General features: G+C 73.8%; 48 protein-coding genes, 3 tRNA genes and 1 pseudogene (1 of these 52 cut by a window edge). 12 read left to right on the top strand and 40 right to left on the bottom strand.

Translation table 11 applies throughout. The annotated features are described in order from the left end of the window. Positions 1–112 precede the first annotated feature (112 nt). A complete protein-coding gene (lepA, locus tag ABZW10_RS30455) occupies positions 113–1,984 on the bottom strand; it encodes a translation elongation factor 4 (protein ID WP_355372208.1) in 1,872 nt (623 codons plus the stop codon). A 251-nt stretch (positions 1,985–2,235) separates the two neighbouring features. Between lepA and ABZW10_RS30460 the strand changes: the two genes are divergently transcribed. Both ABZW10_RS30460 and rpsT read left to right on the top strand, forming a co-directional pair. Then, on the top strand, positions 2,236–2,541 hold the full coding sequence (locus ABZW10_RS30460; RefSeq protein WP_355372210.1) for an antibiotic biosynthesis monooxygenase: 306 nt from the start codon (positions 2,236–2,238) through the stop codon (positions 2,539–2,541). Positions 2,542–2,710: 169 nt separating this feature from the next. Continuing rightward, entirely contained in the window at positions 2,711–2,980 is a 270-nt protein-coding gene (gene rpsT, locus ABZW10_RS30465; RefSeq protein ID WP_355269285.1) for a 30S ribosomal protein S20, read from the top strand. Positions 2,981–3,232: 252 nt separating this feature from the next. On the opposite strand, the gene ABZW10_RS30470 is transcribed toward rpsT, so the two are convergent. Next, positions 3,233–3,751 carry a hypothetical protein gene (locus ABZW10_RS30470; RefSeq protein WP_355372213.1) on the bottom strand — a complete coding sequence of 173 codons (519 nt, stop codon included), beginning with the start codon at positions 3,749–3,751 and terminating at the stop codon, positions 3,233–3,235. Between the two features lie 230 nt (positions 3,752–3,981). Between ABZW10_RS30470 and ABZW10_RS30475 the strand changes: the two genes are divergently transcribed. Next, positions 3,982–4,734 carry a hypothetical protein gene (locus ABZW10_RS30475; RefSeq protein ID WP_355372216.1) on the top strand — a complete coding sequence of 251 codons (753 nt, stop codon included), beginning with the start codon at positions 3,982–3,984 and terminating at the stop codon, positions 4,732–4,734. Positions 4,735–4,795: 61 nt separating this feature from the next. On the opposite strand, the gene holA is transcribed toward ABZW10_RS30475, so the two are convergent. Further along, on the bottom strand, positions 4,796–5,797 hold the full coding sequence (holA, locus tag ABZW10_RS30480; protein ID WP_355372219.1) for a DNA polymerase III subunit delta: 1,002 nt from the start codon (positions 5,795–5,797) through the stop codon (positions 4,796–4,798). A 90-nt stretch (positions 5,798–5,887) separates the two neighbouring features. On the opposite strand from holA, the gene ABZW10_RS30485 reads away from it, so the two are divergent. After that, positions 5,888–6,157, top strand: coding sequence for a hypothetical protein (locus tag ABZW10_RS30485; protein WP_355372347.1), 270 nt, complete (start codon positions 5,888–5,890; stop codon positions 6,155–6,157). A gap of 594 nt (positions 6,158–6,751) precedes the next feature. Here ABZW10_RS30485 and ABZW10_RS30490 read toward each other — a convergent pair. The 7 genes from ABZW10_RS30490 to ABZW10_RS30520 form a co-directional block, all read right to left on the bottom strand. After that, positions 6,752–9,340 (bottom strand): ComEC/Rec2 family competence protein, encoded by a 2,589-nt coding sequence (locus ABZW10_RS30490; protein ID WP_355372222.1) that lies wholly within the window; start codon positions 9,338–9,340, stop codon positions 6,752–6,754. Between the two features lie 156 nt (positions 9,341–9,496). Further along, positions 9,497–10,441 carry a ComEA family DNA-binding protein gene (locus ABZW10_RS30495; protein WP_355372224.1) on the bottom strand — a complete coding sequence of 315 codons (945 nt, stop codon included), beginning with the start codon at positions 10,439–10,441 and terminating at the stop codon, positions 9,497–9,499. Between the two features lie 134 nt (positions 10,442–10,575). Beyond that, complete coding sequence (locus tag ABZW10_RS30500) at positions 10,576–11,421, bottom strand: DegV family protein (RefSeq protein WP_355372227.1); 846 nt, start codon at positions 11,419–11,421, stop codon at positions 10,576–10,578. A 62-nt stretch (positions 11,422–11,483) separates the two neighbouring features. Further along, on the bottom strand, positions 11,484–12,311 hold the full coding sequence (locus ABZW10_RS30505; RefSeq protein WP_355372230.1) for a hypothetical protein: 828 nt from the start codon (positions 12,309–12,311) through the stop codon (positions 11,484–11,486). A 335-nt stretch (positions 12,312–12,646) separates the two neighbouring features. After that, the gene (gene leuS, locus ABZW10_RS30510; protein WP_355372232.1) at positions 12,647–15,583 is read right to left on the bottom strand and encodes a leucine--tRNA ligase; all 2,937 of its coding nucleotides are present in this window, start codon (positions 15,581–15,583) and stop codon (positions 12,647–12,649) included. A 305-nt stretch (positions 15,584–15,888) separates the two neighbouring features. Further along, a complete protein-coding gene (locus tag ABZW10_RS30515) occupies positions 15,889–17,310 on the bottom strand; it encodes a hypothetical protein (protein WP_355372235.1) in 1,422 nt (473 codons plus the stop codon). A 105-nt stretch (positions 17,311–17,415) separates the two neighbouring features. Further along, positions 17,416–17,488 (bottom strand) — tRNA-Ala (locus ABZW10_RS30520). 194 nt (positions 17,489–17,682) lie between these two features. On the opposite strand from ABZW10_RS30520, the pseudogene ABZW10_RS30525 reads away from it, so the two are divergent. Next, positions 17,683–17,991 (top strand): annotated as a pseudogene (locus ABZW10_RS30525) (hypothetical protein); the annotation flags it as partial. A 77-nt stretch (positions 17,992–18,068) separates the two neighbouring features. Here ABZW10_RS30525 and ABZW10_RS30530 read toward each other — a convergent pair. The 8 genes from ABZW10_RS30530 to ABZW10_RS30565 all read right to left on the bottom strand — a co-directional run bounded on the left by ABZW10_RS30530 (position 18,069) and on the right by ABZW10_RS30565 (position 22,760). Continuing rightward, positions 18,069–18,141: transfer RNA gene (locus ABZW10_RS30530), tRNA-Ala, on the bottom strand. Positions 18,142–18,178: 37 nt separating this feature from the next. Next, positions 18,179–18,251: transfer RNA gene (locus ABZW10_RS30535), tRNA-Ala, on the bottom strand. 133 nt (positions 18,252–18,384) lie between these two features. After that, positions 18,385–19,032 carry a histidine phosphatase family protein gene (locus tag ABZW10_RS30540; protein WP_355372349.1) on the bottom strand — a complete coding sequence of 216 codons (648 nt, stop codon included), beginning with the start codon at positions 19,030–19,032 and terminating at the stop codon, positions 18,385–18,387. After that, positions 19,029–19,499 (bottom strand): ribosome silencing factor, encoded by a 471-nt coding sequence (gene rsfS / locus ABZW10_RS30545; protein ID WP_355372238.1) that lies wholly within the window; start codon positions 19,497–19,499, stop codon positions 19,029–19,031. Before rsfS ends, ABZW10_RS30540 begins: the two co-directional genes overlap by 4 nt. A gap of 131 nt (positions 19,500–19,630) precedes the next feature. Then, positions 19,631–21,514 carry a LytR C-terminal domain-containing protein gene (locus ABZW10_RS30550; RefSeq protein WP_355372241.1) on the bottom strand — a complete coding sequence of 628 codons (1,884 nt, stop codon included), beginning with the start codon at positions 21,512–21,514 and terminating at the stop codon, positions 19,631–19,633. Between the two features lie 22 nt (positions 21,515–21,536). Next, complete coding sequence (gene nadD / locus ABZW10_RS30555) at positions 21,537–22,169, bottom strand: nicotinate-nucleotide adenylyltransferase (protein WP_355372243.1); 633 nt, start codon at positions 22,167–22,169, stop codon at positions 21,537–21,539. A 97-nt stretch (positions 22,170–22,266) separates the two neighbouring features. Beyond that, entirely contained in the window at positions 22,267–22,425 is a 159-nt protein-coding gene (locus ABZW10_RS30560) for a hypothetical protein (protein WP_344342390.1), read from the bottom strand. A 188-nt stretch (positions 22,426–22,613) separates the two neighbouring features. Further along, on the bottom strand, positions 22,614–22,760 hold the full coding sequence (locus tag ABZW10_RS30565) for a hypothetical protein (RefSeq protein ID WP_355372245.1): 147 nt from the start codon (positions 22,758–22,760) through the stop codon (positions 22,614–22,616). A 265-nt stretch (positions 22,761–23,025) separates the two neighbouring features. On the opposite strand from ABZW10_RS30565, the gene ABZW10_RS30570 reads away from it, so the two are divergent. After that, positions 23,026–24,132, top strand: a complete 1,107-nt coding sequence (locus tag ABZW10_RS30570; protein ID WP_355372248.1) for a M48 family metallopeptidase — start codon at positions 23,026–23,028, stop codon at positions 24,130–24,132. Positions 24,133–24,256: 124 nt separating this feature from the next. Here ABZW10_RS30570 and ABZW10_RS30575 read toward each other — a convergent pair whose 3' ends face one another. From ABZW10_RS30575 to ABZW10_RS30635, 13 genes are all read right to left on the bottom strand, one after another. Then, on the bottom strand, positions 24,257–25,321 hold the full coding sequence (locus ABZW10_RS30575; protein ID WP_355372251.1) for a hypothetical protein: 1,065 nt from the start codon (positions 25,319–25,321) through the stop codon (positions 24,257–24,259). 192 nt (positions 25,322–25,513) lie between these two features. Next, complete coding sequence (locus ABZW10_RS30580) at positions 25,514–26,101, bottom strand: hypothetical protein (protein ID WP_355372253.1); 588 nt, start codon at positions 26,099–26,101, stop codon at positions 25,514–25,516. Positions 26,102–26,201: 100 nt separating this feature from the next. Beyond that, positions 26,202–27,524 carry a glutamate-5-semialdehyde dehydrogenase gene (locus ABZW10_RS30585; RefSeq protein ID WP_355372255.1) on the bottom strand — a complete coding sequence of 441 codons (1,323 nt, stop codon included), beginning with the start codon at positions 27,522–27,524 and terminating at the stop codon, positions 26,202–26,204. Between the two features lie 100 nt (positions 27,525–27,624). After that, positions 27,625–28,149 (bottom strand): hypothetical protein, encoded by a 525-nt coding sequence (locus ABZW10_RS30590; RefSeq protein WP_355372257.1) that lies wholly within the window; start codon positions 28,147–28,149, stop codon positions 27,625–27,627. Between the two features lie 141 nt (positions 28,150–28,290). Beyond that, the gene (proB, locus tag ABZW10_RS30595; RefSeq protein WP_355372260.1) at positions 28,291–29,427 is read right to left on the bottom strand and encodes a glutamate 5-kinase; all 1,137 of its coding nucleotides are present in this window, start codon (positions 29,425–29,427) and stop codon (positions 28,291–28,293) included. A gap of 226 nt (positions 29,428–29,653) precedes the next feature. Further along, a complete protein-coding gene (obgE, locus tag ABZW10_RS30600; RefSeq protein ID WP_355372263.1) occupies positions 29,654–31,129 on the bottom strand; it encodes a GTPase ObgE in 1,476 nt (491 codons plus the stop codon). A 99-nt stretch (positions 31,130–31,228) separates the two neighbouring features. Continuing rightward, a complete protein-coding gene (gene rpmA / locus ABZW10_RS30605) occupies positions 31,229–31,486 on the bottom strand; it encodes a 50S ribosomal protein L27 (RefSeq protein ID WP_355372266.1) in 258 nt (85 codons plus the stop codon). Between the two features lie 12 nt (positions 31,487–31,498). Beyond that, the gene (rplU, locus tag ABZW10_RS30610) at positions 31,499–31,813 is read right to left on the bottom strand and encodes a 50S ribosomal protein L21 (RefSeq protein WP_030309710.1); all 315 of its coding nucleotides are present in this window, start codon (positions 31,811–31,813) and stop codon (positions 31,499–31,501) included. A gap of 219 nt (positions 31,814–32,032) precedes the next feature. Further along, positions 32,033–35,575, bottom strand: coding sequence for an Rne/Rng family ribonuclease (locus tag ABZW10_RS30615; RefSeq protein ID WP_355372268.1), 3,543 nt, complete (start codon positions 35,573–35,575; stop codon positions 32,033–32,035). 396 nt (positions 35,576–35,971) lie between these two features. Further along, complete coding sequence (locus ABZW10_RS30620) at positions 35,972–36,772, bottom strand: TIGR03936 family radical SAM-associated protein (RefSeq protein ID WP_355372271.1); 801 nt, start codon at positions 36,770–36,772, stop codon at positions 35,972–35,974. Between the two features lie 173 nt (positions 36,773–36,945). Further along, a complete protein-coding gene (locus ABZW10_RS30625) occupies positions 36,946–37,371 on the bottom strand; it encodes a PIN domain nuclease (protein ID WP_355372274.1) in 426 nt (141 codons plus the stop codon). After that, positions 37,372–37,590 (bottom strand): type II toxin-antitoxin system VapB family antitoxin, encoded by a 219-nt coding sequence (locus tag ABZW10_RS30630; protein ID WP_355372277.1) that lies wholly within the window; start codon positions 37,588–37,590, stop codon positions 37,372–37,374. A gap of 120 nt (positions 37,591–37,710) precedes the next feature. Continuing rightward, positions 37,711–39,639, bottom strand: coding sequence for a TIGR03960 family B12-binding radical SAM protein (locus ABZW10_RS30635; protein ID WP_355372280.1), 1,929 nt, complete (start codon positions 39,637–39,639; stop codon positions 37,711–37,713). A 435-nt stretch (positions 39,640–40,074) separates the two neighbouring features. On the opposite strand from ABZW10_RS30635, the gene ABZW10_RS30640 reads away from it, so the two are divergent. After that, positions 40,075–41,367: a M14 family zinc carboxypeptidase gene (locus tag ABZW10_RS30640; protein ID WP_355372282.1), complete on the top strand. Its 1,293-nt coding sequence runs from the start codon at positions 40,075–40,077 to the stop codon at positions 41,365–41,367. Between the two features lie 81 nt (positions 41,368–41,448). Here the strand turns inward: ABZW10_RS30640 and ABZW10_RS30645 are convergent, their stop codons facing one another. Continuing rightward, positions 41,449–42,477 carry a GDSL-type esterase/lipase family protein gene (locus ABZW10_RS30645; RefSeq protein WP_355372285.1) on the bottom strand — a complete coding sequence of 343 codons (1,029 nt, stop codon included), beginning with the start codon at positions 42,475–42,477 and terminating at the stop codon, positions 41,449–41,451. Positions 42,478–42,649: 172 nt separating this feature from the next. Between ABZW10_RS30645 and ABZW10_RS30650 the strand changes: the two genes are divergently transcribed. Then, complete coding sequence (locus tag ABZW10_RS30650) at positions 42,650–43,156, top strand: MarR family winged helix-turn-helix transcriptional regulator (RefSeq protein WP_355372288.1); 507 nt, start codon at positions 42,650–42,652, stop codon at positions 43,154–43,156. 45 nt (positions 43,157–43,201) lie between these two features. Beyond that, the gene (locus tag ABZW10_RS30655; protein ID WP_355372291.1) at positions 43,202–43,855 is read left to right on the top strand and encodes a nitroreductase family protein; all 654 of its coding nucleotides are present in this window, start codon (positions 43,202–43,204) and stop codon (positions 43,853–43,855) included. A 66-nt stretch (positions 43,856–43,921) separates the two neighbouring features. On the opposite strand, the gene rodA is transcribed toward ABZW10_RS30655, so the two are convergent. The 8 genes from rodA to ABZW10_RS30695 all read right to left on the bottom strand — a co-directional run bounded on the left by rodA (position 43,922) and on the right by ABZW10_RS30695 (position 52,782). Continuing rightward, positions 43,922–45,121, bottom strand: coding sequence for a rod shape-determining protein RodA (gene rodA / locus ABZW10_RS30660; RefSeq protein WP_355372294.1), 1,200 nt, complete (start codon positions 45,119–45,121; stop codon positions 43,922–43,924). Next, on the bottom strand, positions 45,118–47,385 hold the full coding sequence (gene mrdA / locus ABZW10_RS30665) for a penicillin-binding protein 2 (protein ID WP_355372297.1): 2,268 nt from the start codon (positions 47,383–47,385) through the stop codon (positions 45,118–45,120). Before mrdA ends, rodA begins: the two co-directional genes overlap by 4 nt. Positions 47,386–47,449: 64 nt before the next feature. After that, positions 47,450–48,088, bottom strand: coding sequence for a rod shape-determining protein MreD (mreD, locus tag ABZW10_RS30670; protein ID WP_355372301.1), 639 nt, complete (start codon positions 48,086–48,088; stop codon positions 47,450–47,452). 3 nt (positions 48,089–48,091) lie between these two features. Then, a complete protein-coding gene (mreC, locus tag ABZW10_RS30675; protein ID WP_355372304.1) occupies positions 48,092–49,066 on the bottom strand; it encodes a rod shape-determining protein MreC in 975 nt (324 codons plus the stop codon). A gap of 91 nt (positions 49,067–49,157) precedes the next feature. Further along, positions 49,158–50,183 (bottom strand): rod shape-determining protein, encoded by a 1,026-nt coding sequence (locus ABZW10_RS30680; RefSeq protein ID WP_355372351.1) that lies wholly within the window; start codon positions 50,181–50,183, stop codon positions 49,158–49,160. Between the two features lie 320 nt (positions 50,184–50,503). Beyond that, positions 50,504–50,917, bottom strand: coding sequence for a nucleoside-diphosphate kinase (gene ndk, locus ABZW10_RS30685; protein ID WP_355372305.1), 414 nt, complete (start codon positions 50,915–50,917; stop codon positions 50,504–50,506). 132 nt (positions 50,918–51,049) lie between these two features. Further along, positions 51,050–51,388: a DUF4233 domain-containing protein gene (locus tag ABZW10_RS30690; protein WP_355372308.1), complete on the bottom strand. Its 339-nt coding sequence runs from the start codon at positions 51,386–51,388 to the stop codon at positions 51,050–51,052. 2 nt (positions 51,389–51,390) lie between these two features. After that, positions 51,391–52,782 (bottom strand): folylpolyglutamate synthase/dihydrofolate synthase family protein, encoded by a 1,392-nt coding sequence (locus ABZW10_RS30695; protein WP_355372311.1) that lies wholly within the window; start codon positions 52,780–52,782, stop codon positions 51,391–51,393. Between the two features lie 174 nt (positions 52,783–52,956). Here ABZW10_RS30695 and ABZW10_RS30700 point away from each other — a divergent pair, with 174 nt between their 5' ends. From ABZW10_RS30700 to ABZW10_RS30710, 3 genes are all read left to right on the top strand, one after another. Beyond that, a complete protein-coding gene (locus ABZW10_RS30700) occupies positions 52,957–54,390 on the top strand; it encodes a glycosyltransferase family 2 protein (RefSeq protein WP_355372313.1) in 1,434 nt (477 codons plus the stop codon). Between the two features lie 54 nt (positions 54,391–54,444). Further along, on the top strand, positions 54,445–55,629 hold the full coding sequence (gene wecB, locus ABZW10_RS30705) for a UDP-N-acetylglucosamine 2-epimerase (non-hydrolyzing) (RefSeq protein WP_355372316.1): 1,185 nt from the start codon (positions 54,445–54,447) through the stop codon (positions 55,627–55,629). 177 nt (positions 55,630–55,806) lie between these two features. Next, positions 55,807–57,316: the 5' portion of a glycosyl hydrolase family 18 protein gene (locus ABZW10_RS30710; RefSeq protein ID WP_355372319.1), read on the top strand. Its footprint extends 20 nt past the window's final position; the window shows 1,510 of its 1,530 coding nt (coding positions 1–1,510); the start codon lies at positions 55,807–55,809; its stop codon lies beyond the right edge, outside the window.

Consider the following 57,316-nt stretch of genomic DNA (forward strand, 5'->3'; position numbering starts at 1 on the left):
GCCACTTCGCAGCACTTCGCCCCGCCGACCACAAGGTCGACGGGGCGAAACAGAGCCCGAATTAGCCAACAGCATCCCACACGGTTCCGGGCCCCTCGCGGTGGCGCCATGGTTACTTCTTCTCGCCCTTGGGGGCTTCGGCGTCGGTGGACAGCGCGGCGATGAAGGCCTCCTGCGGGACCTCCACGCGGCCGACCATCTTCATCCGCTTCTTGCCTTCCTTCTGCTTCTCCAGCAGCTTCCGCTTACGGGAGATGTCACCGCCGTAGCACTTGGCGAGCACGTCCTTGCGGATCGCGCGGACCGTCTCACGGGCGATCACGCGCGAGCCGATCGCGGCCTGGATCGGCACCTCGAACTGCTGGCGGGGGATCAGCTTCTGCAGCTTGCCGGCCATCATCACGCCGTAGCTGTAGGCCTTGTCCTTGTGCACGATCGCGGAGAACGCGTCCACCGCGTCGCCGTGCAGCAGGATGTCGACCTTCACCAGGCTCGCGGTCTGCTCGCCGATGGGCTCGTAGTCGAGCGAGGCGTAGCCGCGGGTCTTGGACTTCAGCTGGTCGAAGAAGTCGAAGACGATCTCGGCGAGCGGCAGGGTGTAGCGCAGCTCCACCCGGTCCTCGGAGAGGTAGTCCATGCCCTGGAGGTTGCCGCGGCGGGACTGGCAGAGCTCCATGATCGCGCCGACGAACTCGTTCGGCGCCAGGATGGTGCCGCGCACGACCGGCTCGTACACCTCGGCGATCTTGCCGGTGGGGAACTCGCTCGGGTTGGTGACGGTGTGCTCGGTGCCGTCCTCCATGATCACCCGGTAGACCACGTTCGGGGCGGTGGAGATGAGGTCGAGGTTGAACTCGCGCTCCAGGCGCTCCCGGATGATCTCCAGGTGCAGCAGGCCGAGAAAGCCGCAGCGGTAGCCGAAGCCGAGCGCCACCGACGTCTCCGGCTCGTACACCAGGGCCGCGTCGTTCAGCCGCAGCTTGTCCAGCGCGTCGCGCAGCAGCGGGTAGTCCGAGCCGTCCAGCGGGTACAGGCCGGAGAACACCATCGGGCGCGGGTCCTTGTAGCCGCCCAGCGCCTCGGTGGCACCCTTGTGCTGCGAGGTGATGGTGTCACCGACCTTGGACTGCCGGACGTCCTTCACACCGGTGATGATGTAGCCCACCTCGCCGACGCCCAGGCCGTCGGCGACCTTGGGCTCCGGCGAGATGACGCCGATCTCCAGCAGCTCGTGGGTCGCGCCGGTGGACATCATGGCGATGCGCTCGCGCTTGGTCAGCTGGCCGTCGACGACCCTGACGTAGGTGACCACGCCGCGGTAGGCGTCGTACACCGAGTCGAAGATCATCGCGCGGGCCGGGGCGTCCGCGACGCCGACCGGGGCCGGGACGGTGTTGACGATGTGGTCCAGCAGGTCCTCGACGCCCAGACCGGTCTTGGCACTGACCTTCAGGACGTCGCCCGGGTCGCAGCCGATGATGTGCGCGATCTCCTCGGCGTACTTCTCCGGCTGGGCGGCCGGCAGGTCGATCTTGTTCAGCACCGGGACGATCGTGAGGTCGTTCTCCAGCGCCAGGTACAGGTTGGCGAGGGTCTGCGCCTCGATGCCCTGGGCCGCGTCGACGACCAGGACGGTGCCCTCGCAGGCCGCGAGGGAGCGGGACACCTCGTACGTGAAGTCCACGTGGCCCGGGGTGTCGATCATGTTGAGGATGTGCGTGGAACCGGCGTCGGGGCCGGTCCTCGGCGCCCAGGGGAGTCGGACGGCCTGCGACTTGATGGTGATGCCGCGCTCGCGCTCGATGTCCATGCGGTCGAGGTACTGGGCGCGCATCTGCCGCGGGTCGACCACACCGGTGATCTGCAGCATCCGGTCGGCGAGCGTCGACTTGCCGTGGTCGATGTGGGCGATGATGCAGAAGTTGCGGATCAGCGCCGGGTCGGTACGGCTGGGCTCTGGCACATTGCTGGGGGTCGCGGGCACCTTGGTCCGATTCTCCGTTGGTCCGGGGGCCGGGGGTGTCCGGATCATCGCTGACCGGCTTCCCGGGCGACCGGACGGTCGTCCGATCGAGATAGTTCCTCCCATCCTCCCACTTCCCCCGGGCCGGTCGCGCGCCGCCGTCCGGTTCGGGCCTCCCGGCACCCGCCGGAAGGGCCGGCGGGCGCTCTTGCGCCCGGGCGGCGGCACGTCCTGCGCCCGGGCCGCGGCGCGGCAGGGCAGGATGGCCGGCCATGATCCTGGAAAGCGCCCTGCTCGACGTCCGGCCCGGCCGGGAGGAGGAGTTCCTCGCCGCCTTCGCCGAGGCCCGCCCGCTGATCGCCGGCCGGCCCGGCTTCCGCTCGCTGGAGCTGCGCCGCTGCCTGGACGAGGGACGCGGTTCCCGGTTCCTGCTCCAGGTCGGGTGGGAGACCCTCGCCGACCACACCGAGGGCTTCCGGCGCTCCCCCGAGTACCAGCGGTGGCGCGACCTGCTGCACCACTTCTACCGGCCGTTCCCCGAGGTCGAGCACTACGGCGAGCCGGTCCTGCGGGCCTGAGCCGGGTCCGCCCGGTTTTGGCCGGGCCCGGCGCCCCTGGTAGCGTGGGGCGCTGCACCTGGCCTCGGCATGCCCTCTCAGCAGGTCCGACGGCCGCGCGGTGCGGCCCTCCCCCAGCCTCCGGCCGGGAGGGACATCCAGAACCGATGACACAGACTGAGGCTCCTTCGTGGCGAACATCAAGTCCCAGATCAAGCGCAACAAGACCAACGAGAAGGCGCGCCTGCGCAACAAGGCCGTCAAGTCCTCGCTGAAGACCGCGCTGCGCAAGGCCCGTGAGGCCGCTGCCGCCGGCGAGACCGAGAAGGCCACCGAGCTGGCCCGCGCCGCCTCCAAGGCGCTGGACAAGGCCGTGAGCAAGGGCGTCATCCACGCCAACCAGGCCGCCAACAAGAAGTCGGCCATCACCAAGCGCGTCAACACGGCCGCCCAGGCCTGACGCCCCCGGGGCCGCCTCGACGGCCCCACCCCCCTCGGGACGGCCCGGCCCTCTACCCGGACACCCGAGGTGCGCAGCACACTTCGCACCGCACGCGGCCTGCGTTCGCCACGCGGGTGCGGTGCACAGAGATCGATCGGAAGCGTCGGCCGCGCCGCCCCTTCCCCGTACTGCCCGACCGGTTCCCCACCGGCCGGGCAGTTCGCGTTTGCGGGCGTGCTCGGCGGTGGGCACGCCCGCGGGTGGGCGTACTCAGCCGGTCTTCGTCCAGCTCTGGCAGCCCTGCGTCTTGAAGACGACGTCGGACTTCTTGATCGTGACGACGCCCTGCCCCGTCAGGTTCTCGTTGGCGATGATCGAGTCGAGGTCGCCGTCGGCGGCGCGGGCCCGCTCCCAGTAGCACATGCGGCCCGAGCCTCCGGCCGGGCCGGCCGTGCGGTAGGTGCCGGGCCGGATGTCGGTGCCGACCAGGAAGGTGCCGCTGCCGTCGATCGTGTCGGCGGGCGCGGCGGGCGCGGTCTCGGCGAGCGGCGCGGGCGCGGGCGGCGGCGCGGTCACCGTCGCCGTCGTCGTGACGGTCACGGTGACGGCCGGGGCCGGTGGCGCGGACGGTGCCGGGGCGGTGACCGTCACGGTGACGGTCTGCGTGACCGTGGGCTGCGGGACCGGGCCGGTCGCCGCCGCCGTCACCGCCGCCGAGCCGTTGGAACAGGCCGTCAGGGCGGCCAGCAGTCCGGCCGCCGTGACGATCGTGATGGTGCGCGTGCGCAAGGTCCCCCCTGGGACGTACGGCCGATGAGGGCCCCGACCCTACCGGCCGGGGGGAGCGCCACGGTGGCTGTCCCGCCCTCCGGGACGAGCGGTAGGGTCCCGGGTGTCCGGCACCCACGCCGAGGGCCCGAGGGGGGCACACATTGGGGACACCGCCACCGCCGCCACCGTCACCGTCACCGCAGAGTGGCCCCGGTTTCGTCGGCTACCCGCAGCAGCCGCAGCCGTCGGTGCCCGCGCCGACGCCGAACAGCCAGCCCGGCTTCGGGCCGCCGCCCGGTCTGCCCAGCGCGCCGGGTGTACCGGGTGTACCGGCCGCCCCGGGCGGCGGGCGGAGCGGGGGCCTGCGGCGCAACGCGGTGTGGGCGTTCGTCGGCGCGATCCTCGCCTCCGCGGTCTGGACCGGAACCGTCGTCGCGGTGCCCGGCATCGTCCACGGCGAGTCCGGTGCGAAGAGCGTCCGCGGCTACCACGCCGTCGACAAGATCTGTGAAGCGGGCAAGCTCACCGCGTTCCGCGGCAAGTACAAGATGGTGGACAACTACCCGCTGGAACACGCCGGCCGCAGCGGGTCCATGGACGTCATGCGCTGCTACGCGCTGATGAAGCGCACGCCCGGTGACAGCGAGACCACCGACTACGCCACCCTCGACATCCGCGCCGAGCTGCACAAGGCGGTCGACTCCGTGCCCGAGTTCGCCGCCCTGCGGCACTACTTCGAGCAGCAGAAGTACGAGATCACCGACGTGCCCGGCCTCGGCGAGGAGGCCTACCTCGCGTACGGCGACGAGCCGACCAGCTCGGACAAGACCTTCCACGACATCAACTACTACCTGCAGGTCCGCGACGGCGCGATGACGTACTCGCTGTACTGGACGGACAACTACCAGGTCGGCAAGAACCACACACTGGACCGCGAGACCGTGCGCAAGGCCATGACCGACGACACCCGCGACATGCTCAAGGCGATCGGCGGGCCGTAGCGGCGGGCCGCAGCGGCGGGCCCGCTCCGCCCGCGGGGCCGGCCGCGGGCCGCCCGCGGGCTCAGTACGACGGCGGCCGGGAACCGGCTCGGGAGGCCCTGGCCACGGCGACCACGGCCCGCTCCAGCGCGAAGGCCGGGTCGTCGGAACCGCCCTTGACGGCGGCGTCCGCCTGCGCGATCGCGGTCAGCGCCGTGGCCACGCCGTCGCCCGTCCAGCCGCGCATCTGCTGGCGGACCCGCTCGATCTTCCACGGCGGCATGCCCAGCTCGCGCGCCAGGTCCGCCGGACGCATGTTCCGCCCGGCGCTCGCCAGCCGGCCGATGCTGCGCACGCCGGAGGCCAGCGCGTAGGTGATGCCGGTCGGCGGCTGGCCGACGGCGAGCGCCCAGCGCAGCCGCTCCAGCGCCTCGGCGGCCCGGCCGGTGACCGCCAGGTCCGCCACCTCGAAGCCGGTGGCCTCGGCCCGGCCGCTGTAGTAGCGGGCCACCACGGTCTCGTCGATGGCGCCCTCGACGTCGGAGGTCAGCTGGCTGGCGGCGGCCGCCAGCTCGCGCAGGTCGCTGCCGAGCGCGTCCAGCAGGGCCTGGCAGGCCTCCGGGGTCGCCGAACGGCCGAGGGTGCGGAACTCGCCGCGGACGAAGGCCAGCCGCTCGCTCGCCTTGGCGAGCTTGGCGCAGGCCACCTCGCGCCCGCCGGCCTTCCGGGCCGCGTCCAGCAGGCCCTTGCCCTTGGCGCCGCCCGCGTGCACCAGGACCATGATCACTTCGTCGGCGGGGGCCTCGATGTACGCCTTCACCTCCTTGACGGAGTCGGCGGAGAGGTCCTGGGCGGCCCTGACCACGATGACCTTGCGCTCGGCGAAGAGCGACGGGGTGGTCAGCTCGGCCAGGCTGCCCGGCTGCAGGCCGCCCGGCGCGAGGTCCCGCACATCGGTGTCCGGGTCGGCCGCCTTCGCCGCAGCCACCACCTGGGCGACCGCGCGGTCCAGCAGCAGCTCCTCCTGGCCGACCGCGAGGGTCAGCGGGGCGAGCAGGTCGTCGGGTGCACTCTTCCTGGCCATCGTCTACCAGCATCCCACGGGGGACGGACAGCTCCGCCCCTGGAGAATGGGCGGGTGACCGAAGACCCCACAGCCGACCCCGCGACCGATATGCCGGCCGGCTTCGACCCGCACGCCCGGCAGCTGCTCGTCCTGCCCGACCGCGACGCCGCCGAGGAGGCCGCCGAGGAGCTCGGTGCGGACCACCCCGACCTCGGCGAGCTCGAAATCGTCCGCGACGCCCTCGCCGGGGAGGACGACGCCGAGGACGCCCAGTGGCTGGTGGTCGTGGAACCTCCGGAGGACGGCTGGACCCCCGACCGCCTCCGCGCCCTCGACGCCGTCGCCACCTCCTACGAAGGCTGGCGCGAGGAAAGCTGACCCGGTGTGGCCTTCCCTGGAGTAGGAAGTCGGCTCGGCCGACTTCCTACTCCAGGGGGTGGGAGCCCGTACTGCCTGCTTCCGCTCGGCGCTGCGGTCGCCTCGGTTGCCGGGTTGGTCCGCGGCGTAGGAAGTCGGCCGGGCCGACTTCCTACGCCGGGCGGAGGGTCCGCACGCACGTACCGCCCGGGCGGACATCCGGGCCGCCGCGGTGCTCGCCCGGCCCGGCCCGGAAGAATCGTTTTCTCGCGGCCCGCCCCTCCCCTGCCCACCGAGGCGCGACTACGGCTGCGCGCCGGCTGCGGCCGGCGCGCAGCCGGTCCGCCACCCACAAGAACCGATGCCGAGGAAGAGGCCCCTCATCGGCGCTCCGGGCCTCGGCCGGAGCGCCGATGTCACCGTTCACTCCCTCACCCGGATCCACCTTCCGCAGCTCACACCCACACCCACTCGGTGTTCGCCCGGCCCGAGCGCACCGCTCGGGCCGGGCGCGAAGAATCGTTTCTTCCGGGCCCGAGCCCACCCCTCCTTCCCGACCACTTGCCCCCAACCCCAAGCCCCATCCACCCACGTGGTCGGGAAGGAGAGGTGGGGTCACCAGGGCGGCGCGCGCTGGCCTCGGCCAGCACGCGCCGCAAGCATGGCGCCCAGCTTCGCCGTTGGGGTGGCCCTCGGGCGGTGCGGGCCGGGGCCGGGGTGTTCGGCGTGCGGGTGCACGGCGGCGCCGAGGCGGCTCGGGTCGGCGCCCGTCACCGCGATGTCGCCCATCCGGTCCGTTCGCAGCACCGTGGCGCCCAGCGCGCGCAGCCGGTCCACCGTGCGCGGCGACGGGTGCCCGTACGGGTTGTCCGCACCGCAGGAGATCAGGGCCAGCCGGGGACCCAACGCCGCCGTCAACTCCCAGTCCTGGTAGGCCGAACCGTGGTGTGCCACCTTCAACACGTCCACTTTGTTCTCCTTCCCCTCCGCCCTCAACCTGCTCAGCAGGGCCTCCTGAGCCGGCGGCTCCAGATCGCCCAGCAGGGCCATCCGCACACCGCCCGCCAGGGTCACCAGCAGCGCAACACTGGCGTTGTTCGCGCCCGACACGGCCTTCGACTCCTCTCCGTCCGGCCACAGCACCTCCCACGAGACCCCGGCCCCCGCCGACCGGCGCTCGCCGGGACCGGCCCGCATCAGCGCAATCCCGGCCCGCGCCGCCCACTGCGCAACCCGGGCGGCCTCACCCGGTGGATCGTTCACCGTCGTCCCCTGCACCACCCCCACCCGCCGCCCGTGCAGCACGCCCGGCAGCCCCTCGACGTGATCGGCGTGGAAGTGCGTCGCCAGGAAGAGCGGCACCCGGCTGATCCCCAGATCACGCAGACAGCGGTCGGCGTCCTGCGGATCCGGGCCGGCGTCCACCACCACCGCGCTGTCGGGCGGGTCGCCGCTCTCCGGTGCCACCGGCAGCACCAGCATGTCGCCCTGCCCCACGTCGCACATGACCAGCCGCCAGCCCGGCGGAGGCCAGCCGGTCGCGATCCGGGCCAGCGACGGAGGCCGCAGCAACACGGCGAGCAGGACGAGCAGCAGCACGCCCACCGCCACCGGGCGGAGCCTCCCGCGCGGTCGACGCCCACCGGTCCCGTCGGCGGCGCGCCGGGGCAGCAGCGACGGCATCACACAGCAGAGCGCGGCCGTGCCGAGGGCGAGGCTCACCGTGCCGACCCACCCACCCGGCCAGGACAGCCGACCCCCCGGAAGCTCCGCCCCGTGCCGGGCGACCGCGGCCAGCCAGCCGGCCGGGACCGCCGCGGGCTCGGCGAGCAGCCGGGCCAGCGAGGGCGAGAGCGGGTCGAGCGCCAGGACCGCGAAGCCCAGCAGGGTCGCCGGGGCCACCGCCAGCTCGGCCAGCAGGTTGCACGGGATCCCGACGAGGCTGACGTGCCCGGAGAACACCACCGTCACCGGCGCGCAGAGCGCCTGCGCCGCCGCTGTCGCTCCGACGGCGCCCGCGAGGTGATGCGGCCAGCCCCGCGCGCGCAGGGCGTCCGCCCAGCGCGGGCCGAGGACCAGCAGGCCGGCCGTGGCGAGCACCGACAGCAGGAAGCCGAAGGAGCGCGCCAGGTACGGGTCGAGGAGGACCAGCAGCAGGGCCGTGCCCGCCAGCGCCGGCACCGCCTGGCGCGGGCGGCCGGTGGCCAGCGCCAGCAGTCCGATCAGCCCCGTCCCCGCCGCTCTGAGCACGCTGGGCTCCGGGCGGCAGATCGTCACGAAGGCCAGGGTGACGGCGGCGCCGAGCAGCGCCGTGGTGCGCAGCGGGATCCCGAGCAGGGCGGCCAGTCCGCGCCGTTCGGCGGTGCCGGCCCGCCCCGGGGCGCCGAGCAGCACGCCCAGCACGATCGCGAGGTTGGCCCCGCTGACCGCGACCAGGTGGGCCAGGTCGGTGTCCCGGAACGCCTCCCAGAGGTCGTCCGGCAGCCGCGAGGTGTCCCCCACGACGAGGCCGGGCAGCAGTCCGCGCTCGTCCGACGGCAGGCCGTCGGTGGCCGCGCGCAGCCCCGCGCGCAGCCGCCCGGCGATCCGCTGCGGCAGGCTCGGCGGCGCGAGCGTGCGCGGTTCGCCGTGTGCGATCAGCAGCGCCGCCGACTCGCCCCCGCGTTCGCCCGACGGACGGACCGTCACCTCGGCGGCGAGGCGGGTCGAGGGCAGTAGCCGCTCCCACGCGCCGGTGTCCGAGCCGCGGACCAGGACGGTGACCGGCGTGCGGGTGCGGACGGTACGCACGCCCGACCTGCCGGGGAGGGCGCCGTCGGGAACGGCGACGCGGTCCACCACCGCGTCCACGGTGAGCAGTGCCTGGCCGGAACCGGAGCCGGCGCCGTGGGAGACGCGCACGCGCGGGTCACCGGTGAGGGTGAGGTCGACGCCGACCTCGGGTGCCGGGCCGGTGGCGTGCGCGAGTTCGGGCAGTGGCCCGCGGCGCAGGTCGGCGGTGTGCAGGAGAGTGGCCGCCGTGGCGGCGGCAGTGGTGAGCAGCACGGCGGCGAGGGTCACGGTGGCGGACCGGCGGCGGAGCGGGCCGGAGCCCGCACCCGCCCGGCGGGCGAAGAGGACCAGCCCGAGGAGCGCGGTCACGCCCGCCGCCACCGTGAGGGAGGTGACGTGCCCGGGGCCCAGGCCGAGGACCGCGGCCGTCACGGCCCAGGCGGCAACGGCGGGCAGCAGCAGCCGGAGGTCGTTCGGGCGAGGTGGGGCGGGGACGGCAGAAGCAGGAGTGGGGGTGGGAGCAGCGGTGGCGATGACGGCACCTCCTCTCGGGCAGGGGCAGCGGACGGGGGCGGGGTTGTCGGACTGTCAGAGGGTGAGCAGCGGCCGGAGTTCCGTGTAGGTGCGCTCGCCGATCCCGCTCACCTGCCGGAGTTGGTCGAGCGAGCGGAACGTGCCGCCGTGGGAGGCACGGAAGGTGAGGATGCGCTGGGCGAGGGTCGGGCCGACGCCTGGGAGCGTGTCGAGTTGTTCGAGGGTCGCGTGGTTGAGACTGACCGGCTGCTTCGACGCACCGGCAGACGGCGGCCCCGGACCCGCCCCGGTGGCCGGTTGAGGACTCGGCTCGCCGACGAGGATCTGTTCGCCGTCCGCCAGGACGCGGGCCAGGTTGAGGTTCCTGGTGTCCGTCCCGGGCAACGGCCCACCGGCCACCCGCAGGGCGTCCGCAACCCGGGAGCCACCGGGCAGGATGTGCACTCCCGGGGAGCCGACCCGGCCTCCGATGTCGACCACCACGACGGCGCCCGGCGCCGCGCCGCCGGTGTCGCTCGCGTTCGCGCCGCCCGCCGCGCCACCGGCCACGGCCTCGGGCGGGCCCGGCCCGGGGGTGGCGGCGGACGGCACCGAGGCGACGGCGATGGCCGGCACCTCGACCCGCTGCGGCCGTGCCAGCCAGAAGTGCTGCACGCCGTAGCCGACGGTGAGCAGCAGGAGGACGAGGAGACCGACCACCGCCCGCCGGTCGAGCGTCAGCGCATGGCCCGCCCACGGACTCGCCGCGGGCCCCGGCAAGGGCACGGCCTCCTCGGGCGCGGCCCGGTCGGGCCCGGGGCCGCCGGGCGGCGGCGCACCAGGCGGCGGCGCACCGAGTGGCGGCGGTGCAGCGGAGTCGGTCGGCGCCGCGTACACCGGGGGTTCGGTGTCCGGCGGATCCCCGGCCTCGGGCAGGAGGGCCGCCATGCGCAGGCTCGCGGTCTCGTTGACCCGCTGGATCTCGTGGCGCTTGCGTACGCCGATTCGCATGCTCGTCATGCGGAGCACGGTAGGAACCGCGCGGGCAGGGCGCGGAGATTACCGAATGCCTGTGGAAAACCCGGGGGTTGTGGACAAAGAAGCTCACCCTCAGGGGGGAGGAAGGGCGTCAGGCGTTGACAGCCCGTCGCCCGTCACCGGGGTGAGACCACCACCGCCAGCAGCCCCGGTCCGACGTGCGCGCCGATCACCGCCCCCACCTCGCCCACGTAGAGGTCGCGCAGTCCCGGTACCCGTTCCCGCAGGCGCTCGGCGAGCGGCTCGGCCCGGTCCTCCGCCGCCAGGTGGTGGACGGCGATGTCGACCTCCCCCTCCCCCGCCTGCTCGGCCGCGATCTCCTCCAGCCGGGCGATCGCCCGCGACGCCGTGCGGACCTTCTCCAGGGGCTCGATCCGCCCCCCGTCCAGGTGCAGCAGCGGCTTGACCGCGAGCGCCGAGCCGAGCAGCGCCCGCGCGGCGCCGATCCGGCCACCCCTGCGCAGGTACTCCAGGGTGTCGACGTAGAAGAACCCGCTGGTCACGGCCGTGCGCCGCTCGACGGCTGCCACCGTCCCGTCGAGGTCCGCGCCGGCCGCGATCGCCTCGGCCGCCGCCAGCACCCCGTACCCGAGGGCCATCCCGACCAGCTGGCTGTCCACCACCCGCACCGGGACGGGCGCCTCGGCGGCCGCGAGCCGCGCGGCCTCCGCCGTCCCGGACAGCTCGCCGGAGATGTGCACCGAGACGATGCCCCGCGCGCCCGCCTCGGCGGCCGACCGGTAGGCGGCGGCGAAGGACTCCGGGCTGGGCCGGGAGGTGGTGACCCGGTGCTTGCCGCGCAGGGCCTCCGCGACGTCCTTCGGGGAGATCTCGACGCCCTCCGCGCGCACCTCGTCGCCGACCGCGACGCTCAGCGGGATCACGGTGATCCCGTGCCGGTCGACGGCGTGCTGGGGCAGGTAGGCCGTGGAGTCGGTGACAAGTGCGAGGTCGGCGGGCATGAGGCGGAGGTTACTCCCCACCCGGGCCGGACGGCAGCATCCGGGTCACCGCTCGATCGGGCTCAACCGGCCGAGGGCCCGGCGGACGGCTTGCGCAGCCGCTGCGCCAGCTTGGCCACCGGGTCGGCGAGACCGAGCAGGTCCTCGGCGCTGGGCCGGCCGCCGCGGCCGTCGGTGAGCCCGGGCCGGGTCCCGCCCGTCGCCCCCGTCCCAGTGGGCGCACCGGACCCACCGGACCCACCGGCCGAACCGGCCTCGCGCGCCGCACCGGAGACGCCCGAGGCACCCGCAGCACCCGCAGCACCCGCAGCACCCGCAGCACCCGCAGCACCCGCAGCAGTGTCCCAGTGCCGCAGCGCCCCCGCTTCGTTCTCGCACTCCTGACTCAAGCGGCTCAGCTCGTCCTCCGCGAACCGGTGCAGCCGGTCCTGCGCCGCCCAGCGCATGCTCTCCGCCGAGCGCGTGATCCGCTCGGCCCGCTCGCGCAGCTCCGGCAGCTTCGCCGCGACACGCCCGGCGTCCGGCTCGCGCTCCAGCATCCGCAGCTCGCCGTCCAGCTCCGCCGCATGGGCGTCCAGCCGGGCCAGCAGCGCGAGCGACTCGCCGAGCTGGCCGTCCTGCGCGACGGCGCCCTGCAGGACCTGCCGGGTGCCGTCCAACGAGGTGCGCAGGCGCAGGCGGACGGCGGAGATCTGTCCCTGCGGGCCGGTCTGGGTGTAGGTCTTGGCCTTGAGCGTGACGTTCTCGACCGCCCGGCGGGCCTTGGCCTCCTGGCGTTCCATCGTCTCGCCGACCGCCCGGGCGGCCTTGACCAGCCCGACGACGACGAGCACCGCCACCCCGAGCCCGAACAGCACGGAGAGTACGAGCAACACCCCGAGGATCTCCATCACGCGCCACCTTCCGCCAGCCGAACCGGCCCCACCGGGCCCAACGCGGGCCGACCCACCGTGGGTTCCACCGTAGCCCCGGCAGCCGCCCCGCGGGCGGTCGATCAGGGCCGCCGGGCCGGAGTTCAGGGACGGGTTCAGGGACGACTAGGGGTGAACCCCGAGCCCCGAGCCCCAAGCCCTGCGCCCCGAGCCCCAAGCCCTGCGCCCCGAGGCCCAAGCCCCAAGCCTCAAGCCCCGCGCCCATACCCTGCCCGCGCCCCACGCCCGTCCCCCGAAAACGCCGCGGGGCGGACGCTCCCGAAGGAACGCCCGCCCCGCCGCCGGCAGCGGCCTCAGCCGGTGACGATGTTGACCAGCTTCGGCGCCCGCGCGATCACCTTGCGCACCTCGGCCCCGCCGATCGCCGCGACGACCGCCGGGTCGGCCAGCGCCAGCGCCTCCAGCTCGGCGTCCGAGATCGACGGCGCGACCTCCAGCCGGGCCTTGACCTTGCCCTTGACCTGCACCACGCAGGTCACCGTCTCGTCGACGACGTACGCCGGGTCGGCCACCGGGTAGTCGGTGTAGGCCAGCGACTCGCCGTGGCCCAGCCGCCGCCACAGCTCCTCCGCGATGTGCGGGGCCAGCGGGGCGACCGCCAGCACCACCTGCTCGGCCACCGACCGCGGCGTGGATCCACGCTTGACCAGGTAGTTGTTCAGCTCGATCGCCTTGGCGACGGCCGTGTTGAAGCGCAGCCCGGCCATGTCCCCGCGGATGCCGTCGACGGCCTTGTGCAGGGCGCGCAGCGTCGCCTCGTCCGGCTCCTCCTCCGTCACCACCAGCTCGCCGGTCGTCTCGTCGACGATGTTGCGCCACAGCCGCTGCAGGAAGCGGTAGGAGCCGACGACGGCGCGGGTGTCCCACGGGCGGGAGACGTCCAGCGGGCCCATCGACATCTCGTACAGGCGCAGCGTGTCGGCGCCGTACTCGTCGGCGATCTCGTCCGGGGCGACGGCGTTCTTCAGGGACTTGCCCATCTTGCCGGCCTCGCGCTTGACCTGCTCGCCCTGCCAGAAGTACTGGCCGTCGCGCTCCTCGACCTCGGCGGCGGGCACCGGGAAGCCGCGCTCGTCGCGGTAGACGTCGGCGGTGATCATGCCCTGGTTGAACAGCTTGTGGAACGGCTCGACGGACGAGACGTGGCCCAGGTCGTGCAGCACCTTGTGCCAGAAGCGGGCGTACAGCAGGTGCAGGACGGCGTGCTCGGCACCGCCGACGTACAGGTCGGCGCCGCCGCCGGGCTTCTGCTCGGTGGGGCCCAGCCAGTAGCGCTCGTTGGCCGGGTCGACGACCTGCTCGCGGTTGGACGGGTCGATGTAGCGCAGCTCGTACCAGCAGGAGCCGGCCCAGTTGGGCATGGTGTTGGTCTCGCGGCGGTACGTCTTCGGGCCGTCGCCCAGGTCCAGCTCGACGTTGACCCAGTCCTCGTTGCGGGACAGCGGGGTCTTCGGCGTGGAGGTGGAGTCGTACGGGTCGTAGGTGTGCGGCGAGTAGTCGTCGACCTGCGGGACCTCGACGGGCAGCATCGACTCGGGCAGCGCGTGCATGACGCCGTCCTCGTCGTAGACGATCGGGAAGGGCTCGCCCCAGTACCGCTGGCGGCTGAACAGCCAGTCGCGCAGGCGGTAGTTGACGGTGCCTTCGCCGATGCCGCGCGCGGTCAGCCAGGCGGTGACGGCGGCCTTGGCGTCGACGACGCTCAGGCCGTTCAGCGCGATGCCGTCCGCGGTGCCCTCGTCGTGGGCCGAGTTGACGATGACGGAGTCGTAGGTGTCGAACGCGTCGTCCCAGTCGGCCGGGTCCTCGCCGCGCCCGTCGGTGGGCTCGACGACGCAGCGCATCGGCAGGTCGAAGGCGCGCGCGAAGGCGAAGTCGCGGTGGTCGTGGGCGGGGACGGCCATGATGGCGCCGGTGCCGTAGCCCATCAGCACGTAGTCGGCGATGAAGACCGGGACGGGCTCGCCGCTGACCGGGTTGACGGCGTAGGCGCCGGTGAAGACGCCGGTCTTGACCTTGGCCTCGACCTGCCGCTCGACGTCGGACTTGGCGGCCGCGGCGGCGCGGTAGGCGGTGACGGCCTCGCCGGGGGTGGCGGCGCCACCGGTCCACGCCTCGCGGGTGCCCTCGGGCCAGGCGGCGGGCACGATCGTGTCGACCAGCTCGTGCTCGGGGGCCAGGACCATGTAGGTGGCGCCGAACAGGGTGTCGGGGCGGGTGGTGAAGACGGTGATCTTCCGGTCCCCGCCGACGCTGCCGTCACCGACGCTGCCGTCAGCGACGGCGCCGACCCGGAAGTCGACGCGGGCGCCCTCGGAGCGGCCGATCCAGTTGCGCTGCTGCAGCTTGATGGCCTCGGGCCAGTCCAGCAGGTCCAGGTCGGAGATCAGCCGGTCGGAGTAGGCGGTGATCCGCATCATCCACTGGCGCAGGTTGGACTTGAAGACGGGGAAGTTGCCGCGCTCGGAGCGACCGTCGGCGGTGACCTCCTCGTTGGACAGCACGGTGCCCAGGCCGGGGCACCAGTTGACCGGCACCTCCTTGGCGTAGGCCAGCCGGTACTCGCCCAGCACGTCCTCGCGCTCGGCGCCGTTCAGCTCGGACCAGGCACGGCCGCCGGGGACCTCACGGCCGCCGTTCTCGAACTCGGCGACCAGCTCGGCGATCGGGCGGGCCTTGGCGGCCTGCTCGTCGTACCAGGAGTCGAAGATCTGCAGGAAGATCCACTGCGTCCAGCGGTAGTACTCGGGGTCGATCGTGGCGATCGAGCGGCGCGGGTCGTGGCCCAGGCCCAGCCGGCGCAGCTGCTGGCGCATGTTGGCGATGTTGGCCTCGGTGGAGACCCGCGGGTGGGTGCCGGTCTGCACGGCGTACTGCTCGGCGGGCAGGCCGAAGGAGTCGTAGCCCAGGGTGTGCAGGACGTTGTAGCCGTTCATCCGCTGGTAGCGGGCGAAGACGTCGGTGGCGATGTAGCCCAGCGGGTGGCCGACGTGCAGGCCGGCGCCCGACGGGTACGGGAACATGTCCATGATGAAGCTGTGCGGCTTCGCGGCGACGTCGGCGCCGGCCGGGTCGACCAGGTCGCCGGCCGGGTTGGGGGCGTGGAACGTCCCCTCCTTCTCCCAGATGTCCTGCCAGCGGGACTCGATCTCCGCCGCCAGGGCGGCGCTGTACCGGAACGGCGCGGTCGCGGTGTCGGCCGCACCGGACGCAGGGGTCGTCTCGCTCATGGTCCTTCAAGCTCCATCGATGTCAGTTGGCGAACCGGCGTACAGGGCCGGCGGCGGGACGGGTGCCCGGGCGTGGCCCGGACGGACGCCGGGCGGCGGGCCCGGGCGGAAAACAAAAAAGCCCCTCGCAGGAGGGGGTGCCACGCCGACTCCGGCTCCGCCCTCGGGCGTGGCCGGTCCTGGTCAGCGCGGCCGACTAAGGAGCAGGCGCGCGGTTCGCATGGGCTCAGGGTACCGCAAGGGGGTCGGCCGCCTCCCGGGGATATCGCCGACGCGCCTTCCGCCCCGCGCCCCGCCACCCGGCGCTACGACCCCTCCGACGTGCCCACGCCCGCACGCGATGCACCCGCCGAGCCCGCCCCCTCCCCGCCCACCGGGCCCCCACCGACCGAACCCGCACCCGTCGCACCCGCCCCCGCGCCCGCCACGCCGCCCCCCGCCGACCGGAACGCCGCGTCGATCCCCCGCAGCGCCCGCGCCACCCGCTCCGACTGCATCCCCGCCGCCAGCGCCCGCGCCCGGTCCGCGGTGCGCGCCGCCTCGACGGTGTCGCCCGCCAGCCGCTGCGAGTCGGCCAGCCGGACCATCAGCAGCGCCCGCACCCGCGCCCGGCCCGGCCCCAGACCGCCCACCGCCTCGGCCAGCAGCGCCTGCGCCCGCCCGTGCTCGCCCAGGAACAGGTACCCCTCCCCCACCATCCCCGCGAGGTCCGCCCGCTCCTCGCCCCCGGCGCCGCCCGGGGCCCCGTCCAGCTCCGCGAACGCCCGCCCCGCCGTCTCGGCGAGCCCGGCCGCGTCGCCGCGCCGCCCGTGGGCGCGGGCGATCCGGCCGAGCTGCAGCGCCCGGTCGGCCGGGCCGAGCCCGTCCCCGGCCGCCGCCACCGCCTGCGCGAGCACCGTGACCACGTCGAGCCCGCGCCCGCCCGCGCTCCAGGTGGCCAGCACCACCAGGCCGCCGAGCACCGCCACCCCGTCCCGGCGCCCGCCGCTCAGGTGGGCGGCGCGCAGCGCGGCGGCGAACGCCCGCTGCGCGGTGGCGTCGTGGCCGAGGTCGAAGGCGGCCCAGGCGGCGAGCCGGGCGAGGCGGCCCGCCGCGCCGTACAGCGCCCGGCCGAGCGGTTCGTCGTACCCGCCGAGCTCCAGCAGCTTGGCGACCATGGCCAGTTCAGCGCGGACGGGGCCGAGGACGAGGCCGCCGCCGCAGGACCGTTCCAGCCGCACTTTGCTGCGGTGGGTGGCGGCGAGTTCGCCGATCAGTGCCGGGTCGACGCGCAGCGCGCCGTCGCCGGAGAGGGCGGGCGGCGGGGTGGCCAGCCGGCGGGCGGCCTCGGCGACGTCGGCGCCGCGGAAGAGGTCGGTGAGACGTACGGGGCCGGCGTCGGCGGCGGTCTCGCGCAGCGCGGTCTGCGCGGTGTCCGCGGTCCACGGGTCGGTGAGCAGGCGCGGGGAGAGGATCTTGGCGCCGCGGTGGCCGCCCATCGGGCCCCAGAGCTGCTCGTAGGTGACGGCGATGCCGAGGGTGCGGGCGAGCACCTCGCAGACGGCCTGGTCGTGGGGGCTGCGCGGGACCATGCCGCGGTCGCGCCATTTGTAGGGGGCGGTGGAGCTGATCGCGAGCCGGGCCGGGACGGTGAGGTTGACCTCGCGGGCGAGCCGCTCCGGGCTCCAGCCGAGCTGGTGGAGAATCCGGGCGAGTTCCTCGTTGCGTCTGCGCTCCAGATCGGCCATGGATCCGACGGTAGCGGTCCGCCGGGGGCCCGTGCCGGGAGGTCGTGGAAAAGCCGGGAACGCCGAAGGCCGCCTCCCGTAGCGGGAGGCGGCCTTCGTTTCCTGTGGAGCTACGGGGAATTGAACCCCGGACCTCTTGCATGCCATGCAAGCGCTCTACCAACTGAGCTACAGCCCCTTGACCTGCGATGTCACCGGGGGTTTCGTTCCGTTTCCCTCGGCGACATCGACTACTTTACACGGTCCGGGGGGTGCTCCACGAATCCGTTCCCGCGAGGGCCCCCTACCCGCCCGCCGACCGCTCCTCCCGGACCTCCGCGACGGCCCCGGCGCGGCCGGTGACCGCACCCCGGGCGGCACCCCGGGCGGCACGTCGGCGAGCCGGCGTGGGAGGAGTTCGCGCGCTCGCTGCTGGAGGCGAGCGAGGAGTTCCGGAAGCTGTGGGCCCGGCAGGAGGTGTCCTCGCGGCGGACGTCGCTGAAGGTGTTCCGGCACCCGCGGGTGGGCGTGCTGCGGCTGAACGCGACGTACCTGACGATCCCGGGGATCCCGGAGGCGTACGTCGCCGTCCACACCCCGGACGGGCCGGAGGACCGCGCGCGGGTGGAGCGGCTGGCGGCGCTGGGGCCGGGCGGCTGGACCGCCCCCTGCGACCACGCCCGTACCGGGCCCACCGGGTGAGCCCCCGCCCGCCGCACGGGGAGCGGCGGGAACGCCGGAAGGCCGCCACCCATCGGGTGACGGCCTTCCGTAGTCTGTGGAGCTACGGGGAATTGAACCCCGGACCTCTTGCATGCCATGCAAGCGCTCTACCAACTGAGCTACAGCCCCGCGACACACGTGGTCCTCGCGGACCCCGGGTGCGGAGTGGAGCTACGGGGAATTGAACCCCGGACCTCTTGCATGCCATGCAAGCGCTCTACCAACTGAGCTACAGCCCCTCACTCGCCGGATTTCCCGCTTCCCTTCCGGGCCGCTTTCCCTCCGTGCGAACGAGGAAGACTCTAACCGCAAAGGCCCGGAACTGCGAAATCCGCTCCCCGGGGCCCCCTCCGCACCCTCACCCGGGGGACCTCAGGTGTCGTCGCCGATGACGGGCTGGGGCAGGGTGCCCGCGTTGTGCTCCAGCAGCCGCCAGCCCCGCGCGCCGCGGCCCAGCACGGACCAGCAGCAGTTCGACAGTCCGCCGAAGCACTCCCACAGCGCCGGCTCCAGGCCGAGCATCCGCCCGAGCATGGTGCGGATGGTGCCGCCGTGGCTGACCACGACCAGCGTGCCGCCGTCGGGCAGCTTGCCGGCCGCGTCGAGCACCACCGGCACGGAACGGTCGGCGACCTCGGTCGCGAGCTCACCGCCGCCGCGCCGGACCGGCTCGCCGCGGGTCCACGCCGCGTACTCCTCGGGGTGGCGCTCACGGATCTCCGCGTTGGTCAGCCCCTGCCAGGAGCCCGCGTAGGTCTCGCGCAGGCCCTCGTGGTGCTCGACGTCCAGGCCGGTGACCTCGGCCAGCTCCTCGGCGGTGCGCCGGGCCCGCTGGAGGTCGGAGGAGATCAGCAGGTCCGGACGCAGGCCGGAGAGCAGCCGGGCGGCCCGCTGGGCCTGCAGCACGCCCTGCCCGGTCAGTTCGATGTCCGTGGTGCCCTGGAAGCGGGATTCGAGGTTCCAGGAGGTCTGGCCGTGCCGCCAGAAGACGATGCGCGGACCCCGCGCGTCCCGGCTCAGCTGTAGTCCTCGGCGCCGAAGTCGTCCGCCGGGGCGACCTCGGCCGGGGCGACGGCGTTGCCGGCCGCGTCGGTGTGGGCGTCGGGGCGGTTGCGGGAGGCGATGGCGTCCTCCGGCAGCGCCAGCTCGGGGCAGTCCTTCCAGAGGCGGTCCAGCGAGTAGAAGGAGCGCTCCTCGGAGTGCTGGACGTGCACGACGATGTCGAGGTAGTCGAGCAGGATCCAGCGGCCCTCGCGCTCGCCCTCCCGGCGCACCGGCTTGATGTCCAGCTTCTCGCGCAGCTGGTCCTCGATCTCCTCGGCGATCGAGCGGACCTGGCGGTCGTTGCTCGCGGAGGCGATCAGGAAGGCGTCGGTGATCGACAGCACCTCGCTGACGTCGAACGCGACGATGTTGTGGGCCAGCTTGTCGGCCGCCGCCTGGGCGGCGACGTTGATGAGTTCCTGGCTGTGCTCAGTGGCGGTCACGGTGTTCTTCCGGCTCGGCGGCTTGGGGGCGCCCCGGGCGCGGCGCGCCGGGGATCGCCTTCCAGGATCTCACGCCGTCCGGGCGGCCCCGGAACCGTTTTTCCGGGGCCGCCCGCCCGTCCGCGGCCGGGCTACTGGGCCTTCGGCGGCGCGTAGTCCTTGCCGAGGACGACGACCAGGTCGGCGTTCTGCGCGTCGGTGACCTTCTTCACCGCCGTCTCCGGCAGGTTGAGGCTGGTCGCCAGCGACTTCGCGGCGGCCTGCCGGGCGTCGTCGGTGTAGCGGATCTCACTGGCCGGCTGCGGGGTGCCCTTGGCGCCGCCGGGCACGAAGGTCAGGCCCGCGTTGACCACCTGGACCTGGGCGGCGGCGGCCGCCTGGTCGTTGCCGGTGGCGTCCAGGAGGGAGACCCGGGCCGGCGCGTCACCGCTGGTCGCGGCCTTGACGGTGCCGCCGAGCACCTCCTTGACCTGCTGGCCGGCGGTGGCCTCGTCGAGCGAGCCGTCCGGCTTGACGGTCAGCGCGCTGGTGCCGAACCGGCCGTCCTTGGCGAGCTGCGCCATCTGTGCGAGCACCCCGGCGAGCGCGTCCTCGGGCAGCGAGGGGTCGAGCACCGCGTTCATCCGGTGCACGTCGTCCTTGGCCTCCTTGAACTCGACCGGCATGGTGCGCACCACGGCGTCCATCACCTGGCCGAACCGGGCGAGCTGCGCGTCGCGGTTCTCGCCGCCGTTCTGCAGGGTGGCGTAGGCCACCGCCGCCTTCCCGCTCAGCAGGGTGTTCTTGCCCGCGGCGGCGAGCACCTTGCCGTCCGGCTTGCCCCCGTCGTGGACCTCGGCGTTGGTGTCCACCCGGACGCCGCCGAGCTGGGCCACCAGCAGTTCCAGGTACGGGGTGTCGAGCCGCCAGGTGCCGGCGACCGGGGCGCCGAGCACGGTGGTCAGGCCGTCGCGGGTGCCGGAGGCGCCGAGGGTGTCCATGGCCTGGCCGATCGTGGTGACCGGCGGGTCGCCGGGGCCGGGCAGCCGCAGCGTGTCCGGCAGCAGCAGGACGGTGCCCTTGCGGCCGGAGGCGTCGTTGACCAGCAGCGCGCTGGAGACCTTGCCCTGGAGGTCGCGCAGGTGGACGACGTTGACCTGGCGCGGTCCGGCGGCGCCGGCCGCGCTCTTCCCGTCGCCGCCGGTGAACCAGAGGTAGCCGCCGGTGCCGGCCGCGGCGAGCGCGAGGACCACGCCGGCGCCGATCAGCCGGGTGCGCAGCTTGCGGCGGCGCTCGGCGCGCACCTCGCTGCGGGACTCGGCGAACTTCAGCCAGTCGATGACGTCCTCGGACTTCTCCGCCTCGTCGTCGACGAAGGTGAACTCGTCCGTGGGGTAGCCGTCCTCGGCGCCGCCGGCGGCGCTCCTGGCCCGGGCCGGGCGGGCACCGCCGACCTGCTCGGACGGCGCCGCGGGCCGGGCGGGGGCGGCCGGCTCTGCGGCGGCCGGGCGCGGCACCCGGGGGCGCGGCGGCGCCACGGCGGGCGCGGGCGTGGGCGCGGGCGCGGCGGGCTCCGCCGCCGGCTCCGGCTCGACGACGGCCGGCATCGGCGCCGTCGCGTACGCCTGCGGCTGCTCGTACGGCTGCGGCTGCTGGTAGCCCTGCTGCCCCTGCTGGTACTGGTCCTGGTAGCCGTATCCGCCCTGCTGCTGGTACCCCTGCGGCACCTGCTGCCCGTACGGTCCCGGCTGCTCGTACGAGGGCTCGTACGCGGGCTCGTAGGAGGTCTGGTACCCCTGCTGCTGGTACTGGTCCTGGTAGCCGTACTGCCCCTGGCCGTGGGGTGCGGACTGCACCGGCCGGCCGTACTGGTCGTACTGCTCGTACTGGCCCGGCTGCTCGTACTGGCCGGGCTGCCCGGGCTGCTGCTCGTAGCCGTCCTGCTGCTGGTAGGGCTGGTACTGCTGGTACTGCCCGGTCGACCAGTCGTCCGGCTGTCCGGGCTGCTGCCCCTGAGGTCCCCTGCGCTCGCTCATCCGTCGGTCGGCCCCTCCGGGATCAGGTCCGGTGCGGCGCGTACAGCGCCCGCTTGTCGATGTAGCGGACCACGCCGTCCGGGACGAGGTACCAGACCGGCTCGCCCTTGGCGACCCGGTTGCGGCAGTCCGTGGAGGAGATGGCCAGCGCCGGGACCTCCACCAGGGAGACCCCGCCCACCGGAAGCCCGGCGTCCGACAGAGTGTGCCCCGGCCGGGTGCACCCGATGAAGTGGGCGAGCGAGAAGAGCTCGTCGGAGTCCCGCCAGGAGAGGATCTGGGCCAGCGCGTCGGCGCCGGTGATGAAGAAGAGGTCGGCGTCCGGGTGCAGCGCGTGCAGGTCGCGCAGGGTGTCGACGGTGTACGTCGGGCCCTCGCGGTCGATGTCGATGCGGCTGACCGAGAACTGCGGGTTCTCTGCGGTGGCGATGACCGTCATCAGGTAGCGGTCCTCGGCCGCGCTGACCTGCCGGTCGGTCTTCTGCCACGGCTGCCCGGTGGGGACGAAGATCACCTCGTCCAGGTGGAACGCGCTGGCGACCTCACTGGCGGCGACCAGGTGTCCGTGGTGGATCGGGTCGAAGGTACCGCCCATCACGCCGAGACGGCGCTTCTCCGGCACCGGTACACCGGGGTTCCCGGTCTGCTCTCCCATGGCGCCACACCTTACGCGACGCGCGTTGCGGTGCGGGAACGGCCGGGTGACGGGCGTCCCGGGGGCGGTGCCGCACCCCGGGCCACCGTCGGCCGGGTCAGCGGTCCCGGTTGAAGCGGGTGGTCACGAAGAGCAGCACCAGCAGGACGAACAGCGCGGCGCCACCCGTCAGGTACGGGTTGAGGCTGTCGTGGTTGCCCCCCTCGCCCTCGTTCGCGAGGAGGTTCAGGACGGGGAGTGCGGCGGCAGTGCTCATGGTCGGCGGGACCTTCTCGACTCGGATGGCGGGCAGGGGGTTCGTGCGGGCCGGTGAGGGCCCACCCGTCATCGTACGGGGGGTTACACGGCAACCGCTCGGCGGCCCACCACGGCTGAACCGCCGTGAGCCGGGGCCCCGGAACGCCTGGCCCCGGGGCCGCGGCGACGCCGGGCCGCCGGGCCGGGTCAGTTGTTGCGGCCGGCCCGCAGCAGGATCCACGCCAGCAGGCCCACGCCGACGAACGAGGCGATCACGATGATCCGCAGGAAGAGCCCGGGGCCGTTCTCCGAGGAGATCGGGGCGGCCAGGCTGGCAAGGGCGGCGGTGGACATCTGCGGGCTCCTCGGACTGCTCGGTGCCGCGGCCTGAGGTGGCCCGGCTCTCCCGGGCATTCAGGGTAAACCGCCCTCACACCGGCGGCGCCCACCGCCCCCGCGGGCGCCGCCCGCGCCGCCCCGGACGGCTCTCGCGCCACTCGGGGCACGCCGCCGGGGACGAGTACGCAACCGCGGACGTTGTCCGGACAGTCGTTGCAGGCGAAGACCAGCGGGGGCCGGCCGGGGACCGGGGCCGCCGTCGACAGGGAGGTACCCACACATGACCGACACGACCGAGAAGACCCCGAGCCGGCGCCGCCAGCGCTTCCCGGAGATCTCCACCCGCGCCTGGGAGCACCCGGCGGACCGTTCCGCGCTCGTCGCGCTGCGCAAGCTGACCGGCTTCGACGACGTGCTGAAGCGGCTCGCCGGCCTCGTCTCCGAGCGCTCGATCCGGCTGATGTTCCTGGCCACCGCCGTGAAGACCTCCGAGCGGCAGTTCCCGGAGCTGCACGACATGGTCCGCGACGCCGCCTACGTGCTCGACCTCGACCAGGTGCCGGACCTGTACGTCACCCAGGACCCGACGGTCAACGCGTTCTGCATCGGCATCGACACGCCGGTGATCGTGGTGACCAGCGGCCTGGTGGAGCTGCTGGACGAGGAGGAGCTCCGCTCGGTGATCGGCCACGAGGTCGGCCACGCGATGTCCGGGCACGCCGTCTACCGGACGATGCTGATGATCCTCACCAACATCGCCACCCGGATCGCCTGGGTGCCGCTCGGCAACCTGGCGATCATGGCGATCGTCACCGCGCTCAAGGAGTGGTTCCGCAAGGCCGAGCTCTCCAGCGACCGGGCCGGCCTGCTGGCCGGGCAGGACCTTCAGGCCTCGATGCGGGCGCTGATGAAGCTGGCCGGCGGCCACAACCTGGCCGAGATGAACGTGGACGCCTTCCTGGAGCAGGCCGCGGAGTACGAGAAGGCCGGCGACCTGCGCGACGGCGTGCTCAAGCTGCTGCAGGTGCTGCCGCAGAGCCACCCGTTCGCGGTGGTCCGGGTCGCCCAGCTGAAGAAGTGGGCCGAGAGCGAGGAGTACCGCTCCATCCTGGCCGGCGCCTACCCGCGGCGCACCGACGACCCGGACACCTCGGTCGGTGAGCAGTGGCGGGCCGCCGCCGAGCACTACACGGCCTCGGTGAAGGAGAGCAAGGACCCGCTGATGGGGCTCATCCGCGACGTCGCTGGCGGCGCGGCCTCGGTCGGCGGCAAGCTCCGCGACACCTTCACCGGCGCCGGGCGCAGCAGCGGCAACGGCAACGGCAGCTCCACCGGCAACGGGGCCAACGGCAGCGGCAAGGACGGCGGCTCCGGCGAGAACGGCTGAGGCCCAGCCCGCAGGAACGTTTCGACGGCTCCCGGCCACCCGGCCGGGGGCCGTCGGCGCACCCGCGTGCCGCCGTGCCGCCCCGCCACCAGCCGCGAGAACCACCGGCATCGAACCACCGGCCTCAGCTGCCCGCCAGCACCCCGCACACCTGCCAGGCCGGCTTCGCGTGGTTCCCCGGGTCCACCGCCTGCGGCCCGGCCGGCGGCGCCGTGGCGTCCGTGCCCGCCAGCACCGGCTGCACCACCCCCGCCAGCGAGCCGTCGCAGGGCACCGGCCCGGCCTGGAGCACCGAGTCCACCAGCCGCAGTTGCGCCGCCGCCAGGTCGATCCGGTCGAACTCGAAGGTCAGCTGCCGCCGCACGGTCTCCAGGGTGACCGGCGCCCCGCTCTGCGCACCGGCCGGTTTCAGCGCGTAGACGAAGGTGTGGTCGGTGGTGATCCGCAGCGTGCTGCTGTCCGACTCGTCGATCCGCATCGCGCCGGCCACTTTGACGGTGTCCGCGGCCAGCGAGACCTGCGCCGGGTCGAAGCGGACCAGCCAGCCGGTCAGCGCGTGGTGCCGGTCGTCGACCGGCTGGACCACGCTCGCGTCGAACTCGGCCTGCTCACCGGGGGTGACGAAGGACCTCACCTCCGCGGTCGCCCCCTGCACCAGCACGGCGGGCGACAGCGAGGACGCCACCAGGTAGCGCTGCACGGTGTCCAGCGCCTTGGTCACCTCGACCCGGGAGAAGTGCCCGCTGGCCGCCCCGGTCGGCGTCCCCAGCCCGACCGCGCCGTCGCTGTAGCCGGGCGGCAGGCCGGCGAACGGGTTGGCCGGGTCGGCGACCGCGTGGACCGTCGAGGCCGGGCTGAGCGCCACCAGGCTCACGGTCAGCTGGCTGCCCTGGGGGCGGGCGGTGGGCCGGACCGGCGAGCTGACGCCGAAGTACACGGCGGCCCCGAACGCCAGCAGGATCACCAGCAGCAGCGCCAGCGCCTGCCGGGGCACGGTGCCGAGCGGCCCCAGCCGGACCTTCGGCCGGGTGGGCCGGCCGAACGCGCCGGACAGCCGCTCGCGCGCCGACAACTCCTGGATCCGGGCAGCCCGGACGAACGATTCGTCGAAGACGACGGACCGGTACTCGTCATCGTTTCCGGAACCACCCTCGGGCGCACCCTCCGGGGGTTCGCGCGGGTCACCCATGAGACCAGGGTAAGGCGCATCCGCGCCCCGCCACGAGGGTCCTGCCGCAGTTCACCGCAACCCCTCCGTGACCGGTCACGGCCGCCCCGGGGACGCGCCGTCGCGTCGCCCCGCCGCCCCTCCGACGCCGGTCGGCCCGCCCAGGACCGCCCCGGACCGCCCCGGACCGCCGGACCGCCGGACCGCCGCCGGTCAGCCCGTCGGCGCGGTGACCACGAGCGACGGCTCGACCGGCGCCGGCAGCGGGTCGATCCCGGGGCTGCTGCTGCCGGTCTCGGGTCTGCGCGGCGCACCGCCGGCCCCGCCCACACCCTGGTAGATCGCCGCGACCGCCACCGCGACCAGGCTCACACCCATGATCACGGCGAGCACCCAGGCCACCGGCCGGTGCCAGCGCTGCTGCGCGACGTACCGGCCGCGGTCGGCGCCGATCGGGTCGAAGCCGCCCGGGCGCCGGCGCCGCGAGCGGCGGCCGGCGGTCCGGCCCGGGCCGGACCACGGGTCGGGATAGTGGTGGTCGTCGTCGAGCCGGCTCGGGTACGGGCGCAGCTCCAGCGGCAGCCCGTCCCCGGCCGGGGCGTCGTAGCCCCAGCCCGGCCCGGCCGTGTCCGGCTCGAACCGTGCCTCGGCGGCGGCGAGCTGCCGCTCCTTGGCGGTCGGCTCGTGCACGGCGGCGGACCGCACGAAGGCCTCGTCGAAGACCACGGTGGCGAACTCGTCGTCCGCACCACCGTGGTCGGCATCGTCGGGGTACGGCAAGCCCCCCACATCGTCAGCCACGGATTCAGCGTATTACCGGGCGGGCGATTTGTCTGGGCCTCGGGGCAGTTGGTCCGTCCCCCGTGTGACGGCGGACCGGCGGCGGCCGGTCCGGCCGGGTTCAGCCGGCGTCGGCGGCGCCGCCGACGGTCGGCGTCGCCTCGCCGCGGACGTGGCCGTCACCAGTGACGATGTACTTGGTGCTGGTCAGCTCGGGCAGGCCCATCGGGCCGCGGGCGTGCAGCTTCTGGGTGGAGATGCCGATCTCGGCGCCGAAGCCGAACTCACCGCCGTCGGTGAACCGGGTCGAGGCGTTGACGGCCACCGTGGTCGAGTCGACGAGCTGGGTGAAGCGGCGGGCGGCGGCCTGCGAGGTGGTGACGATGGCCTCGGTGTGGCCGGAGGTCCAGCGGCGGATGTGGGCGACGGCGGCGTCCAGCGAGGGGACGACGGCGGCCGCGATGTCGTACGACAGGTACTCGGCCGCCCAGTCCTCCTCGGTGGCGGGCAGCACGGTGGCGGCGGAGCCCTCGGCGGCCTTGAGCACCGCCTCGTCGCCGTGCACGGTGACCCCGGCCTCGGCGAGCGCGGCCAGCGCGAGCGGCAGGAAGGCGTCGGCGACGTCCTGGTGGACGAGCAGGGTCTCGGCCGCGTTGCAGACGCTGACCCGCTGGGCCTTGGAGTTGAGCAGGATGCCCACCGCCATCGCGAGGTCGGTCTCGGCGTCCACGTAGACGTGGCAGTTGCCGGTGCCGGTCTCGATGACGGGCACGGTGGAGCCCTCGACGACGGTGCGGATCAGCGAGGCGCCGCCGCGCGGGATGAGCACGTCGACCAGGCCGCGGGCGCGCATCAGCTCCTGGACGGAGTCCCGGCTCTCGCCCGGGACGAGCTGGACCGCGTCGGCCGGCAGCCCGGCGGCGGCGACGGCGTCGCGCACCACGGCGACCAGCGCGGTGTTGGAGCGGTAGGCGGAGGCGGAGCCGCGCAGCAGCACGGCGTTGCCGGACTTCAGGCAGAGCGCGGCGGCGTCGGCGGTGACGTTGGGCCGGGCCTCGTAGATGATGCCGACGACACCGAGCGGGACCCGCACCTGCCGCACGTCCAGGCCGTTGGGCAGGGTGTAGCCGCGCACGACCTCGCCGACCGGGTCGGGCAGGCCTGCCACGTCGCGGACGTCGGCGGCGATGGCGGCGATCCGCTCCTCGGTGAGGGTGAGCCGGTCGATCACCGACTCGGCGGTGCCGGCCGCGCGGGCGCGCTCGACGTCCTCGGCGTTGGCTGCGGTGATCTCGGCGGCGCGGGCGACCAGCGCGTCGGCGACCGCCCGCAGCGCCGCGTCCTTCGCGCCGCGCGGCAGCGGGGCGAGTGCGGCGGCGGCCTCCCGGGCTCGGCGCGCTACGGCGAGGACGGGGCTGTCGGCGGTGGCGAGGTCGCTGCTCATGCGCCCAGGGTAGTGGAGGGCCCTGGCCCTCCCCCGCCCGTTTCGCCCGGTGAGACGGGCCTTCACCGCTCCCCCGTCCCAGCCCCGCACGCCCCCGCCGTCAGTAGGGGTAGACCCCGCCCAGCTGTGGGGGCGGGCCGGCGAAGCCCTCGGCGACGCGTTTGTGGTACGTCGCCCGGTCCACCACCTCCAGGCCGACGATCTCCCACGGCGGCAGTTTCGCCGTCACCTTGTGCTCGCCCCACAGCCGCAGCGCGATCGCCGCCGCGTCGTGCAGGTCGCGGGCCTGCTCCCAGTAGCGGATCTCGGCGTGGTCGGCGGCGTAGCGGGCGGTCAGGAAGAACGAGTGGTCGTAGGCCAGCCGCTCCAGACCGGCCCGCAGTTCGGTCAGCGGGGTGACCGGCCCGGCGACGCTGAGCACCACGTGCCAGAGCCGGGCCTGCTCGGGTGCGCCGGGCGGTTCGGCGGCGGGGCGCCGCTCGGTCCGGAGCCGGTGCACCGTGCCGGGTCCCTGCGGCGGTGCACCGGCCGGCCCGGCGGCTCCGTCGTCCGCGCCGCCGTCGATGCTGGTCAGCCGTCGGCCCGCGGTCCCTCCGGTCAGCGCTGCCTCGCGCCTGCGTTCCACCGGCGGCCTCCTGTTCGGCGATGTCGTGTCGTCGTACCCGCCGGCCCCGGCCGGCGCGCGTACGACCGCGCCCCTGCTCGCCCGTGGCCGGGCGTGCTCCCCGTGCGGAGCCGCCCGCGCTTCCGGCGGTCCGGCGGCGGGTCAGCCGCGCAGGACGACCAGGTCGTCGCGGTGGACGACCTCCCGCTCGTAGGCGGCGCCGAACTCCTGGGCCAGGTCCCGGGTGGACCGGCCGAGCAGGCGGGGCAACTCCCTCGCATCAAAGTTGACCAGTCCGCGCGCCACGATGTGGCCGTTTTCGGCAAGAAGGTCCACGGGATCACCCGCGGTGAACTCGCCGTCCACCTTGGTGACCCCGGCGGGGAGCAGCGAGGCGCCGCCGGAGACGACGGCCGTGACGGCGCCGGCGTCCAGGTGCAGGGCGCCGCGCGGGCTGCTGGCGTGGGCGAGCCAGAGCATCCGGTCGGAGGAGCGGCTGCCGGTGCGCAGGAACAGGGTGCCGGTGGGGCGGCCGGCGAGCGCGTCGGCGGCGTGGCTGGCGGCGGTGAGGACGACGGGGATGCCGGCGCCGGTGGCGATCCGGGCGGCCTCGACCTTGGTGACCATGCCGCCGGTGCCGACGCCGGCCTTGCCGGCGCTGCCGATCTCGATGCCGTCGAGGTCGTGCGGTCCGGCGACCCGGGCGATCCGGCTGGTGCCGGGGCGGGAGGGGTCGCCGTCGTAGAGGCCGTCGACGTCGGAGAGCAGGACGAGCAGGTCGGCGCGGACGAGGTGGGCGACGAGGGCGGCCAGCCGGTCGTTGTCGCCGAACTTGATTTCGGCGGTGGCGACGGTGTCGTTCTCGTTGACGACCGGCATGGCGCCCATCGCGAGCAGCTGGTCGAGGGTGCGGTAGGCGTTGCGGTAGTGGGCGCGGCGGCTGGCGTCCTCGGCGGTGAGCAGGACCTGGCCGACGCGCAGTCCGTAGCGGGCGAAGGAGGCGGTGTAGCGGGCGATCAGCAGGCCCTGGCCGACGCTGGCGGCGGCCTGCTGGCGGGCGAGGTCCTTGGGCCGCTTCTCCAGGCCGAGCGGGGAGAGGCCGGCGGCGATGGCGCCGGAGGAGACGAGCACGATCTCGGGGGCGTCGGGGCGGGTGCGGACCTTGGCGAGGGCGTCGACGAGGGCGTCGACCCGGTCGGCGTCGATGCCGCCGGCGGCCGTGGTGAGTGAGGAGGAGCCGACCTTGACGACGATGCGCCGCGCGGTCAGCACCTCCGACCGCAGTTCGTCCTCGCTCATCTCGGCTTCGCCCTTCCGGTGGGTGCGCTGGCGGCGGGCCCCGGCCCGGCCGTTTCCCCCGCAATCTACGCGATCGGCACGGCCGGACCGCACCGCGTTCCAGCGGCCGGACGGCGGCCCGACGGCGCCCGCGGCGGCCGTCGGGCGCCGGACGCCGCGTCAACGCGCGGGCCCCCGCCACCCGTTGGAACGGATGGCGGGGGCCCGCCCGGTGGCACGGGGCCGGTCAGTCCTCGTCGTCGCCCTCGACGGCGGCCTGACGGCCGCTGGAGAGCGCCTCGAAGGCGAGGTACTCGGCCTCGGCGGCGTCCCGGCCCTTCTGCTTCTCGCGGCGGCGGTCGACGGCCGGGCGCGGGGACTCGAAGCGGTGGTCCTCGCCGCGGCGGCCGAGCATCTCGGCGCCGGCGGCCATGGTCGGCTCCCAGTCGAAGACGACGGCGTTCTCGTCGGGGCCGATGATGACGGTGTCACCCTCCTGCGCGCCGACCTTCCACAGCTTCTCCTCGACGCCGAGGCGGGCCAGCCGGTCGGCGAGGTAGCCGACGGCCTCGTCGTTGGAGAAGTCGGTCTGCCGGACCCAGCGCTCGGGCTTGATGCCGCGGATGCGGTAGGCGCCGTCCTCCTCGGTGATGGTGAAGCCGGCGTCGTCGACGGCCGCGGGGCGCAGCACGATCCGGGTGGACTCCTCGACCGGCTTGGCGGCGCGGGCCTCGGCGACGATCTGGGCCAGGGCGAAGCTGAGTTCGCGCAGGCCCTTGCGGGAGGCGGCGGACACCTCGAAGACGCGGTAGCCGCGCTCCTCCAGGGAGGCGCGGGTGAGGTCGGCGATGTCCTGGCCGTCCGGCACGTCGACCTTGTTGAGGGCGACCAGGCGCGGTCGGTCCTCGAGGCCGCCGTACTGGGCGAGTTCGGCCTCGATGGTCTCCAGGTCGGTCAGCGGGTCGCGGCCGGGCTCCAGGGTGGCGCAGTCCAGGACGTGCACGAGGACGGAGCAGCGCTCGACGTGCCGCAGGAACTCCAGGCCGAGGCCCTTGCCCTGGCTGGCGCCGGGGATGAGGCCGGGGACGTCGGCGATGGTGTAGACGGTGTCGCCGGCGGTGACCACCCCGAGGTTGGGGATCAGGGTGGTGAACGGGTAGTCGGCGATCTTCGGCTTGGCGGCGGAGAGCACCGAGATCAGCGAGGACTTGCCGGCGCTCGGGTAGCCGACGAGGGCGACGTCGGCGACGGACTTGAGCTCCATGACGATGTCGCGGGCCTCGCCGGGCTCGCCGAGCAGCGCGAAGCCGGGGGCCTTGCGGCGGGCGGAGGCGAGGGCGGCGTTGCCGAGGCCGCCGCGGCCGCCCTGGGAGGCGACGAAGCTGGTGCCGTGGCCGACGAGGTCGGCGAGCACGTTGCCGTTCCGGTCGAGGACGACGGTGCCGTCCGGCACGGCGAGGACGAGGTCCTGGCCGTCGGCGCCGGTGCGGTGGCCGCCCGCGCCGGGCTTGCCGTTGGTGGCCTTGCGCTTGGGCGAGTGGTGGTACTCCAGCAGGGTGGTGACCTGCGCGTCGACGGTGAGGATGACGCTGCCGCCCTCACCGCCGTTGCCGCCGTCCGGGCCGCCGAGCGGCTTGAACTTCTCGCGGTGCACGGAGGCGCAGCCGTGGCCCCCGCTGCCCGCGGCGACGTGGAGTTCGACGCGGTCCACGAAGGTGGTCATGGAAGTGCCTCCGATACGAAGAAAGTGGTTCTGCCTGCGGTAAAGCGCGAAGGGTGGACCGGATCATTCCGGCCCACCCTTCAGTGTGAGTCAGGTGACTCAGGCCTCGACGGCCACGACGTTCACGACCTTGCGGCCGCGGCGGGTGCCGAACTGCACGGCACCGGCGGTCAGCGCGAACAGGGTGTCGTCGCCACCGCGGCCGACACCGGCACCCGGGTGGAAGTGGGTGCCGCGCTGGCGGACGATGATCTCGCCGGCGGAGACGACCTGGCCGCCGAAGCGCTTGACGCCGAGGCGCTGGGCGTTCGAGTCACGGCCGTTGCGGGTAGAGCTTGCGCCCTTCTTGTGTGCCATCTGGCTATCCCCTTACTTGACCGAGTCGATGCTGGTGATGCGCACCGCGGTGTGCTGCTGGCGGTGACCCTGGCGACGGCGGTAGCCCGTCTTGTTCTTGTAGCGCAGGATGACGATCTTGTCACCCTTGGTCTGGTCGACGACCTCGGCGTGGGCCTTGACGCCGGCCAGCACCCACGGGTCGGAGGTGACGGCCTCGCCGTCGACCACCAGGATGGTGGAGAGCTCCACCGAGTCACCCGGCTTGGCCTCGATACGGTCGATCTCCAGCACGTCGCCGACGGCGACCTTGTGCTGGCGGCCGCCTGCGCGAACGATCGCGTACATGCGGTACCTACTTTCCCAACTCGGTCGGAGCTCCTGATGCCAGCCACCTGGGTACGGACACAGGGGACCTCTCCCGCAGGACTCTTGCGAGCCCCGGGAGGTGATGTGCTCGGGAGCATGGCGTAGACACGCCAGTGGTCAAGAATACGGACCGGCCGCCGTGGGGGCAAACCGGCCCGTACGGGTCCGGGGCGGAGGGGGTCCGCCCCGGACCGGGCACTACTCGGCCGCCGTATCACCCTCGGCGGCCGCCGCCTTCTTGGCCGCCGCGCTCGTCCGCTTGGTGGCGGTCTTGCGGGCGGTGGTCTTCTTCGCCGCCGCCGTTGTCTTCTTGGCGGCGGTGGTCTTCTTCGCGGCGGTCTTGCGGGCCGCCCGCTTCTTGGGAGCCGGAGCCTCCTCGGCGGGCTCCTCGGCCGCGGCCGGCTCGGCGGCGGTCTCGGCGGCCGGCTCGCTGACGGCCTCGGCCTCGGTGACGACCTCGGCGACGACCGGCTCGGCCGGGGCCTGCGCGGCGGCGTCGGCGGCCGCGAGGGCCGACTCCAGCGCCGCCTCGGCCTTGGCCTGCAGCACCACGATCTCCGCCTCGCCCGGCGCACCGGCCGGGGCCGTGGCCTTGCGCACCGCCCGGCGGCGGGGCCGCCCACTGGGCGTGGTGGCGGGAGCCGGGGCGACCGGAGCCTCGACGACCGCGGCCTCGACCTCGGCCGGCGCCTCCTCGACGCCCGGCACCTCGATCGCCAGCTGGCCCTCGATCTCCTCGCGGACCGGCGCCTCGGGGGCGGTCTCGACGACCTCCACCGGCTCGACGGCCTCCACGGCCTCGACGACCTGCGGCTCCTCGTGCGCCGCGCCGCCCTTGCCCCGGCGCCGGCGCTTGCCGCCGCCCGAGCCCGCCTCGACGGCGGCCGCGCCGCCACCGGCGTGCACATGGGCGCTCGGCTGCTCCATGTGGACGATCACACCGCGGCCGTTGCAGTGCACGCAGGGCTCGGAGAAGGACTCCAGCAGCCCCTGGCCGACCCGCTTGCGGGTCATCTGCACCAGGCCCAGCGAGGTGACCTCGGCCACCTGGTGCTTGGTCCGGTCCCGGCCCAGGCACTCCAGCAGGCGGCGCAGCACCAGGTCGCGGTTGGACTCCAGGACCATGTCGATGAAGTCGATCACGATGATGCCGCCGAGGTCGCGCAGCCGCAGCTGGCGCACGATCTCCTCGGCCGCCTCGATGTTGTTCCGGGTGACCGTCTCCTCCAGGTTGCCGCCCTGGCCGACGAACTTCCCGGTGTTGACGTCGATGACGACCATCGCCTCGGTGCGGTCGATCACCAGCGAACCGCCGCTGGGCAGCCAGACCTTGCGGTCCAGCGCCTTCATCAGCTGCTCGTCGATCCGGTAGGTGGCGAACACGTCCACCTCGGAGGTCCACCGCTGGAGCCGCTCGGCGAGGTCCGGGGCCACGTTGGAGACGTAGTCGTGGATGGTGTTCCACGCCTCGTTGCCGGAGACGATGACCTTGGTGAAGTCCTCGTTGAAGATGTCGCGCACGACCCGGACGGTCATGTCCGGCTCGCCGTAGAGCAGCGCCGGGGCGTTGCCGGACGCGGCCTTCTTCTGGATGTCCTCCCACTGCTGCTGCAGCCGCTGGACGTCGCGGGTCAGCTCGTCCTCGGAGGCGCCCTCGGCGGCGGTGCGCACGATGACGCCCGCGTCGTCCGGGACGATCTTCTTGAGGATCTGCTTCAGGCGGGCGCGCTCGTTCTCCGGCAGCTTGCGGGAGATGCCGGTCATCGAGCCCTCGGGCACGTAGACCAGGTAGCGGCCGGGCAGCGAGATCTGGCTGGTCAGCCGGGCGCCCTTGTGGCCGATCGGGTCCTTGGAGACCTGCACCAGCACGGACTGGCCGGACTTCAGCACCGACTCGATCCGGCGCGGGCCGCCGTGGCCGCCGAGCGCACCGAAGTTGACCTCGCCGGCGTACAGCACCGCGTTGCGGCCCTTGCCGATGTCGACGAAGGCGGCCTCCATGGACGGCAGCACGTTCTGGACCTTGCCCAGGTAGACGTTGCCGACGTACGAGGTGGCCTGCTCCTTGTTGACGTAGTGCTCGACGAGCACGCCGTCCTCCAGGACGCCGATCTGGGTCCGCTGGCCGTTCTGGCGCACCACCATGACACGCTCGACCGACTCGCGGCGGGCCAGGAACTCGGCCTCGGTGATGATCGGCACCCGGCGGCGGCCCAGCTCGCGGCCCTCGCGGCGGCGCTGCTTCTTGGCCTCCAGGCGGGTGGAGCCCTTGATGGACTGCACCTCGTCCGGGTCGAAGGACGGCTCGGTGGAGCGGCGGCGCGGCTCGCGCACCTTCACCACCGTGCGGACGCCGTCCTCGGTGGTCTCAGCGGTCTCGACGGCGCCGGCCTCACCGCTGCGGCGGCGACGGCGGCGACGGCGGCGCGAGGAGGACAGGCCGGCGGCCAGGTCGTCGTCCTCGTCGTCCTCGTCGGCCGGCTCCTCGGCGGTGGGCTGCTCCGTCTCGGGCGCCTCGGCCTCGATCTCCTCGGCCTCGCCACGACGGCGGCGGCGGCCGCCCCGGCGACGGCGGCGCGACGGGCGGCCGTCCTCCCACTCGTCCTCGGCCTCGGGACCGGTGACGGGGGCCTCGACGGCGGCGGGCGCCTCGACGGGCGGCTCCTCGACCACGGGCTTCTCGACGACCGGCTTCTCGACGACCGGCTTCGCGGCGGCGGGCTTCGCGGCACCCCTGGCGGCCTTCGAGCGCGCCGGGGTCTGCACCCGCACCGAGGTGCGGACGCGGCGGCGGCGGCCGACGCCGCTGTACTCGAACTCGTCCTCCTCCGCGCGCTCCTCGCGCTCCTCGCGCTCCACCGGCGCGGCGGGCGCCTCGGCGGCGGCCGGCTGCGGGGCGGCCGGCGCGGACGGGGCGACGTAGGGGGCGGGCTCCTGGAAGACCGGCGCCTGGAAGATCGCGGTGGACGGGCGGACGGCGCGGCGGCGCACCCGCTGCGGCGGCTCGGCCTCGGCGGCCGGCGCGGGCGCGGGCTGCTCGACGGCGGGCGTCTCGACGACCGGCTCCTCGGCCGGGGCCTCCTCGGCCTCGGGCTCCTCGGCCACCGGCTCCTCGACGACGGGGGCGGGCTCGACCACCGGGGCGGCCTCGACCACCCGACGGCGGCGGGCACGGCGCGCGGGGGCGGCCGGAGCCTCCTCGACGGGCGCCTCGACGGCCACCGGCTCGGCGGCGACCGGCTCGACGACGGGCCCGGGCTCGGCGACGGCCTGCACCGGCTCCTCGACCGGCACGGCCTCGGCCTTCTTGCGGGTCCGGCGGGCCCGCACGGGCTTCTCGGCCTTCTCCGTCTTGTCGGCCTTCTCGGCCTTCTTCGGCGCCTCGGGCTCGGCCGCGGCCGGCGTCCCGTCGGCGTCCGGCGCGGTGACCACGATGGCGGTGGCCTCGGGCGCACCGGCGGGCGCCTCGGCCCGCTTGCGGGTGCGGCGGGCGCGCACCGGCTTCTCCGCGACCGGCTCGGCGGCGGCGGTCTCGGGCTCGGCGGCGGCCGGCACCGGTTCCTCGGCGGCGATGACCGTCTCGGCGGTCTCCGCGGCCGCGCCCTGCGGCGCACCGGCCGGGCGGGACACCGCGCGGCGGCGCCGGCGCGGAGGCGCGGCGGACGCGCCCTCGCCGCCGGACGCGGCGGTGTCGTTCTGTTCCGTTGCCGCAGACTGCTGCGGATCGGTGTTCTCGAGCATGCGGGTGGATCTCCCGTCAGGCCCCCGGGCTCCGCATCCGGGCACGGCGCGGCACCGGTGGCCGGCCGGCATCGCGACGATGCTCGGGCCGGACCCTTTCACGGTGCCGCCGCGCGGACGCGAGGCCGCACAGGGGCTCGTAGTCTCGCTCGGCGCCCCGCACTCGGCGGGGTGTCGAAAGTCTTCTGGTCTGACCAGTCTTCTGAGGTTTTCCCAAGCTGCGCCGTTCCCCAACCCCGGGTGGCTCCCGGACGGGGTCCTCGGGCCCACCGACCCTCGGGGTCGGCGGGCCGCAAGAGGCCGGCCTGTGCTTCGACGACGCTCGCTCCCCTGGGGAGCCGCGGGGGCCTGGAGGACCAGCGGGCCCAGTGGGGAACTGGACCCGGCCTCCGCCCGCTAGGCGGACGCGGTTGCGCGCGGCTCGCCGGTGGCCACAGGGCCGGCCGGGGCCGCGGCGCGGTCGAGCGCCAACGGGTCGGTCACCGTGCCGGTCCCCTCGTCGAGCGGCCCCTGCGCCAGCCTGGTCACCTCTGCGGGGACCGGCGGCGCCAGGTCGGCCGTCGCACGGAGACCGGACAACACGTCGTCGGGTCGTACGGCGGGTGTGGCGTGTCGTACTACCAGGCGCAGTATCGCACAGGGACGCCCGGTCCGAACATCGCGGGCCTCTTCACCCGCCGTGTCCGCACCGTCGACGACCTGCGGCGGGAGGAGTTCGAGAGCCGCCACCGCGCCGCGCGCGTCGAAGACCCGGACACCGTTCTTGGTGAGGCGTTCGACCTCGACCCGCTCCTCGGCGAGGAACAGCGCGATCGCGCGGCCCGCCTCCTGCGGCTCGACGCCGTCGAGCCGGACCTGCCATTCGGAGGCCTCCAGGCGCTCCACGAAGTTGGGCGTGCGCACCTCGACCGCGTCGATCACGTCGAGGCCCCCGGGCAGCGACTCGTCCAGTTGGACGCGCAGTTCCTCCGGGTCGCGGGGGGCGGCGAGCCCGATCTCCAGGTACTCCGCCTCGCTGGCCACGCCGGTCGGCGCGGCGTTGGCGTAGGACACCTTGGGATGCGGGGTGAAGCCGGCCGAGTAGGCCATCGGCACCGCCGACCGGCGCAGGGCGCGCTCGAAGGCGCGCTGGAAGTCGCGGTGGCTGGTGAAGCGGAGCCGGCCGCGCTTGGTGTAGCGGAGACGGATCCGCTGCACCGTCGGCGCGGGCGGCGGACCGTCGGGCGTACGGCGTGCCAGGTCGCTCAGTCCTTCGTCAGTTGTCCCCGTCCACAGCGGCGGCGTTTTCCCGCCACTGTCCGGACGCTGTCACCTCAAAGGGTACGCGCCCCGGCCCACCCCTCGCCCCGCCCCCGCCCGCAGCCCGGTTCTCAGTCCAGCGACCCGGGCTCCGCGAGCCACCGGGTCTTGAGCTCGGTGTGCTTGGCGATGGTCTCGAAGTCCCGGTCGTAGTGCAGCACGGTCAACCCGTGGTGCAGGGCGGTGACGGCGACCAGCAGGTCCGGAATCCCCGCCGAGCGGTGCTGGCCGTTCTTCACCAGCCGTTCCTGGATCGACAGGAGTCGCTGCCACGCGCTGTCCGGCACCGCGACCCACCCGTACACGTCGGCGAGCAAACGCTTGATCCGGCCGTAGTCCTCCACCGACCGGGCCGAGTAGAGGATCTCGACCTCGCTCGGCGCACACAGCGAGACGCGTCCGCTCAACAGCACATCGGCCCACTGGCCGCGGCACACCGGCCGGAGGATCCGCGCATGCGCGGACTTGTCGATCAGGAACTGCTCAGCACCGGCCATTCAGCGCCACGCCTCCTCCTCGAAGCCCGGCTCCAGAAGCTTGTCGAACGCGCCGTCATCGGCCAGCGCCACCAGCTGGGCGAGCGCCTGCTCGCGCCTGTAGCGCGCCCCGATCTCCTCCAGGGCCGCATTGACGGTGTCCTTCTTCGTCGTGGTACCGAGCACCTCGGCAGCCAGCGCCAGGGCTTCCTCATTGATATCGATCATCGTCTTGGCCACCCTATCCACCTCCATGAGTCAATATCAAATCAGCGAAACCAACAATAGCATCCGGACTCAAGTTCGTATATACAAAGACCCCCAGTGGATGTATCCACTGGGGGTCTCGAGGTGTCGCTCCTACGTGTTCACCACGGTGAGCGGGAGCAGCTTCTTGCCGGTGGGGCCGACCTGGATGTGGGTGTCCATCTGGGGGCAGACGCCGCAGTCGAAGCACGGGGTCCAGCGGCAGTCGTCGACCTCGACCTCCTCCAGGGCGTCCTGCCAGTCCTCCCAGAGCCAGTCCTTGTCGAGACCGCTGTCCAGGTGGTCCCAGGGCAGGACCTCCTCGTAGCCGCGCTCGCGGGTGGTGTACCAGTCGACGTCGACGCCGGTGCCGGCCAGACCCTTCTCGGCGCTCGCCATCCAGCGGTCGTACGAGAAGTGCTCGCGCCAGCCGTCGAAGCGGCCGCCGTCCTCGTAGACCGCGCGGATGATCGCGCCGACCCGGCGGTCGCCGCGGGAGAGCAGGCCCTCCACGATGCCGGGCTTGCCGTCGTGGTAGCGGTAGCCGATGTTCTTGCCGTACTTGCGGTCGCCGCGGATCGAGTCGCGCAGCTTGGCCAGGCGGGCGTCGGTGGCCTCGGCGGACAGCTGCGGGGCCCACTGGAACGGGGTGTGCGGCTTGGGCACGAACCCGCCGATGGAGACGGTGCAGCGGATGTCGTTCTGGCCGGTGACCTCGCGGCCCTTCTGGATGACGTTCTTCGCCATCTCGCCGATCTGGAGCACGTCCTCGTCGGTCTCGGTGGGCAGGCCGCACATGAAGTACAGCTTCACCTGGCGCCAGCCGTTGCCGTAGGCGGTGGCGACGGTGCGGATGAGGTCCTCCTCCGACACCATCTTGTTGATCACCTTGCGCAGGCGCTCGCTGCCGCCCTCGGGGGCGAAGGTGAGGCCGGAGCGGCGGCCGTTGCGGCTGAGCTCGTTGGCGAGGTCGATGTTGAAGGCGTCGACGCGGGTGGACGGCAGCGACAGGCCGATCTTGTCCTCGGCGTAGCGGTCGGCGAGGCCCTTGGCGACGTCGGCGATCTCGGTGTGGTCCGCGGAGGACAGCGACAGCAGGCCGACCTCCTCGAAGCCGGTCGCCTTGAGCCCGCGCTCGACCATCTCGCCGATGCCGGTGATGCTTCGCTCCCGCACGGGGCGCGTGATCATGCCGGCCTGGCAGAAGCGGCAGCCGCGGGTGCAGCCGCGGAAGATCTCCACGGACATCCGCTCGTGGACGGTCTCGGCGAGCGGGACGAGCGGCTGCTTCGGGTAGGGCCACTCGTCGAGGTCCATCACGGTGTGCTTGGAGACCCGCCACGGCACACCGGGGGCGTTCGGCACGACGCGCCCGATCCGGCCGTCGGCCAGGTACTCGACGTCGTAGAACTTCGGCACGTACACGCCGCCGGTGCGGGCCAGCCGCAGCAGCAGCTCGTCGCGCCCGCCCGGGCGGCCCTCGGCCTTCCACTGCCGGACGATCTTGGTGATGTCGAGCACGGCCTGCTCGCCGTCGCCGATCACCGCGCAGTCGATGAAGTCCGCGATCGGCTCGGGGTTGAACGCGGCGTGGCCGCCCGCCAGCACGACCGGGTCCTCGTCGGTCCGGTCGGCGGCGGCCAGCGGGATGCCGGCCAGTTCGAGCGCGGCCAGCATGTTGGTGTAGCCGAGCTCGGTGGAGAAGGAGAGCCCGAACACGTCGAAGGCGCGCACCGGCCGGTGGGCGTCCACGGTGAACTGGGGGACGCCGTGCTCGCGCATCAGCGCCTCGAGGTCCGGCCAGACGCTGTAGGTGCGCTCGGCGAGGACGCCCTCCTGCTCGTTGAGCACCTCGTAGAGGATCATGACGCCCTGGTTGGGCAGGCCCACCTCGTAGGCGTCGGGGTACATCAGCGCCCAGCGGACGTCGCAGGCGTCCCAGTCCTTGACGGTCGAGTTCAGCTCGCCGCCGACGTACTGGATCGGCTTCTGGACGTGCGGGAGGAGGGCCTCCAGGCGTGGGAAGACCGATTCGACAGTCATGAGTACTAGGAACCCTTACGACGTTCGGGACCGCCGCGCACTCCGCGGGGGCGACGGCTGGGAGGGGTGACCCTCAAGGGTAGCCGAACCGCCGCGGCCCCAGGCCCGGCCGAGGGTGGTGGTCCGGGCCCCGGACCGGGCCCGGCCGGGGATCCCGGCACGTGAACGCGGCCCCACCGGTGTCCGACCGCGGGCCCACCGCGGCCCCACCGCGGGTGCCCGACGACTGTTGACACGTTCCGCGGGCACGTGCGGTACTGGCAAGGCTCCACCGGAAGGTCCTGTGCGCCCCGGGACGAGGGAGTTGGCCGCGCGCGCACCGGCCGCGCCGGGCAGGCCCGGTGCGACCTCGCGCCGCGCTCCCGGCCGAGGCCCCCGACCCCGCGCCGGGCGCCCGACCGTGCCGCCCCGCCCGCCCCCGAGGACAGGAGAGCCATGACCGACACGGGCCGGCGGACGCGCCGGATCCAAGCCCCGCACCTCGGCACCGGGACCTATCCGACGGTGGCGCGCGCGATCGCCGCCGCCCGCCGGCTGGCCCGCCGCCACCCGGGGCGCTGCCGGGTCCGCGAGGTGGGCCGCTCCCGGGCGGGGCGCCCGCTGGTGCTGCTCTCGGTGGACGGCGGCGAGCACACGGTGCTGGCCGTCGGCGGGCCGCACCCCAACGAGCCGGTGGGCCTGGCCGCCGCCGTCGGGCTGGCCGAGCGGGTGCTGGAGCTGCCGCCGCGCCCGGGGGTCGGCTGGCACGTCCTGCTCTGCCTGGACCCGGACGGCGCCGCGCTCAACGAGGGCTGGCTGCACGGCCCGCTGACCGCGGCCCGGCACTACGAGCACTTCTTCCGCCCGGCCTTCCACGAGCAGCCGGAGCTGCTGCCGCACCCGGACGGCCCGCTGGCGCCGATGCCGGAGAGCCGGGTGCTGACCGGGCTGATCGACGAGCTGCGCCCGGTGCTCCAGTGCTCGCTGCACGGCGTGGACTTCGGCGGCGCGTTCGTGCAGCTCACCCGGCCGCTGCCGGCCCTGGCCGACCGCTTCGCCCGCTCGGTGGCGCGCGGCGGCATCCCGCTGGACGTCGACTCCTACGACGCGGTCGGCTGGGACAGTCCGGCCCCCGGCACCTATGTGATGCCGGCGCCGGGCCGGCGCCGGCAGCCGCTGCCGGACCGCCCGGAGCTGTCCACCTGGTCGTACGCGGGCCGGTACGGCGGCATCACGGCGGTGCTGGAGGCCCCGATGTGGGCGATCGACGCGGTCGGCGACGCCCGCCCGGCGCCGGACGTGCGCGCCGCCGTCGGGACCTGCGCCGACCGGCTGGCCGGCCGGGTCGCGGAGCTGACCGCCCTGCTGCCGCTGGTGCCGCCGCACGCGGGGGTGGCGTACGGGCCGCTGCTGCGCGCCGTGGAGTTCAACCTGGCGGTCTGCCGGCCGGTGGTGGACGACTGGATCGCCCACTGGTCGTCGGCGCCGCTGTCGGTGTCCCGGGTGACCGCGGCGCGGATCGCGGCCGAGCGGGTGCCGCTGCGGATCGCCTCGATGCTGCTGCGGCTGCTCGCGGACTGCGGCGGCCCGGCGGCGGACGCGGCCCGGGCGCGCGCCCGGGTCATCGTCTCGGCGAGCCTGGAGGGCCTGCACCGGCTGGGCGCCCGCTGGGTGCCGGTGGAGACCCAGGTCGCCCACCAGACCCGGGCGGTGCTCGCCGCCGCCGACCTCCTGCTGCCGCCCGGCTGACGTCCCCGGCTGACGTCCCCGGCCGGCTGACCTCCCCGCCCCGCGCTCCCCGGCCGGCCCTCCCCGACCGGCGCTCCCCCTTCAGGCGCCGAGCAGCGGCAGCAGGAACGGCTCGACCAGTCCGGCCAGCCGGTGCTCGCCGGCCGGCGTCGGGTGCAGGCCGTCGGCGTACAGCCCGTCCGCCTCGGCGAGCGGCAGTACGTCGCGGCCGTCCACCAGGTGCAGCCGCCGGTCGCCGAGCCGTTGCAGCACCCGCACGGCCGCGCCGGTCAGCTCGCGCACGTCGGCCAGCGTCAACCCGGCGGCGTTGCGGGCGTGTTCGCGCGGCGCCGACGGCAGGGCCGCGATCACGGCGATCGGGGTGTCCGGGTGCCCGTCCCGGACGGTCTCGACGAAGCCGCCCACCGCCGGACCCCAACTGCGGGAGGTGAAGGCCGACTTGATATAGGCGTTGGTGCCGATCTCCAGGGTGATCAGCTCGGCGGGGGTGTCCCGCAGGACCCGGGCGACCAGCGGGTCCAGATAGGCCTGCCCGGCGAACCCGAGGTTGCGCAGCCGCCAGCCGCGGCGGCGCGCGAGCAGCGCGGTCCAGCTCTCGGAGGGCCCGTGCGGGAACATCGCGTGCGTCAGCGAGCTGCCGTAGGCCACCCAGCGCGGGCCGGTGCGCCGGACCGGCGCCAGCAGCCGGTGGCCGGACAGGCCGACCGCGGCCAGGCGGGTGCGGGACAGGTGCGGCAGCCACACCTCGACCTCGGCCGGGACGCCGGGCAGGGCGATGTCGATCCGCTCCCGGCCGGGCCCGGGGCGGCGGCGGTGGACGAGCGCGCCGTCGGCGAGCACGTCCAGCGGCGCCCCGCCCGCCTCCGCGTCCACGTCCAGGAGCAGCCGGGCCGCGTCGGTGCGCACGGCGAAGCGGGCGCCGGCCGGGAGCGCGGCGAGCCGGCCGAAGTCCTCGCTGAGCGTGGTGGCGATCCGCTCCTGCGGCATCCGCAGCGGCAGCACCGTCCCGCCGGCCCGCTCGAAACCGCAGACGCCGTCCCAGCCGAGCCGTTCGTCCGCCGGGTCGAACCACCGCACCCGCGGCTCCCCCGCGGCTCCGGTCCCGGTCATCGCCCACCCCCGTCCCTCCGCCGGCGGACCCCTCCGCCGGCAAATCCGTCTGCCGGTCAACAATCTGACCTTCAATCACGTATGCTCACCGAAACGTATCGGCAGAAATCATCTACCGTCAAACAATCTCCGGGGAGCGTTATGCTGGCCGTCCACCACCGAAGGAGCCCCGATGGCCACCGCCCCCCGGCCCGCCCGCCTCGCCTCGCCCAGCCGGGCGGACGACGGCGGCGAGCGGCGGCGCTACTTCGCCGCGCTCACCCTGGACCGCCCGGACGTCGCGCTCTGCCGGGCCACCACCGCGGTCGCCCGCGCCATCGACGAGCAGCTCTCCGGCGGCCCCCTGACGGTCCCCCAGCACCTGGTGCTCAAGATGCTCGCCGCCGTCGGCAGCTGCTCCCAGCAGGAGCTGAGCGAGCAGCTGCGGATCGACCGCAGCGTCATGGTCGGCTGCGTCGACGCCCTGGAGGGCGCCGGCCTGGTCCGCCGCGAGCGCCACCCCCGCGACCGCCGCGCCTACGCCGTCACCCTCACCCCGGACGGCAGCGCCGCCCTGGCCGCGGCCGACCGCGCCATGGCGCCCGTCCTGGACCACGCCTTCGCCGCCCTCACCCCGGACGAGCGCGCGACGCTGGTCCGCCTCACCCGCAAGCTCCTCGACGTCCCGCCGGCCGACTGAGGCCCCGCCCCGCGGCCGGCCCACCGATCCCGGAGGCCACCGGCCGTGCCACAGCTCGATCTGACCACCGACCAGCTCCTCACCACCACCCGGGCCGTGCGCCGCCGCCTCGACCTCACCCGCCCGGTCGACCGGGCCCTGGTCGAGGAGTGCCTGGCCCTCGCCACCCAGGCCCCCACCGGCCGCAACCGCCAGCGCTGGGACTTCGTGGTGGTCACCGACCCGGCCCGGCGGGCCGCCCTGGCCGGCCTCTACCGGCTTGGCCTGACCCACCCCCGCGACCGCGTCGCCCGCACCGGCCTGGACCGCACCACCGAGGACGCCGCCCGCCGGCTGCGGCTGGCGGTCAGCGCCCAGCACCTCTTCGACCACCTGCACGAGGTCCCGGTCCTGGTGGTGCCGTGCGTCCGGATCGAGGGCCGGCACGAACTGGCCGGCCACATCGGCCAGGCCAACGCCTGGGGATCGATCCTCCCGGCCGTCTGGCAGTTCATGCTCGCCGCCCGCTCCCGCGGCCTCGGCACCGCCTGGACCACCCCGCACCTGCACTACGAGCGCGAGGCCGCCGAGCTGCTCGGCATCCCCTACGAGACGGTCGCCCAGACCGCGCTGGTCCCGCTCGCCCACACCCTGGGCACCGACTTCCGCCCCGGCCCGCGGGTGGACACCGCCCGGATCACCCACTGGGACACCTGGTAGCCCCCGGACGACAGAAAGGGCCGGCCCGGGGGAACACCCCGGACCGGCCCCGCCGCACCGGCCTTCTCAGGCCGCTATCGGCCGCTGGCTCTGCACCGCCTGCAGCAACCCGATCGCCACCCAGGTCGAGAACATCGACGAGCCTCCGTAGGAGACGAACGGCAGCGGGATGCCGGCCACCGGCATGATGCCCAGGCACATCCCTATGTTCTCGAAGCCCTGGAAGGCGAACCAGGCGACCACCCCGGCCGCCACGATGGTGCCGTACAGGTCGGTGGCGTGCCGGGCGATCCGGCAGGCCCGCCACAGCACCACGCCGAGCAGCACGATGATCGCCATCGCACCGAGGAAGCCCAGCTCCTCGCCGGCCACCGTGAACACGAAGTCGGTCTGCTGCTCCGGCACGAACTGCCCGGTGGTCTGCGTCCCGTGGAACAGGCCCTTGCCCCACAACCCGCCGGAGCCGATCGCGATCCGGGCCTGCGCGGTGTTGTAGCCGACGCCGGACGGGTCGAGCGCCGGGTTGGCGAAGGCGGCGAAGCGGTCGATCTGGTACTTGCTCAGCACCCCGAGCTTCCAGATCGCCACACATCCGCCGACACCGGCCAGCATCAGCCCGAGCACCCAGCGGTTGGCCGCGCCGGAGGCCAGCAGGATGCCCAGCACGATGACGGCCATCACCATCACCGAGCCGGCGTCCGGCATCAGCATCACTATGGCCATCGGCAGCGTCGCCCAGACCAGCGCGCGGAACACCGCCTTGTCGGCCGGGAACTCCCGCTCCCCCGCGTCCACCTGGTCGGACATCACGATCGCCATCGACAGCACGATCGCCAGCTTGGCGAACTCGGCCGGCTGCACCGAGAAGCCGCCGCCCAGCTGGATCCAGGAGTGCTGGCCGTTGATGGTCGAGCCGAGCGGGCTGAGCGTGGCCAGCAGCAGCAGGATCACGCCGGCGTACAGGAACGGCACGAGCGTGCGGAACCGCCGGCTCCCTATCGCTATCACCACCGCGCACAGCACCGCCCCGATCAGGACGTTGGTCAGGTGCCGGAACAGGAAGTACTGCGGGTCGCCGTGGGTCAGCGAGTCGCGCCCCCGGGTCGCCGACCAGACCAGCAGCGAGCTGCCCAGCGAGAGGACCACCGCGGCCAGCAGCAGTATCCAGTCGATCCGCCACAGCGGGGAGTCCTTGGCCAGCGACTTGGGCACCCCGCCGCGCCGCGGGGCGAACCGCAGCTGGCGGTACGAGCCGTAGGAGGTCATGCCCGGCCCCTTCCGGTGGAGCGGGTGGGTTCGACGGCGGCCTCGGCCGCGACGAGCACCGGGGCGGTGCCGCCGGACTGCGCCGGGTCCAGGAAGACCCGCGGCGAGTCGCCGCTCACCCCGGGGTCGCCGGGCGCGGCGCCGTCCGCGCCGAACGAGGCGGGCTTGACGATCGCGGTGCCGTCCGGGTTGAACTTCGGCAGCTCGGCCTGCGGCGTGGGCAGCAGCGCCTTGCCCTGGTCGATGTTGCCCTTGTCGTCGACGCCGTACAGCGACTGGTAGATCCGCCGGATCGCGTCGCCGGAGCCGCCGGAGCCGGTGCCGCCCTGGCTTATCGTCATCACGACCGCGTAGTCGCGGCTGTAGGTGGTCAGCCAGGAGGTGGTCTGCTTGCCCTCGACCTCGGCGGTGCCGGTCTTGGCGTGCAGCTCGATCTTGCCCTGCGGCCAGCCCGCGCCGGTGAACTTCCAGGCGGCGGTGCCGTTGGTGATGACGCCCGCGGTGGCCTGGTCGATGTAGCCGAGCAGCTTCTGGTCACCGGGCAGCCGGCCGTCCTCGTGCGGGGCGATCTCGCGGACGAGCTCCCCGCTCGGGCTTACCACGGCCTTGGCGACCGTCGGCCGGTAGAAGGTGCCGCCGTTGGCGAGCGCCGCGTAGATCCGGGCCATCTGGATCGGGGTGACCAGGGTGTCGCCCTGGCCGATCGCGAAGTTGACGGCGTCACCCGCGCGCATCTGGTAGCCGTCGACGCAGTTCTCCCGGGCGATCTGGTCGGAGAAGCTGTTGCCGCCCTTCTCCGCCTGCTTGCACCAGGCGTCCTTGTTGTTGTCGTAGAAGGACTGCTTCCACTGCCGGTCCGGCACCCGGCCGGTGACCTCGCTCGGCAGGTCGATGCCGGTCTTGGCGCCGAGGCCGAACTCGTGGGCGGTCTTGAAGAACCAGTCGCCCGGGTCCTTCTTCGGCTTGATGCCGCCGTCCTTCATCCACTGGTCGTACGCCAGGCCGTAGAAGACGGTGTCGCAGGAGACCTCCAGGGCCCGCTCCAGGGAGATCGGACCGAAGTTCTCGCTCTCGAAGTTCTTGAACTCGCGCCCGCCGATGGTCAGGCTCTTCGGGCAGTCGTAGCGGCCGTCGAGCGAGTAGCCGGCCTGGACCGCGGCGGTGGTGGAGATGACCTTGAACGTCGAGCCGGGGGCCGACTGACCCTGTATGGCCCGGTTGAGCAGCGGGAAGTTGGACTCCTTGCTGGTCAGCGCCTGGTAGTCCTTGCCGCTGATGCCGCCCTGCCACAGGTTGGGGTCGTAGGTGGGGGCGCTGGCCATCGCGACGATCCGCCCGGTGTGCACGTCCATCACGACGGCGGCGCCGGAGTCGGCCTCGTAGTTGCGGTTGGTGACCTTGTCGAAGGTCTTGCGGGCGTCGGCCATGGCCTGCGCCAGGTTGTCCTCGACGACCTTCTGCACCCGGGCGTCGATGCTGGTCACCAGGTTGTTGCCGGTCTGCGGGGCGGCCTGGTCGGCGGTGCCGATCACCCGGCCGAGGTTGTCCACCTCCAGCTTGGTGATGCCGGCGGTGCCGCGCAGGTCGCGGTCGTAGACGGACTCCAGCCCGGCGCGGCCGATCTGGTCGGCCGGCAGGTAGCGGTCCAGGCCGGCCTGGTCGGCGGTCTTCGACACCTCCTCGTCGGTGACCGGCGAGAGGTAGCCGAGCACCTGGGCGAGGTTGGCGCCCTCGGCGCCGGTGTAGTGGCGCACGGCGGTGGGCTGGGCGGTGACCCCGGGGAAGTCCTCCCGGCGCTCCATTATCTGCATCGCCTGCTGGGTGGTCGCCTCCTTGGTGACCGGGATCGGCTGGTAGGGCGAGCCGTTCCAGCAGGGCTGCGGGGTCTTGGCGTCGCAGAGCCGGACCTTCTCCTGGACGTCCTTGGCGGGCATCCCGAGCACCTCGGCGAGCCGGGTCAGCACCGCCTTGCCGGCGTCCTTCTGCTGGAGCAGCGAGGTGCGGCTGACCGAGACGACCAGCTTCGTCTCGTTGCCGGCGAGGATCCGCCCGGAGGCGTCCAGGATCTCGCCGCGCACGGCCGGTTCGACGACCTCGCGGATGTGGTTGCCGGTCGCCTTGGCGGTGTAGACGTCGGCGTTGCGGATCTGCAGGTACCACAGCCGTCCGCCGAGGGTGGCGAGCAGCGAGAGCACCAGGATCTGCAGCACCACCAGACGGATCGTCACCCGCCGGGTACGGCCGGTCTCGGGGATGTTGCTCACGTCTCGTGCGCTCCAAAAACAGAACGGGGGCGGGCGGGCTGGTCGGGCCGGGGCGGCGCCGTGGCTACGGGCGCTTTCCCGCGCCCAGCAGGCGCTTCTTCTTGAAGGACGCGCCGCCCGTGGTGTCGCGGGTGGTGCGGTAGCGGGCCAGGCTGCCGAGGCCGGGGCCGCCCTCGTCGTCGTCGGCGACGGCCAGCGGGTCCTTGCCGAACCGGCGGGCGATCAGCATCACGGCGGGCACCACGAAGGGGGCGAGCAGCAGGTCGTAGATCAGCGCGGTGACCACCAGCTGGCCGAGCCCGACGTGCCGGGCGGCGGTGTCGCCGACCAGCGCGCCGACCATCGCGTACAGCAGGGTGGAGGCGATCGCGGCGCCGCCCACCACCAGCAGCGCGCTGAGCACCGAGCGCTGGCGGCCGTGCTCGGGGCGCAGCAGCCCGGCGGCGTAGCCCATCAGGCACAGCACCAGCGCGTAGCGGCCGATGGCGTGGTCGGAGGGCGGGGCGAGGTCGGCGAGCAGGCCGGCCGCGAAGCCGACCAGGCAGCCGCCGGTCGGCCCGTAGACGAGGGCGAGGCCGACCACGACGAGCAGCAGCACGTCGGGGGTGGCCCCGGGCAGTTGCAGCCGGCCGAGGACGCTGACCTGGAGCAGCAGGCCGAGCAGGATCAGGACGGCGGAGACGGGGATGCGGGCGAGGCGCATGGCTCAGTTCCCCCCAGTGGGCTTGGCGGGCGGGAGGGCGGCCGGGGCGGCGGGCACGACGGGCACGGCCGGGCCGGCGGGCGCCGCCGGGGCGGCCTGGCCCTGGGCGGCCGGCGCGGGGGCGGGCGGCAGGACCGCGTCGCGCGGGTCGGTGCGCGGCGGGACGACGACCACGCCGACCAGGTCGAGCCGGGTGAACTGGACGAAGGGCTCGACCAGGACGGTCTTGGTGAGCTGTCCGGGGTTGGCCTCGACCTGGACGACCTTGCCGACCGGGACGCCGGGCACGAACGGGCGGCCGCTCTGCGAGCCGAAGGTGACCAGCCGGTCGCCCTCCTTGACCTGGGCCTTGCCGTTGAGCAGCGAGACCTTCATGGCGCTGGTGCCGCCGCCGGCGGCGAAGCCGATCTCGCCGCTGCCCTCCAGCCGGGTGCCAGCGGTGAAGCCGGGGTCGGAGGCGAGCAGCACGGTGGAGGTGGTCGGGGCGACGGTGGTGATCCGGCCGACCAGGCCCTGGCCGTTGATGACGGTCATGTCGCGGGTGAGGCCGTCGTCGCTGCCGGCGTCGATGGTGATGGTCCAGGAGAAGCCCTGGGCCGGGCCGATCGCGATGGTCTGGGCGGCCTTGACGGTGTATCCGCCGGCGCCCGCGGTGCGCAGCAGGTCGTCGAGCTGCTTGGTGCGCCCGCCGGCCATGTCGGAGGAGGCGAGCTTCTGCCGCAGGTCGGTGTTCTCGCGGGCGAGCTGGTCGGTGCGGCCGCTGTGCGAGGCGGCGTCGCGGAAGGCCCGGACGGTGTCGGCGACCGGGTCGACGGCGGTGGCGGCGCCGCGTTCGACCGGGCCGAGGACGGCGGCCGCCGCGCGCCGGGCGCCGCCGAGCGGGGAGCTCTCACCGCCCTTGATGTCGACGGTGATCAGTGCGAAGGCGACGGCCACCAGCAGGATCAGCAGCAGCCGGCTCTCTCGTGTGTCCCTCACGGTGCTGGTACTGCCCCTTCGTACCCCTGGCCGCCGGACCGGGCTGTGGACCCGGGCGGGGCCCGTCAGTTCGGCTGTGGTGTCGGTTCTGCTAGCGGCGCGGCGCGGCGTCGAGTACCTGCTGGAGCGCCTCGAACTCCTCGACGCACTTGCCGGAGCCGAGTGCGACGGAGTCCAGCGGGTTCTCCGCGATGTGGATCGGCATGCCGGTCTCCCGGCGCAGCCGCTCGTCCATGCCGCGGAGCAGGGCGCCGCCGCCGGTGAGCACGATGCCCCGGTCCATGACGTCGCCGGCCAGCTCGGGCGGGCACTGGTCGAGGGTGGTCTTGACCGCGTCGATGATCGAGTTGACCGGCTCGTCGATGGCCTCGCGGACCTCGGCGGCGGAGATGACGACGGTCTTGGGCAGGCCGCTGACCAGGTCGCGGCCGCGGATCTCGGCGTGCTCGTCCTTCTCGCCCTCCAGGCCGAAGGCGGAGCCGATGCTCATCTTGATCTGTTCGGCGCTGCGCTCGCCGAGGAGCAGCGAGTACTCCTTCTTGATGTGCTGGACGATGGCGTTGTCCAGCTCGTCGCCGGCGACCCGGATGGACTGCGCGGTGACGATGCCGCCGAGCGAGATGACGGCGACCTCGGTGGTGCCGCCGCCGATGTCGACGACCATGTTGCCGGTGGGCTCGTGGACGGGCAGCCCGGCGCCGATGGCTGCGGCCATCGGCTCCTCGATGATGTGCACCTGGCGGCAGCCGGCCTGCAGGGAGGCCTCGATGACGGCGCGGCGCTCGACGCCGGTGATGCCGGAGGGGACGCAGACGACGACCCGGGGGCGGGCGAGGAAGCGGCGGCGGTGCACCTTGAGGATGAAGTAGCGCAGCATCCGCTCGGTGATCTCGAAGTCGGCGATGACGCCGTCCTTGAGCGGGCGGATGGCGACGATGTTGCCGGGGGTGCGGCCGATCATCTTCTTGGCCTCGGAGCCGACGGCGAGGATGCCCCCGGTGTTGGTGTTGACCGCGACCACCGACGGCTCGTTGAGGACGATGCCCTTGCCCCTGACGTACACCAGCGTGTTGGCAGTTCCGAGGTCGATCGCCAAGTCGCGGCCGATGAACGACAGGTTGCTCGCCATGGGGTGGGGTGCCTTTCCCGGGCTCGGAGTCTTGTGGGGTGGACGGTGTGCGCGCCCACGCGTGGGCGGCGACCAGCTGAGCTGCCTTACCGGGCCCTTGAGTCGCGTCCATCGTAGTCACGCCGGTCGGCACTGACGTCGACGTGGGGCATACCGTCCATTGTCCGGGGCGTGATCGCTTCTCCGGGCATTGGGACGCCGTGTCGGAGGGCCTGGTTCCCTATTTCCCGATAAGAATGCCCCGGCCGGGCCAATAGTCCCGACCGGGGCCTTCCGAAGGTCCCGAATGATCGCCGCGCCCGGTCGGGTCAGGCGTGGGCGGGGAAGAAGATCTTGATCTCGCGCTCGGCGGACTCGACCGAGTCGGAGGCGTGGATGAGGTTCTCGCGGGTGATCGTCGCGTAGTCGCCGCGGATGGTGCCGGCCCCGGCCTCCAGCGGGTTGGTGGCGCCGGCCAGCATGCGGATGCCGGGGACGACCTCCTCGCCCTCGACGATCAGGGCGATGGACGGGCCGGAGGTCATGAACTCCAGCAGCGGCTCGTAGAACGGGCGGCCGGCGTGCTCCGCGTAGTGGTGCTCCAGCGTCGCCCGGTCGAAGGTGCGCAGCTCGACGGCGGCGAGCCGCCAGCCGGCCTTGCGCTCGATGCGGCTGATGATCTCGCCGGCCAGGCCGCGCTTGACGGCGTCGGGCTTGAGCAGGACGAGAGTGCGCTGGGACACGGGGCGTCTCCTGGAGGAAGGGGTTCGGCACGTACGCGGTTCGGCACGCACGCGCCGATCCGCGTGCGCCGTGCGACTACCGCAGAGGTTACCTTGCGTGAGCGAACGCGCCGGACCCGGTCCGGGGCCGCCTCAGACGGCCGCGGCGGCGGCCCGGGCGGCCTTGATCTCGTCGATCTTGCGGCCGTAGTGCACCGAGCACCACCACAGTCCGGCGAAGACCACGCCGAGCCCGAACATGGTCGGCACGACGAAGCCGCTGGCGATCAGCGCGAGCTGCAGGGCCCAGCCGACGGCGACCGCGCCGGGGCGGTTGATCATGCCGCAGAGCAGCAGGCAGAGCGCCATGGCGATGCCGCTGACGGTCCACAGCGCCCCGGTGGAGACGTCGGAGAGCTGCATCGCGACCAGCGCCGCGAACAGCACCACGAGGGCCTCGCCGATCAGCGTCGAGGAGCAGAGCGTCCTCATCGTCACTTCCTCCCGAGCAGCAGGCGGGCCTCGCCCACCGTGATGACCGAACCGGTGACCAGCACCCCGGCGCCGCCGAGGTCGCCCTCCTCCTCGGCCAGGGTGACGGCGGCGGCGATGGCGTCGTCGAGCCGGGGCTCGACCTGGACGCGGTCCTCGCCGAAGATCTCGACCGCGAGCGCGGCCAGCTCGTCCACGTCCATCGCGCGGTGGGTGGAGTTGCGGGTGACGACGACCTCGGCGAGCAGCGGCTCGAAGGCCTCCAGGAGGCCGGCCACGTCCTTGTCGCCGCTGGTGCCGATGACGCCGACCAGGCGGGTGAAGCCGAAGGACTCGGTGAGCGCGGCGACGGTGGCGCGGGCGCCGTGCGGGTTGTGGGCGGCGTCCAGGACGATGGTGGGGCTGCGCCGGACGACCTCCAGGCGGCCCGGGGAGCTGACGCCGGAGAACGCCTGGCGGACCTTGTCGGTGTCGAGCTTGCCGCCGCGGGCGCCGCCGACGCCGAAGAACGCCTCGACGGCGGCCAGGGCGAGGGCCGCGTTGTGCGCCTGGTACTCGCCGTGCAGCGGCAGGAAGACGTCCTCGTACTCCTCGCCGCCGAGCCCGCGCAGGGTCACCAGCTGGCCGCCGACCGCGAGTTCGCGGCGGATGACGCCGAACTCCATGCCCTCGCGGGCGACCGTGGCGTCGACCTCCACGGCGCGCCGCAGGATGGTCTGGGCGGCGTCGAGCTGCTGCTGGGCGACGACGGCGACGGAGCCGGGCTTGATGATCCCGGACTTCTCGACGGCGATCTCGCCGGTGGTCTCCCCCAGCTTGTCGGTGTGGTCGAGGCCGATCGGGGTGATCACCGCGACGGTCGCGTCGATGACGTTGGTGGCGTCCCAGGAACCGCCCATGCCGACCTCGACCACGGCGACGTCCACCGGCGCGTCGGCGAAGGCCGCGTAGGCCATGCCGGTGAGCACCTCGAAGAAGGACATGGCGACCGGCTCGCGCTCGTCGACCATCCGCACGTAGGGCTCGATGTCGCGGTAGACCTCGACGAACCGCTCGGGGGTGATCGGGGCGCCGTCCAGGGTGATCCGCTCGGTGACGCTCTCCACGTGCGGGCTGGTGTAGCGGCCGGTGCGCAGCTCGAAGGCGCCGAGCAGCTGCTCGATCATCCGGGCGGTGGAGGTCTTGCCGTTGGTACCGGTGACGTGGATGGAGGGGAAGGACCGCTGGGGCTGGCCCAGGATGTCCATCAGGGCCTCGATCCGGTCGAGCGAGGGCTCCAGCTTGTTCTCCGGCCAGCGCTCGGAGAGTTCCACCTCGACGTCGCGCAGGGCGTCGCCGGTACCGCCGTCGGCGGGGCGGAGGGTGTACGGGTTCGGGTCGGCCTTGTCGCTCACGACCACAGTCTACGGAGCGGGGACCGGCGCTCCTCACGGGGTGAGAACCGCCACTTTGCCCGAGTTGGGCGATTTCCCATGCCTACTATCGATTTAGCGACATCAGACCGCAATGAAGCATTGATTCGCATCCCAAGGAGACAAAACACCTTCGATCACGAGGAGCAGCTCGCCATGCCCGACGCCCTGCGCCAGTTCGTCGAGATGCGCCGCGAGGGGTTCCTCCAGCTCGGCGGGCTGATCTCGCTGGCCCTGCTCTGCTACATGGTCCTGGTCTTCGGCCGCTTCCTCGTCTACTGGGCCGGCTCCCGCCACGCCTTCCGGCACAGCAGCCCGGCCGAGCCCGGCGACCCCGCCGCCTTCCGGTGGCACCTGATGATCCCCTGCCGGGACGAGGAGGCGGTGATCACCCGGACCCTCGCCGGTCTGCGGACCGTCGCCCCCGCCGCCCACCTGTGGGTGATCGACGACGACAGCGACGACGGCACCCGCGCCCTGGTGCTCGCCGCCGCCGAACGCGACCCGCGCGTCCACCTGGTGCAGCGCCGCCGCCCGCACGCCCGGATCGGCAAGGGCGCCGCGCTGAACGCCGCCTACCGGGAGATCTCCGCCTGGCTGCCGCCCGGCACCGACCGCTCCCGGGTGGTCCTCGGCGTGGTCGACGCCGACGGGCGGCTCGACCCCGGCACCCTCGAACAGGTCTGCAACGACCGCGCGATGGGCCGCCCCGACACCGGCGCCGTGCAGATCGGCGTGCGGATGCGCAACGCCGACGACGAGCGGCCGCTGCCCGGCCGCGGCCGGACCGCCAACGCGCTGGCCCGCGCCCTGGTGCGGATGCAGGACGTCGAGTTCCAGGCCAACAACGCCGGCATGCAACTGCTGCGCCGCCGCACCGGCAGCGTCGGCCTCGGCGGCAACGGCCAGTTCGTCCGGCTCACCGCCCTGGACTCGCTGACCGCCGAGGAGGGCCGCGCCGGCCGCCCCTGGCCCGAGCGTGCCCTGCTGGAGGACTACGAGTCCGGCCTCGACCTGCGCCTGGCCGGCTGGCGGCTCACCCATGTCACCGAGGCCGGCGTCTCCCAGGAGGCCCTGGTCTCCTGGCGGCGCTTCCTCACCCAGCGCACCCGCTGGGCCCAGGGCAACATGCAGTGCCTGCGCTACACCGGCCGGGTGCTGCGCTCGCGGCACTACCGGCCCGCCGGCAAGGCCGAGGTGCTCTACACCTTCCTCCAGCCGGTGGTCTGCGTCCTGCTGGTCGTCCTCACCCCGCTCTCGCTGGCCATCACCGGGGCGGGGCTGGCGCTCTTCCCCGGGGAGACCGCCGACTTCCAGCTGCGGTACGGCCCGTGGATGGTGCTCGCCTTCGTGCTCGCCACCCTGCCGATGGTCTTCTGGGGCCCGGCCTACCGCCGGCTCGTCCACCCCGACCGCCGCCGGCTCACCGGCCTGCTCTGGGGCGTCCTGGTCTGGCTCTACGCCTACCACCTGTTCGTGGTCGCCACCCGGGCCGCCGTACGCCTGCTGCTCGGCCGCAACGGCTGGGCCAAGACCCGGCGCAACGCCGAGAAGGTCGCCCTCGGCGCCCCCACCGCGCTCGAGTCCTGAGCCCCCGTCCTTTTCGCTTCCCGACCGCCCCGACCCCCGGAGAGCCGTTCCGCCATGACCGCGTGCCCGACCCCGAAGCCCGCCGCCCGCCGCCCGCTCGCCCCCGGCAGCGTCGCCGTCGTCCTCGGCACCCGCCCCGAACTGGTCAAGCTCGCCCCGCTGATCCACGAGCTCGGCCCGGCCACCCGCCTGGTCCACACCGGCCAGCACTGGGACGAGGCGATGTCCGGCCGCTTCCTGCGCGACCTCGGCCTGCCCAGCCCCGAACTGCTCACCGGCGTCGGAGGCCGCCCCCGGGCCGGCCAGATCGCCCAGTCGCTCGGCCAGCTCGACGCCTCCTTCGCCGAGCACCGCCCGGCCGCCGTCGTCGTCCAGGGCGACACCAACGCCACCCTGGCCGGCGCGCTCGCCGCCAACGCCCGGGACATCCCGCTGGTGCACGTCGAGGCGGGACTGCGCAGCTTCGACCGGGCGATGCCCGAGGAGCACAACCGGGTGATGGTCGACCACGTCGCCGACCTGCTGTGCGCCGCCACTCCCGACAACGCCGCCAACCTGCGCGCCGAGTCCCTCGCCGAGGAGCGGATCGCGCTCACCGGCAACACCGTCGTCGAGGTGGTCCGCGGCTCGCTGCCGGACGCCGCCGCCCGGGCCGCGCTGCTCGCCCGGCACGGCCTCACCGCGGACGGCTACGTGCTGGCCACCGTGCACCGGCCGGAGAACACCGACACCGCCGAGGCGCTCGGCGCCGTCCTCGCCGAACTCGACCGGATCGCCCGGGCCGGCACCCCGGTGCTGTTCCCGATGCACCCGCGCACCCGGGCCGCCGTCGAGCGGTTCGGCCTGGAGGGCCTGCTGGAGCGGCTCGCGGTGACCGGGCCGGTCGGCTACGCCGACTTCCTGGGCCTGGCCCGGCACGCCGCACTGCTGGTCTCCGACTCCGGCGGGGTGCAGGAGGAGTGCACCGTGCTCGGCCGTCCGCTGCTGGTGGTGCGCCGCTCCACCGAGCGGCCCGAAGCCGTCGAGGCCGGCTTCGCCGCGCTGGTGACGCCCGGCGCCGGGCTCGGCGAGCACGCCCGGACCTGGCTGGCCGACACCCCCGAGCGGCTCGCCCGGCTCGCGGCCACCCCGAGCCCCTACGGCGACGGCCTGGCCTCCGCCCGGATCGCCGGCCTGACCGCCGACCTGACCGCCGGGCAGGTCGGGACGCCCGCCGGCGCGCTGCCGACCGCCGCCTGAACGGCCCCCGGACAGGGGCCCTCTTGACAGCAGAATTGGTCTACTCCACCTTGTGAGGGCAAGTCTCCTATCCCGACAGGGACTTGAGTTGTCGGTAGCTCCCGCACGCGTACCCATCGACACCCGGACGGCTCTCCCCCACGGGAGCCGCCGGCCTCCCCCACAGGAGATGGAGTCATGCCACCTGCACGACAGCGGCGCCCGCGCGCCGTCCACTCGATGCTCGCCGGCGCCAGTGCCGTCGCGATCGGCCTGAGCGGTCTGGTCCTCGCCGGCGGCACCGGCGCCCACGCCGCCACCGACGTCGAACTGATCACCAACGGCGGCTTCGAGGACGCCAACCGCCTCAATGGCTGGACCTGTACGGCCGGCACGCCGGAGACCGGCACGGTCCACTCCGGCACCGGCGCGCTGCGCTCCACCCCGGCCGGCGGCGACACCGGCGAATGCACCCAGACGGTCGCCGTCAAGCCGTCCTCGACCTACACCCTGAGCAGCTGGGTCCAGGGCTCGTACGTCTACCTCGGCGCCCGCGGCACCGGCGGCACCGACCCGAGCACCTGGACGCCCGGCGGCAGCGCCTGGTCCAAGCTCAGCACCACCTTCACCACCGGGGCGAGCACCACCAGCGTCACCGTCTACCTGCACGGCTGGTACGGGCAGCCGGCCTTCCTGGCCGACGACGTCTCGCTGCTCGGCCCGGGTGACCCCAAGCCCTCCCCGACCGCGACCACGCCGACCCCGACCGACCCCGGCAGCCCGTCGCCCACCGACACCACCACGCCCTCCCCCACCGCCACCACGCCCCGGCCGCCGTCCAAGCACCTGCTGACCGGCTACTGGCAGAACTTCGACAACGGCGCGACCGTGCAGCGGATCAGCGACGTCCCGGCCGCGTACGACATCATCGCGGTCTCCTTCGCCGACGCCACCTCCACGCCCGGGGGCCTGAGCTTCACCCTGGACCCGACGCTCTCCTCCCGGCTCGGCGGCTACACCGACGCCCAGTTCAAGGCCGACATCGCGGCCAAGAAGGCGGCCGGCAAGAAGGTGATCCTCTCGGTCGGCGGCGAGAAGGGCTCCGTCTCGGTCAGCAGCGCCTCCGCGGCCACCACCTTCGCCAACAGCGCCTGGTCCCTGATGCAGACCTACGGCTTCGACGGCGTCGACATCGACCTGGAGAACGGCATCAACTCCACCTACATGGGCCAGGCGCTGCACACCCTGGCGGCCAGGGCGGGCTCCGGCTTCACGCTCACCATGGCGCCGCAGACCATCGACATGCAGTCCACCGGCATGGAGTACTTCAAGCTGGCGCTGAACGTGAAGGACATCCTCACCATCGTCAACATGCAGTACTACAACTCCGGCGCCATGCTGGGCTGCGACGGCCAGGTCTACTCCCAGGGCACCGTCAACTTCCTCACCGGGCTGGCCTGCATCCAGCTCAAGGGCGGGCTGCGGCCCGACCAGGTGGGCCTCGGTGTCCCAGCCTCCACCAGTGCGGCCGGCGGCGGCTACGTCAGCCCGAGCGTGGTCAACAACGCGCTGGACTGCCTGGCCGCCGGCACCAACTGCGGCAGCTTCAAGCCCGACACCAAGTGGCCCGGGATCGGCGGGGCGATGACCTGGTCGACCAACTGGGACGCCAAGGCGGGCGGCGGCATCGCCTCCACCGTCGGCTCCC

The sequence above is a fragment of the Kitasatospora sp. NPDC004723 genome (genome assembly GCF_040609255.1).
GTDB lineage: Bacteria > Actinomycetota > Actinomycetes > Streptomycetales > Streptomycetaceae > Kitasatospora.

Coding starts and splice junctions, on each gene's coding strand:
- holA (WP_355372219.1), bottom strand. CDS start 5,797: ATGGCCAGGAAGAGTGCACCCGACGACCTGCTCGCCCCGCTGACCCTC.
- rpmA (WP_355372266.1), bottom strand. CDS start 31,486: ATGGCACACAAGAAGGGCGCAAGCTCTACCCGCAACGGCCGTGACTCG.
- rplU (WP_030309710.1), bottom strand. CDS start 31,813: ATGTACGCGATCGTTCGCGCAGGCGGCCGCCAGCACAAGGTCGCCGTC.
- obgE (WP_355372263.1), bottom strand. CDS start 31,129: ATGACCACCTTCGTGGACCGCGTCGAACTCCACGTCGCCGCGGGCAGC.
- rodA (WP_355372294.1), bottom strand. CDS start 45,121: ATGACCTCCTACGGCTCGTACCGCCAGCTGCGGTTCGCCCCGCGGCGC.
- leuS (WP_355372232.1), bottom strand. CDS start 15,583: ATGAGCGAGACGACCCCTGCGTCCGGTGCGGCCGACACCGCGACCGCG.
- ABZW10_RS30635 (WP_355372280.1), bottom strand. CDS start 39,639: ATGACTGTCGAATCGGTCTTCCCACGCCTGGAGGCCCTCCTCCCGCAC.
- ABZW10_RS30570 (WP_355372248.1), top strand. CDS start 23,026: ATGACCGACACGACCGAGAAGACCCCGAGCCGGCGCCGCCAGCGCTTC.
- ABZW10_RS30575 (WP_355372251.1), bottom strand. CDS start 25,321: ATGGGTGACCCGCGCGAACCCCCGGAGGGTGCGCCCGAGGGTGGTTCC.
- wecB (WP_355372316.1), top strand. CDS start 54,445: ATGACCGCGTGCCCGACCCCGAAGCCCGCCGCCCGCCGCCCGCTCGCC.
- ABZW10_RS30640 (WP_355372282.1), top strand. CDS start 40,075: ATGACCGACACGGGCCGGCGGACGCGCCGGATCCAAGCCCCGCACCTC.
- ABZW10_RS30565 (WP_355372245.1), bottom strand. CDS start 22,760: ATGTCCACCGCCGCCCTTGCCAGCCTGGCCGCCCCGATCTCCTCGGAG.
- ABZW10_RS30650 (WP_355372288.1), top strand. CDS start 42,650: ATGGCCACCGCCCCCCGGCCCGCCCGCCTCGCCTCGCCCAGCCGGGCG.
- ABZW10_RS30495 (WP_355372224.1), bottom strand. CDS start 10,441: ATGACGAGCATGCGAATCGGCGTACGCAAGCGCCACGAGATCCAGCGG.
- ABZW10_RS30690 (WP_355372308.1), bottom strand. CDS start 51,388: ATGAGGACGCTCTGCTCCTCGACGCTGATCGGCGAGGCCCTCGTGGTG.
- ABZW10_RS30645 (WP_355372285.1), bottom strand. CDS start 42,477: ATGACCGGGACCGGAGCCGCGGGGGAGCCGCGGGTGCGGTGGTTCGAC.
- proB (WP_355372260.1), bottom strand. CDS start 29,427: ATGAGCGAGGACGAACTGCGGTCGGAGGTGCTGACCGCGCGGCGCATC.
- ABZW10_RS30700 (WP_355372313.1), top strand. CDS start 52,957: ATGCCCGACGCCCTGCGCCAGTTCGTCGAGATGCGCCGCGAGGGGTTC.
- mreD (WP_355372301.1), bottom strand. CDS start 48,088: ATGCGCCTCGCCCGCATCCCCGTCTCCGCCGTCCTGATCCTGCTCGGC.
- ABZW10_RS30585 (WP_355372255.1), bottom strand. CDS start 27,524: ATGAGCAGCGACCTCGCCACCGCCGACAGCCCCGTCCTCGCCGTAGCG.
- ABZW10_RS30505 (WP_355372230.1), bottom strand. CDS start 12,311: ATGGAGATCCTCGGGGTGTTGCTCGTACTCTCCGTGCTGTTCGGGCTC.
- ABZW10_RS30550 (WP_355372241.1), bottom strand. CDS start 21,514: ATGAGCGAGCGCAGGGGACCTCAGGGGCAGCAGCCCGGACAGCCGGAC.
- ABZW10_RS30460 (WP_355372210.1), top strand. CDS start 2,236: ATGATCCTGGAAAGCGCCCTGCTCGACGTCCGGCCCGGCCGGGAGGAG.
- ABZW10_RS30560 (WP_344342390.1), bottom strand. CDS start 22,425: ATGAGCACTGCCGCCGCACTCCCCGTCCTGAACCTCCTCGCGAACGAG.
- ABZW10_RS30500 (WP_355372227.1), bottom strand. CDS start 11,421: ATGCCCGCCGACCTCGCACTTGTCACCGACTCCACGGCCTACCTGCCC.
- ABZW10_RS30615 (WP_355372268.1), bottom strand. CDS start 35,575: ATGCTCGAGAACACCGATCCGCAGCAGTCTGCGGCAACGGAACAGAAC.
- ABZW10_RS30625 (WP_355372274.1), bottom strand. CDS start 37,371: ATGGCCGGTGCTGAGCAGTTCCTGATCGACAAGTCCGCGCATGCGCGG.
- ABZW10_RS30485 (WP_355372347.1), top strand. CDS start 5,888: ATGCCGGCCGGCTTCGACCCGCACGCCCGGCAGCTGCTCGTCCTGCCC.
- nadD (WP_355372243.1), bottom strand. CDS start 22,169: ATGGGAGAGCAGACCGGGAACCCCGGTGTACCGGTGCCGGAGAAGCGC.
- ABZW10_RS30515 (WP_355372235.1), bottom strand. CDS start 17,310: ATGGCCGATCTGGAGCGCAGACGCAACGAGGAACTCGCCCGGATTCTC.